Raw genomic sequence first — 56,582 nt, 5'->3', positions numbered from 1 at the left:
GGCACCTCGGACGAAGCGGACTTCACGGGTGTGCTGGCGATGTCCGGTGACGGGCTGCCGGAGGTGTACGGCTACTGGGGTGAGCTGCTGGGCGCGGCGAAGGCGCGGGAGCTGGGCGCGGTCGGGGCGGGCGGCGACCTGTACGCCGACGGGGCGCTGGGTTCGCGTACCGCGCACGTGTCGGCGGCGTATCTCGACGGCGACGGCTGCGGGCACGGTTACGTCTCGGCCGATCAGGTGCGTGACCATCTGCTGGACTGCGCGACGCACGGGATGCAGGGCGGGTTCCACGCGATCGGTGACGCGGCGATCGACACGGTGCTGCGCGGCTTCGCGGGCGCGGCCGAGGTGCTCGGGGTGGAACGGCTGCGCGCGGCGCGGCACCGGGTGGAGCACGCCGAGCTGATGAACAAGCGGTTGATCGCCGGGTTCGTCGAGTACGGGATCGTGGCGAGCATGCAGCCGGCGTTCGACCGGTTGTGGGGCGGCGACGCGCAGATGTACGCGCAGCGGCTGGGGGTGCAGCGGTCGCTGGAGTCGAACCCGATGGGGGCGTTGCACGCGGTGGGGGTGCCGTTGGCGTTCGGGTCGGATTCGCCGGTGACCCCGCTGGACCCGTGGGGTTCGGTGCGGGCGGCGGTGTCGCACTTCAACCCGGCGCAGCGGATGAGCGCGCGGGCGGCGTTCGCGGCGCACACGAGGGGCGGCTGGCGGGCGGTGCACCGTGACGGCGAGGGGGCGTTGGCGCCGGGGGCGCCGGCGACGTTCGCGGTGTGGCGGACGCCGGCGGGGGTGGTGAACGGGCTGCCGGTGCTGGTGTCGGAGCTGCCGGAGGAGCGTGGCCCGCACGACCCGACGCCGCTGCCGGTGTGCCGGCGCACGGTGCTGCGCGGCAACGTGATCTACGAGGAGGGTGTGGCGTGAGCGAGCGTCGCGGAGCGGAGCGGGGTGACGGCGTGAGCGAGCGTCGCGAGCGAACCATCGGGCTCAGTAGCGCCGGTCACGGCGTCACGGAGCGGAGCGGGGTGACGGCGTGACCGGGAAGCTCGATCTCGATCCCGCGCTGGTGCGTCGCGCCCGGGAGTTGGCGCGCCGGGCCGGGCAGCCGGTGGTGGAGTTGGCGCGCAGCCACACCACGGTGTCGGTGGAGCGGGCGGCGCTGCGGCTGGCCGGGGTGACCGGCGCGGACCCGGAGGGGATCCCGTGGGTGAACCGGCTGGTCGACGCGGTTGTGGCCGACGTGGGGCTGGGTCACGGGGTGGCGGTGCCGGTCTTCGACGCGCTGGCGCGGGAGCAGATCACCGACGTCACGCTGCTGGCGCAGAAGGCGGCGGCGGGGTCGGTGCGGTTCACGGTGCCTTCCGGCAGGGCGGCGTCGTCGGCCCGTCGGGCGGCACGGCGGGCCACGGCCGCCGGGATCAAGGTGATCGACCGGCGGCGGGCCGAGCGCGACCGCATGATCAAGCGGTACGGGGATCCGGCGCAGCGGCCGTGGATCTACCTGATCGTGGCGACCGGGGACATCTACGAGGACATCCCGCAGGCGCAGGCGGCCGCGCGCGCCGGCGCGGACGTGATCGCGGTGATCCGGTCGACGGGGCAGTCGCTGCTGGACTACGTGCCGGAGGGGCCGACCCGGGAGGGGTTCGCCGGCACGTACGCCACCCAGGAGAACTTCCGGCTGATGCGGGCGGCCCTGGACTCCTCGTCGAAGGAGTTGGGCCGGTATGTGCGGCTGACGAACTACGCGTCCGGGCTGTGCATGCCGGAGATGGCGACGCTGGCCGGCCTGGAGCGGCTGGACATGATGCTCAACGACTCGATGTACGGGATCCTGTTCCGCGACATCAACCCGATCCGGACCTTCGTCGACCAGCGGTTCTCCCGGCAGGTGCACGCCCGCGCGGGGATCATCATCAACACCGGCGAGGACAACTACCTCACCACCGCCGATGCCGTGGACGAGGCGCACACGGTGACGGTGTCGCAGCTGCTCAACGAGTACTTCGCCCACGAGGCCGGGTTGGCGGACCGGCAGCTCGGGCTGGGGCACGCGTTCGAGATCAACCCGGATCTGCCGGAGTCGTTCCGGCTGGAGCTGGCGCACGCGCTGCTGGCCCGGGAGCTGTTCCCGGACGCGCCGCTGAAATGGATGCCGCCGACCAAGCACATGACCGGCGACGTGTTCCGGGGCAACCTGCTCGACGGGTTCTTCAACCTGGTGGGGGCGATGACCGGCCAGGGCATCCTGCTGGTCGGGATGATGACCGAGGCGGTGGTGACGCCGTGGCTGTCGGACCGGGACATCGCGCTGCAGAACGTGCGGTACGTGCTGAACGCCGCCGGCAACCTGCACGAGGACTTCGTGCCCGCGCCGGGCGGTTTCATCCAGCAGCGTGCCCACCGGGTGCTCGGCGAGGCGGTGGAGCTGCTGGAGCGGATCGTCGATGACACCCTGCTCAACGCCATCGCCGACGGCACCTTCGGAATCATGAAGCGCCCCGCGGACCGCGGTAAGGGCCTGGACGGCGTCGCCCGGCACTGCGACGACTACTACAACCCGGCGACCGAGATCCTGGAGGGCCAGGCGTGAGCGAGAACAGGGTGGTGCGCCCGTACGGGGACACCACCGGCGACGGCATGGTGCAGATGTCGTTCACGTTGCCGGTGCCGCACGACAAGCGGGCCGAGGGGGCGGCGCTGCAGCTGGCCGCGAAGATGGGCATGGACCCGGCGATGCTGGTGCACGCCACGCAGATGGGCGACGGGTTCACGTTCTTCGTCGTCTACGGCCGCGTCAACCACCTGGTCGACCTGTCGGCGGTGCAGGTGGTGGAGCGCGACTTCCCGCTGCTGTCCGCCAAGGAGGTCAACGCGCTGGTCAAGGCGCGGCTGCGACGCAAGCTGTCGGTGGTCGGGGCGTGCATCGGCACGGACGCGCACACCGTGGGCATCGACGCGATCCTCAACGTCAAGGGCATCGCCGGGGAGAAGGGCCTGGAGTACTACCGGGAGCTGAAGGTGACCAACCTCGGCGCCCAGGTCAGCGTGCCGGAGCTGGTCGAGGCGGCGCGCGCGGAGAAGGCCGACGCGGTGCTGGTGTCGCAGGTGGTGACCCAGCGCGACGCGCACCTGCACAACACCCGGGAGATGGCGGCGGCGTTCCGGGAGGCGATGCCGGCCGGCATGCGCCCGCTGTTGATCGTCGGCGGGCCGCGTTTCGACGAGTTGATGGCCGGCGAGCTGGGCGTGGATCGCATCTTCGGTCGCGGCACCACCCCGCGGGAGGTGGCCAGCTACCTCGTCCACGCGCTGATCACGACCAAGATGACCACGAACAGGAAGGTGAAGGCGGCATGACCGGGCAGGACCCGCGGCTGGGGTTGACCGTGACGCACCGGCGGTACGTGCCGTACTCGCACGCCCACTACGCCGGCAACCTGGTCGACGGGGCGTACGCGCTGGGCCTGTTCGGGGACGTCGCCACGGAGGTGTGCATCCGCACCGACGGCGACGAGGGGCTGTTCGCCTCGTACTCGGACGTGCAGTTCAGGGCTCCGATGAAGGCCGGTGACGTGCTGGAGGTCGTCGCGACGGTGGTCCGGGTTGGCAGCCGCAGCCGCGCCATCGACTTCGAGGCGCGGGTGGTGTGCCGGGGCCGGCCCGAGCGGTCCGAGTCGGCCGCCGAGGTGCTGGACCCGCCGATCGTGGCGGTGACCGCGACCGGCACGGTGGTGGTGCCGGCGCCGTCGACGCCACCGCCGGGGCCGGGTCTGAGCGGGTGAGCTTCGCGGTCTGCGCCGACGTCGGCTCGACGTACACGAAGGTCGCGGTGGTGGAGCTGGCCGGCGGCCGGCTGCTGGCCACCGCCGCGCGTCCGACCACGGTCGGCACCGACGTGCTGCACGGCCTGGACGCCGCGGTGGCCGCGGCGACCGTCGGGTTGACCGGCGCCGCCGGGGCGCCCTGGTACGTCTGCTCCTCGGCCGGCGGTGGGCTGCGGCTGGCGGTGGTCGGCTACGAGCAGCTCGTGACGGCCCGCGCCGGCGCCCGGGTGGGGTTGTCGGCCGGGGCGCGGGTGGTGCACGTGGCGGCGGGCCGGCTGGACGGCGCGGCGCTGCGGGCGCTGCGCGCCGCCCGCCCGGACGTGGTGTTGCTGGTCGGCGGCACCGACGGCGGGGACGCCGAGGTGCTGGGGCACAACGCGGCCCGGCTGGCCCGCGCCCGCTGGCGGGTGCCGGTGGTGGTGGCCGGCAACGCCGAGGCGCGTGAGCAGGTGTGTGCGACGCTGGCCGCCGGCGCGGTGCCGTTCACCGCGACCGACAACGTGCTGCCCCGCATCGGCGAGCTGCGGCCGCAGCCGGCCCGCACCGCGATCCGCGAGGTGTTCCTGCGGCACGTGATCGGCGGTAAGGGGCTGTCGCGGGGACGGCGGTTCGCGACGCTGGTGCGGGCGGCCACCCCCGACGCGGTGCTGACCGGGGTGGAGTTGCTCGCCGACCACACCGGCGGGGATCTGGTCGTCGTCGATGTCGGGGGCGCCACCACCGACGTGTACTCGGTGCTGACACCGGATGAGCGTGACGGTGGCCCGAGCGCGCAGGTGGCCGGGGTGTTGTGGCGGGCGCGGACCGTCGAGGGTGATCTCGGTCTGCGGTGGAGCGCGCCGGGTGTGGTGGCGGCCGCGGCGGCCGAGCGGCTGCTCGCCGACGGGGAGGAGCCGCGGTTGGCGGCCGCGGCGGCGGCCCGGGCGGCCGATCCGGGGTTCGTGCCGGCCGACGCGGCACAGCGGGCGCTGGACCGGCGGATCGGGGCGCTGGCGGCCACGGTGGCGCTGCGTCGGCACGCCCGGGCCGAGCCGGGTGGTGCCGGCGGCGGCCGGGACCTGCGCGACGTGCGGCTGGTGGTCGGCTCCGGAGGTGTGTTGCGTCACGCCGCGCCGGCCGACGCGCTCGCGGTGCTGGACGCGCCGCTGAGCGACCACGCCGGCGGATATCCGCTGCCGCGACGGGCCCGCGCCGTCGTCGACACCGACTATGTGCTGGCCGCGGCGGGGCTGCTCGCCGAGGCGCACCCGGACGCGGCGGCCGGTCTGCTGCGCCACCACCTCCACGACTGAGCGTATTCATCTCGACACGCCACGTGCGACACGCCGCCACGCTAGATCAACACCGGGGCGGTGGTTGACAGTGATGGGGGTGCACAACGTACCGTCTTTGAGTCCTACTACGGAGAAGCGGCTGTTGTTCGCTTCGTCCCTTCGCCCGCTGGCCGAGCGACATTTCGTCGCAACGAAGGCAACCGCCTTCACCGGCCAGGTCCAGCGGGCGGGGGTCGGCGGGGCGGCGCGAACCGGCCGCGGCTTCCGGTGCAGGGGCAGGGGGTACGCACGGCCAGTAGACAACGGCCTGACGGGAACAGCCAGTTCTCGCCCGGTCGGTCCGAAGGTCGTACCGGATCACACTGCGGCACCGGCCGGGAAGGGCCTGGGAGCTCGGGGCGCGACCACATCGGTCGCGCCCCGATTCCATTTCCGGACTCCACCGATTCCGGGCCACACTCGACGGCGTCCGCGCCCGCCGCCGACACCGCGCCGGCCAGTAGCCTTCGGCGGCCGGTAGCCTTCGGCGGGACACGTCGTCGGAGGTGCCGGCGACCGGCGACGCGGTGGGTGAGGCGCAGGTGACGATGGTGAGTGCGGCCGAAACCCCGGAGGCCGCGGACGCGTCGCGGGAACCGGCCCTGCCCCCGCTGCCCGCGGCGGCCGCCCGGCCCGACCCCGCCCCGCTGCCCACGCCCGCGGCCGTGCTCGCCGCGGTGGCCGCCGGGGCCGCCCTGGTCGCGGCGTTCCCCCCGTACGGGCTGTGGTGGCTGGCGCCGATCGCGGTCGCGCTGCTGGCCGCCGCCACCCACCGGCGCCGGATCGCCGCCGGCGCCGGCCTCGGCCTGCTCACCGGGCTGACGTTCTTCGTGCCGCTGCTGAGCTGGACCAACCTGCACACCGGCAACCTGCCGTGGCTGCTGCTGTCGACGCTGCAGGCCAGCTACCTGGCGCTGCTCGGGGCGCTCGCCGCGTTCGTCAGCCCCCTCGTCGACCGGGCCCGCTGGTCGTGGCCGGCGGTGACCGCGTTGCTATGGGTGGCGCAGGAGGCGCTGCGCGACCGCACCCCGTTCGGCGGCTTCCCGTGGGGGCGGCTGGCGTTCAGCCAGGGCGACTCGCCGCTGCTGCGCGTCGCCGCGATCGGCGGCGCGCCGCTGGTGACCTTCGCCGTCGCGCTCGCCGGCGGGCTGCTGGCCGCCGCCGCCGTACGGCCGTGGCGCGCCGTCGGGGTGCGGGCCCGGCTGCGGGCCGCGGCGCCCGCGCTCGGCGCCGTGGCGGTGGTGCTGGCCGGGCTGGCCGTGCCGGTCGGCGTCGGCGGCCGCGCCGACACCGTGACGGTGGCGATCGTGCAGGGCAACGTGCCGCGGATGGGCCTGGACTTCAACGCGCAGCGCCGGGCGGTGCTCGGCAACCACGTCGACGCCACGATGCGGCTCGCCGCGCAGGTCGCGGCCGGGTCGGCGCGACGGCCGCAGCTGGTGGTGTGGCCGGAGAACTCCAGCGACGTCGACCCGCTGCGCGACGCCGACGCCGCCCGCGCCATCAGCGCCGCCGCCGACGCCATCGGGGTGCCGATCCTCGTCGGGGCGGTGCTGCAGGGTCCCGAGGCCGGCCAGGTCCGCAACGTCGGGCTGCTGTGGCGCCCCGGCGCCGGCCCGGACCTCGACCAGCTGTACGTCAAACGCCATCCCGTCCCGTTCGCCGAGTACGTGCCGCTTCGTGACATCGCCCGCCGGGTCAGCTCCCAGGTCGACCGGGTCCGGGCCGACTTCGTCGCCGGCGAGCGGCCCGGGGTGCTGCAAACCGGCCCCCTGACCGTCGGCGACGTGATCTGCTTCGAGGTGGCCTACGACGAGGTGGTCCGCGACACCGTCACCGGCGGGGCGCAGGTGCTGGTGGTCCAGACCAACAACGCCACCTTCGACGTGGCCGAGGCGCGCCAGCAGCTGGCGATGGTGCGGCTGCGGGCGGTCGAGCACGGGCGCGACGCGCTGATGGCATCCACGGTCGGGGTGTCCGGGTTCGTGGGGGCCGACGGCGCCGTCACCGGGGCGACCCGGTTCAACACCCCGGCGGTCGTGGTCGGCGATATGCGGGTCGGAGCAACGCGTACGCTAGCCACACAGTGGGGCCTTTGGCCCGAGATGGTGCTGGTGGCGCTCGCCGGCACCATCGTCGTCCTGTCGGCGCTGCAGCGCCGTTCGCGACGCGACCCTGTACGTGACGTGGCAGATTCGGAGGCGCGGTGAGCGAGGCCAACGCGGCGGCTGGTTCGAACCCGGAGGGCTACCCGGGGATCGGGCGGGTGCTGGTCGTGATCCCGACCTATAACGAGGCCGACAACGTCCGCCGGATCACCGAACGGGTCCGGCGTACGGTGCCCGACGTCGACGTCCTGATCGCCGACGACAACAGCCCCGACGGCACCGGCCGGATCGCCGACGAGATCGCCGCCGACGACGACCACGTCAAGGTGCTGCACCGGCCCGGCAAGCAGGGGCTCGGCGCGGCGTACGTGGCCGGGTTCGGGTGGGCGCGCGACCGCGGCTACGACGCCGTCGTGGAGATGGACGCCGACGGCTCGCACGCGCCGGAGGAGCTGCCGCGGCTGCTGGACGCGGCCCGCGGGGCCGACGTGGTGATCGGTTCGCGCTACGTGCCCGGCGGCAAGCTGGTCAACTGGCCGGTGCACCGCCTGCTGCTGTCGCGCGGGGCGAACCTCTACACCCGCCTCGCGCTGGGCATGCCGGTCTCCGACGCCACCGGCGGCTACCGCATCTACCGGATGCCGGTCCTGGAGAAGATCGACTTCGCCAGCGTCTCGTCGCAGGGCTACTCGTTCCAGGTCGAGCTCTCCTGGCGCGCCCACCGCGAGGGCTTCCGGATCGTCGAGGTCCCGATCACGTTCACCGAGCGCGCGGAAGGGGCGAGCAAGATGAGCTCCGCGATCGTGCGCGAGGCGCTGCTGCGGGTGACGGTGTGGGGGATCAAGGGCCGCCGGGACTCGGTGGTGCGCGCGCTGCGCGGCCGTACGCAGACGGAGGCGGCGCGCTGGCCGTAGGGCGCGTGTCATGCTTGGACGGGGCGGGGTTTCCGCGACGTCCGAGCCGGGGGAGGTGATATGCGCCGAGGACTGACGCTGCTGCCACTGGCGCTGGCGGCGACCGGGGTGACCGAGATCGCGGTCTTCGTGCTGGTCGGACGCCGGGTCGGTTTCGGCGTGGCGGTGCTGCTGGTACTGCTCGCCTCACTGGTCGGCGTGGCGCTGCTGCGCCGCGAGGGCGTGCGGGCCTGGCGGGGATTCCGCGACGCGGCCCGGGCCGGTCGGCCCCCCGGCGAGCAGGTCACCGACGGTCTCGTGGGGCTGGGCGCCGGACTGCTGCTGGCGGTGCCGGGCCTGGTCACCGGGCTCGTCGGGGCGCTGCTGATCCTGCCGCCGGTGCGGCGGCAGGCGCGCCGGCGTGTGCAGCGCGCCGCGGAGCGGCGCATCTCCTCGGCGGTCGCCGGGGACCTGTTCGGGCCGCGCCGGGTGCGCGTGTACCGCGGAGCGGCGCAGTCCCCACGACCGCCGCAGCATCCGTCGCCGCGCACCGCGAGCGGGGCCGGAACGGCGATCGAGGGCGAAATCGTCTGACAAACGCGAACCGCCCCCGCAGCGTGCGCTGCGGGGGCGGAATCGACGTTGCGGAAGTGGTGGGATCAGGCCCGACCGCGGCGGGTCCGAACCTCCTGGAGCCGCTCCGCCAGAATGTCCTCCAGCTCGGCGATCGAACGCCGCTCGAGCAGCATGTCCCAGTGGGTGCGCGGCGGCTTGGCCTTCTTCTGCTCCGGCTCCGTGCCGTCGACGAGCCGCGCCACGCTGCCGTCGAACTTGCATTCCCAGGTCATCGGCACCTCGGCGTCCACGGCGAAGGGCACCTCGAACTGGTGTCCCTTGGCGCAGAGGTACTCGCGGGTCTGTCGCGGGGCAAGCTCGGTGTTGCGGTCGGACTCGTAGCTGACTGCTCCCAGACGGCTCCCGCGCAGCATGCGCTCGCCCATGATCGGCTTTCCCCTCGGTCGTGGTGCTGGTCTTCAGATGTAACGACGTGCGGCGGCCGGCGGATTCCCGGCCGCATACCAGACGGCAATCTGGTTAAACGCTCCGAGCGTAGCCGGACGGCGGACACGGTGAACGGACTCACCCCGTCGGAGTGATCACGGAAGTCTAGTAGTACGCCCGAATAGCGATTTTTGCACCCTGCGTATTCCGCTGGAGTTGCGATGTCCGTCACCGATGCACCGGCCGGGGCCCCCGGCGGGGACCGGCAGTTCTTCGGCCACCCGCGGGGACTGGCGACGCTGTTCCTCACGGAGATGTGGGAACGCTTCAGCTTCTACGGCATGCGGGCGATCCTGGTCCTCTACCTGACCGCCGCGGCCAGCACCGGCGGGCTCGGCATGTCCGTCGCCACGGCCAGCGCCGTCTACGGCGTCTACAACGCCATGGTCTACCTGATGGCGCTGCCCGGCGGCTGGATCGCCGACCGGCTGCTGGGCGCCCGCCGCTCGGTGCTGTGGGGCGGGGTCGTCATCGCCGCCGGGCACTACGTGATGGCCATCCCGACCGGATGGAGCGTCTTCGCCGGCATGACGCTGATCGTGCTCGGCACCGGGCTGCTCAAACCCAACATCTCCACCATGGTCGGCGATCTCTACGACCGCGACTCCCCGCGCCGCGACGCCGGCTTCTCCCTGTTCTACATGGGCATCAACATCGGCGGTTTCCTCGCGCCACTGATCACCGGCTACCTCGGCGAGAAGATCAACTGGCATCTCGGCTTCGCCGCCGCCGCGGTCGGCATGACCCTGGCGGTCATCCAGTACGTCGTCGGCGGCGGGCACCTCGGCCGCGCCGGCGTCACGCCGACCGACCCGCTGGACGGCGCGGAACGCCGCCGGGCGCTGACCCGCATCGCCGTCGCCGTGCTGGTCGCCGCGCTGCTGGTCCTCGTGCTCGCCGTGACCGGGCTGTTCACCGTCAACACCGTGGTCAACCTGCTCACCGCGCTGACCGTGCTGATCACCGTGGTGTACTTCGCCCGGATTCTGTTCGACCGCCGCCTGGCCGGCGTCGAACGCGACCGGATGCGGGCGTACCTGTGGCTGTTCGTGTTCGCCGCGGCGTTCTGGCTGATCTACGACCAGGCCGGCTCGGTGCTCAACGTCTTCGCGGAGGACAGCACCGACCGCCACCTGTTCGGCTTCACCTTCCCGGCGTCCTGGCTGCAGTCCGCGAACCCGATCCTGATCATCATCGCCGCGCCGCTGTTCGCGGCGCTCTGGGTCAGGCTCGGCCACCGGCTGTCCACACCGGTGAAGTTCGCCCTCGGTCTGGTGCTCAACGGCCTGTCGTTCGTGCTGATGGCCGCCGCCGCGCGGGCGGCCGTCGGCGGCGAACTCGTCTCGCCGCTGTGGCTGATCGCGGTGTACGCCGTACAGGTCTGCGGCGAGCTGTGCCTGAGCCCCGTCGGGCTGTCGGTCACCACCAAGCTGGCCCCGGCCCGGTACGCCAGCCAGATGATGGGGCTGTGGTTCCTGGCGGTGGCGGTCGGCGACGCGATCGGTGGCCAGGTCGCCCGGCTGGCCGACAAGTGGGCGCAGCCGACGTACTTCCTGACCTTCGGGCTCGCCTCGGTCGCGCTCGGCCTCGGCGCGCTGATGTTCACCCGGCACATCCGCACGCTGATGTCCGGCATCCACTGACCCCGGCATCCACTGACGTTGTCAGCCCGCCGGCGCCGCCTCCGGCGCGGCCGGGGCCGCCGGGCGGGCCGCCGCACCGAGGCTCGCCAGCGCCGCAGCCAGGTCGCTGACCTGGGCCGACAGCTGAGCCACCCGGCCCTGTGCGCCGTCGCGGTCCGCCTCGGCGGCCTCCAGCCGTACTCTCCACTGGGCGAGCCCGGCCTCGGCGGAGGCCGCCGCGTCCCGGGCCGCCTGCAGTTGCGGGAGCACCCGAGCCAGCTCGGCGTCCGCCGTCTCGGCCTGCGCCCGCGCCGCGCCGGCGTCCGCGCGCGCCCGTTCACTCTCCGCCTGTGCCTGCTGGGCCGCCGCCCGCGCCCGCGCCGCGTCCGCGGTCGCCGCCGACGCCTCCTGCCGGGCCAGCTCGGTCTCCGCGCGCGCCCGGTCGGCCTGCGCGACGGCCTCCTGCGCGGTCCGCGTAGCCCGTTCCGCCTCGGTGCGGGCCCCGTCGCGCTCGCGTGCCACCGCGTCGAGCTCCCGGCGCAGCGCGTCGTGCTCCGTGCGCAGCGACTGCAGCTCGCGCCGCGCCCCATCCCGGTCGGACTCGGCCTGCACACGCAACGCGTCCGATGCGCTCGCCGCCTGGTGCGCCGCGTCCCGCGCCTGCTCCGCCTCCTGCGCCCGGCGCGTCGCCGCCGCGGCCTCGGCCGTCGCGGTCGCCGCCTCGCCGCGCGCCGCGTCCCGCTCGGCCACCGCGGCCGCCGTCTCCTGTCGGGCCGCGGCCACTGCCGCGGCCGCGGACTCCGCCTCGCGGCGCGCCTCGTCCCGCTCGGCCTGCGCGCCCGCGATCTGCGCCGCCGCCTCGGCACGCACCTCGGCGAGTTGCCGCTCCACGCCGGCCGGCGACAGCTCCCCGTGCAACGCCTCGGTCAGCGTCTCGACGACCTGGTCGAGCCGGTCGACCGCCTCCCAGGTCCGCGCCACCTGCCCGGCCAGCCCCGGTGCGTTGCGATGGCGCATCCGCACGTTGCGCGACGCGCGCTGGCAGGCGCCGTCGTTGTCGCGGCAGTAACGGAACGGACGACCGGCGCCGGCCCGCTGCGGCACGGGACGGCCGCAGTGCGCGCACGGCCGGTTTTCGGCGACCTCGACTGGCGTATCCATACGACGCCGCAGTCTAGTCCGCCACGACCCCGCCATGATCCGCGTGATCAGAGGAACGGCTGCGGTGTGTCGCCGGCGGATGCGCGATGTTCCCGGACGACCTCGGCGTGCGCCGGGGGACAGGCCGCGAACCGTGGGATTACCGGATTGGCATTACCAGTAATCCGATAATCGGAAATCGAGCTCAGAGTAGTCGGATCGTTGCGTAACGTGATGCATCATAATGACAGTTATGTGCGGCACGGGTTTGCTGTCGCACCTCGCCGGTACGTCGCAGACGTGAGAGCCGAAATGACGCGACATCCGGCCGCAGCCGTTGACGGTGTCGTCTGCCAGTTGAGACGGGGCAGAAGGTGAAGATCCTGACGGCACGTGGTGCTTGACGGTGGTCGCGCTCGCAGTCACGCGGATTGCGGCTATGACAGGGCGCGTTGGCCGCCGGTGGTAAGCCTGACCTGGCCCCTCCTACCGCTCAGCGAGAAATGGGAGGAGCTGCTCGGCGGTGTCGACTGCGGGTTCGCGAACCACGTAGCGGCTTATCCCGAACTGCTGAGCCTGGCGGGCGAGTTGGTGAGCCATCTGTTCGATGCTGCCAACCAGCAGGAATGGTGTCTGGGCGAGATCGTCGGGTGTCGCACCGGGCAGTCGCTGCGCCAGTTCGGCCAGCACTTCGGCACGCTTGTTCGTAACAGTGACGACCTGTACCAGTGCTTCGATCTCAGGCGTGGTACCCAGCCGCCGGCTCTCGGCCCGCACCACGTCCAACATGGCGTCGAGATGGGCGCGGGACCACCGCACGTGGTGCCGGTGCCCGTCGGCAAGGGTGCGGCCAAGTCCGGAAAGCGCTACCACGTCAGCGCGAGCGGCGGCTGCCTGGAGGATCCGTCGATGCCCGCCGCCGATCACTAGCCGTACCCGTCCGCTGGTGGGCAGATCATCCAGCCGCGCCCGCAACAGGCTCAGATGATGGCCCGCGATGGTGACGGTCTCACCGTTGAGGAGCCGGGAGACAGCGTCGACGAACTCCACCAAGCGGCCGGCACGGTCACCCGCCCCGGGCCGCGGACGCCCAGTTGCCTCCCACTCGGCGAAGGTGTGCCCGGCCCCAAGGCCGAACAACACGCGCCCTGGCGCGAGGAGATCCAGCGTGGCCGCGTCCGCGGCGGCCTGCACCGGATCGCGTACCCCGGCCTGCAACACGTACGTACCTAACCGCAGTCTCGTGGTCACGGCCGCGGCCGCGCCCAGTGCGGGCCACGGTGCTGGGCCTGAACCTGGGTGGTCACCGACCAGCAGCGCCTCGAACCCGCCGGCGTCGAGCCGGGACGCCAGTGCTAGCCAGGACGCGGCGTCACGCGGCTCGGCCTGCACGCTGATCGTGATCGATGGCATGCGCCCCAGTATGGCCGGGCCAACGCAGGCATCATATGCCAACCACTCGTTGCAACGATTCCTTTGCAAAGCTATCTTGGCATCCATGGCTGAGGATCCGCAGAAGCCCGGGTACGACTCCACGCAGGACGTAGTCCTCGACGCGCGAACGCTGCGTGGTGTAGCCCATCCACTGCGCCTGCGGCTGCTCGGCTCGCTGCGCCACGACGGCCCGCAGACCGCCACCCAACTGGCCGCGAGCCTCGGCGAGTCCAGCGCCGCGACCAGCTACCACCTCCGCACGCTGGCCGCCCACGGCTTCATCACCGACGCACCTGAACTGGGCCGCGGTCGGGAACGCTTCTGGCGCGCCGTCCATCGCTCGACCTGGTTCGACGTGCCCGACCAGAACGCGCCGGAGCGTGAACTCGGCGAGGCCTACCTGCGCACGGTCGCGCGGATGTACGCGGAGAACGTCGAGCGGTCCATCACCGAGTTGGCCGACTGGCCGCAGGAGTGGGTACGGGCGGGCAGCATGAGCGACCTCACGCTCAGCCTGACCGCCGCCGAGGCCAAGCAACTCGCCGACGACATGATGGCCCTGCTGGTGCGGTATCGGGAACGGGCGGCGGACCGGGCCGGCGACGGGTCCGAACGCGTCGCGATGACCACGCAGTTCCAGATATTCCCGCGGCGCGGCCAGCTGGACGCGCTGTTGGCGACGCGGACCGCGTCCGACGGTCGGCCCGTCGGCGCGGGTGCTGAACCGTCCGGTACCGCAGCCGATGAACCCTCCAGGGCCGCCGGCGGGGACCGGCCGTGAGGCGGCGCTCCGCGTACGGGCTGCTCGCCGCCGAGGCGGTCTCGGTCGCCGGCACCCGGATGTCGGTGGTGGCGGTGCCCTGGTTCGTATTGCAGACCACCGGCGACGCCCTGCTGACCGGCGTCACCGCGTTCGTGGAGATGGCCGCCCTGGTCGCCGCACGCGTACTCGGCGGACCGCTGGTCGACCGCGTGGGGCTACGGACAACCAGCGTCGGGGGTGACCTGATCGCCGGGCTGGTGCTCGGCGTGGTGCCCTTGCTGTACGCCGCAGGCCTGCTCGCCTATCCGGTCCTGCTCGTGCTGGTCGGGGTGGTCGGGCTGTTCCGCGGGCCGTCGGACAACGCGAAGTACGCGATGGTGCCCGATGTCGCGGCCGCCGCCGGCTGGAGTAACGAGCGTGCCGCCGGGCTGGCCGACAGCGTCCACCGCCTCGGGTCGCTGATCGGCGCGCCGCTGGGCGGAGTGCTGATCGCGCTGGTCGGCGCGCCCGCGGTCATCGCGCTGGACGCGGTCAGCTTCCTGCTTGCCGCCGCATTGGTGGCGACGCTGGTCAGGGTAAGGCCAGCCGCTTCCGACCCGGCCAAGGCGGACCCGGCCGAAGCGGGCCACCGCATCCGGGTCGGCGGCTACCTCGCCGACCTCGCGGCAGGGCTACGCTTCGTCCGGCGTGACCCCCTGCTACGGGCGATCGTCGCGATGGTGCTGCTGACGAATCTGCTCGACCAGGCGCTGACGGCGGTGCTGATCCCGGTGTGGGCGGCCGAGCGCTTTCATGACGCGACATCCGTCGGGCTCGTGTTCGGCGCGCTGAGCGCCGGAGCCTTCGTAGGGTCACTGCTCGTGTCGGTGTACGGCGCGCGCCTGCCGCGATGGCGCACGTACGCCGTGGCCTTCCTGCTCGGTGCCGTCCCGCGGATCTTCGTGCTGGCGCTGCCGGTCGGGCTACCCGTCGTCGCGGGCGTCGCGCTCGCCGGCGGGGTACTGATCGGGGCCATCAATCCGTTGCTGTCCGCTGCCGAGTTCGAACGCATCCCGGCCGGCCTGCGGGCGCGCGTCCTCGGCGCGGTCGGCGGGCTGGCGTGGGCCGGCATCCCGCTCGGCGGGCTCGTCGGCGGCGTGCTCGCGTCGACGCTCGGCCCCACCGGAGGCATCCTCGTAGTAGGGACGGCGTACCTGTTGGTCACCCTGGACCCGCTGGTCCGCCGACACACCTGGCGGCTGATGAACCGGCCGGCCGCATCAGCCGCGACCACCCCGGTCTCTGTGCCGGGTTGACTGCGGCGTCACCGGTCCCACAGCGCGATCGGGATGGTCAGGGGAGCAACGGCCTTGATGGCCTCAGGGCGCAAGGATGAGGATCCCTAGGCCGAGTGTCACGTCCAGTACCCCGCACCACTCGGCGAACGACCGGGCGACGATTGTGTTGGCGCGCCAGTGGATGGCGTCCCACGCCGCGTGGCCGAGCAGTCCGGCAGCGACGAGATAGTGTCCGATGCCGGCGGACACCGACAGAGCGGCCAGGCCAAGCGCGATGAATCCGAGTGCGGCCGGTGATTGCAGCGCGTACAGGCCCGGCCTGCGCAGCTGCCCGCCGATCAGTCCCAGCGCGATGAAGGCTGCCGCTACGACGGTGAGTGCCGGCCACGGGTCGATGTCGAGCAACCGCAGGACCACAACCGTCGCCACGAGCGCGAACAGCACCGGCCATGTAGCGCGCGGACGGTCGGCGACTGCCATGAACAGGTAGCCGGCAGCCGCGATGGCGAGCAGAAACACGAACTCCGAACCATCACCGAGGTCCCACAGAATGACGGCCGCCAGGGCGAGCGCCAGCCACGTCGGCCAGCGGTGACCGATCACCGACGTGACGCGCCGCCACACGGCCGGCCGGGTCGTGTCCGGGGCGCCGACCGGGTCAATGACCGTGCTCGGCACGGGAGCGGTTCGTGTCATGCCGACACCGTCACCTCAATCGACACGGCAGGCCACCGTCGGAGTGCGGCAGGTCCGAAACTGTGGGATACGGGTCCGTCCGGCCTACGCTTGTGGTCCATGAACGTACGTCCGGTCGCGATCGTCGGCTACGACGACGCCGAACTGCTGGACATCGCCTGCGTGACGACGAGCCTGGGCATGGCGAATGCGACCGGCGAGGTGCGAACGCCGTACCAGGTCACCGTGGTCAGCCCGGGGGGACACCCGATCACGTGCGGTCCCGGTGTGGTACTGCACAGCGGCCAGGCGCTCGAACGGCTCACCGGCCCCCTCGACACATTGATCATCTCAGGCGGCCTCGGCCACGCTCGTGCCGCCGCGAATCCCCTGGTCGTCGCCCACGTTCAGCGGCTCGCCCAGGTGAGCCGGCGGGTCGCGTCAGTGTGCACCGGCGCCAGTGTTCTGGCCGCCGCGGGACTGCTCGATGGCAAGCGCGCGACGACCCACTGGCGGTTCGCCGACGCGCTCGCGGCCGAGTACCCCCACATCCACGTCGACCCGGACCCGATCTACATCCGCGACGGCAGGATCACGACTGCCGCCGGCGTCACCAGCGCCCTGGACCTCACACTGGCCTTCATCGAGGAGGACCACGGCGTCGAACTTGCCCGGATGCTCGCCCGCGACCTGGTGACGTACCTGCAACGCCCCGGCAATCAGGCACAGATGAGCATCTTCACGGCCGGACCGCCCCCCGCCCATGAGATGGTCCGGCGGATACTCGACCACGTCAACGCGAACCTCGACGGCGACCTCAGCACGACAGCGTTAGCCGCCGTGGCCGGGGTCAGCCCACGCCACCTCACCCGGCTGTTCCTGACGTCCCTCGGCCAGACGCCGGGCCGCTTCATCCGGCACGCCCGCACGGCCGCAGCCGCACGCCTTCTCGCTACCACATCGTTGCCGCTGCCAGGCGTCGCGGCGCGATGCGGGTTCGGCTCGGCCGAGACGCTCCGCCTGGCGTTCCTGGCGCGGTACGGGATTCCCCCATCGCGGTACCGCAGCGTCCACAAGGGCTCAGGCGGCACGACGCCCCGCGCTGATGATCCGCCTATGACCGTGCCCTGCGAGCGGTGAACAGCAGGTACTCCCAATCCATCGCTCCTGCACCCAGGTCATGCCGGCGGGCGAGTTCAGCGAGTTCATGGTCCAGGGCGTCGACGCGTTCGGGATGTTCGGCGACGTTGCGGTACGTGGCGATGGTCGGCCCGTACCGGCTCTTGAAGAAGTCGCGGAACGCCTCCGCCGTGGGGAACCGATCCACGCGGACGGTCTTCCGTTCCGCGGTGACATCGGTGATCCGGTCGCCGAAGAGGGCACTGACGTAGTCGGGGTCACCCCACAGCGGCGGCGGCTGTGCGCCGGCCGGCGGGGGCGCGGCGTACGGCTTCATGACGGCGAACATCTGCCCGATGAACCCCTCGGGGGTCCAGTTGAGCAGCCCGATGACGCCCCCTGGACGGGACACCCTGACAAGCTCGTCCGCGCTGGTCTGATGGTGCGGCGCGAACATGACTCCGAGGCACGACATGACGACGTCGAACTCGCCGGTGGCGAACGGCAAGCTCTCCGCGTCGGCTTGGCGCCACTGTAATTGCGCGCCCTGTTGCGCCGCTGCGCGCTCGCCGGCCTCCAGCAGTTCCGGCGTCAGGTCGCTGGCCACCACCTCCCCGCCGGCCAGCGCTGCCGGGATGGCCGCGTTGCCCGACCCGGCCGCGACGTCCAGGACTCGCTGACCCGGCCCGACCCCGCACGCTTCCACCAGCACCCGACCGACTGCCGGGATGACCTCGGCGGCGACCGCTGGATAGTCCCCGAGGGCCCACATCGCGCGGTGCCTGGTCTTGAGCGCCCGGTCTGCCTTGAGCGCGTCCATCGGTGCGGTCATGGCCGTCCTCCCATCGGGTTGTCCGACATCGACCGTAGGAGCGGTGACGTAGCCGGGCCTAGTACTGCATCTGTACTGGACCGGCCGCCACGGCCGGCCTACCGTTCCCGCATGGGAGGCTCGTACCATCAGTTCTGCCCGGTAGCCAAAGCCATGGAGCTACTCGACGAGCGCTGGACGATGCTCGTCGTTCGAGAACTGGTCGCCGGAAGCCACCACTTCAACGAGCTGCGCCGCGGCCTGCCGCGGATGTCGCCCTCGCTGCTGTCGAAACGGCTGCGTCAACTGGTCAACGCGGGCGTCGTGGAGCGGCGACCGGAGGGCACCGAGGTCCGGTACCTGTTGACTCCGGCTGGGCGAGAGCTCGAGCCGATCGTCATGGCGCTCGGTGCCTGGGGTGTCCGGTGGATCGGCAAGCTCGGTGACCAGGACCTCGACCCGAAGCTGCTGCTGTGGGACATGCGCCGCAACATCGCGCACGCGGCTGTGCCGGACCGACGCACTGTGGTCCAGTTCCGTTTCCATGCCGTGGCGCCGCGACTGCGTGACTGGTGGCTGGTGATCACCCCGACCGACGCCGACGTCTGCGACAGCGACCCGGGCCATGAGGTGGCCGTCGTAGTCACCGCCAGCCTGCGGTGCCTGATCGCCGTGTGGCGGGGGGATCTGCCCTGGCTCGATGCGCTTCGCTCCGGGGACCTTGAGATACACGGCCCGGAGGACCTGCGTCGCGCGTTGCCCACGTGGTTCAAGCCCACGGTGTATTCGTCGGTACCCCGGCCCGGTGGCGACGTCGACCCGGTCCCCATCCGGGCGGCCGGCGGGGGTGTATCGGCCTGAGCGCCCCCGTCATCGCCAGGCCTGGCACCGGGGCGGGCGGCGGATGTGCCGCTCCGCCCCGGTACGACTTTCTACGCGGCGACGACGTCGGCGACCACGCAGGCGAGGTTGTCCGGCGCCCCTGCCGCGTACGTCAGCTCCACCAGCCGTTGCACCGCCCCGTCCGGGTCGGCGGCCGAGGCGAGCGCCGTGTGCAGCGCCGCGCGGTCGACGACGGCGGAGACTCCGTCGGAGCACAGCAGATAGCGGTCGCCGGGCAGCGCTGTGCGCAGGGCCAGATCGGCGTCGACGCCGGGTCCGCCGGCGCCGAGCGCGCGCACCAGCAGCGCGCGGTCCGGATGCGTCTCGGCCTCGTCGCGGCCGATCTTGCCCTGGTCGACCTGCGACTGCACCCAGGTGTGGTCCTGGGTGAGCTGGTAGAGCTCGCCGCCGCGCAGCAGGTACGCCCGGGTGTCGCCGATGTGCACCACGGCCAGCTGGGAGCCGCGGCGCAGCATCGCGGTCACGGTGGTGACGGGCTGGTGGTCATCGGTGGCGGCCGCGCGTACGGCGTGGTCGGCCTCGGTGACCGCGCCGGCCAGCATCGTCAGTAGCTCGGCGGCCGGCACGTCGGTGGTCTCCAGCCGCCGGAGCGCGTCGATGGCGGCGGCGCTGGCGTGCGCGCCGCCGGGTCCGCGTACGCCGTCGGCGACGGCCAGCATCCGGTCGCCGGCGTAGACGGCGTCCTCGTTGCTGTCGCGGACGGCGCCGGCCGCGCAGTGCGTGGCGTAGCGGAGGCCGGGGATGGGGGTGTCGGACATGGCGGAGTTCCTTCCGGTGAGGCGTTCGACGAGGAGGGCGGCCAGGTGGCCGCGGGTCGCGGTGTCGGCGGCGATCCGCCGCCAGTGCGCGGTGATCGCCGCGGCGGCGTCGTCGGGCTTCAGATCGGACACGGTGCGGATCTCCGCGAGCGGCATGCCGATGCGGCGTAGCGCGGCGATCAGCCGGGCGCGGTTCAGCTGGTCGGGGTCGTACAGCCGGTATCCGGACTCGGGATCGACCGCGGCCGGCGGCAGGAGCCCCAGCTGGTCGTAGAGGCGCAACGCCTTGGGCGTCAGTCGCGCCGCTCGGGCGAACGCCCCGATGGTCAGCAGGCCCACGTGCCCATCCTCCTCGTGCCGGTCGGGGTGACCGGCACGCACCAGCCTCGGGTCTGCCCGAAGGTCAAGGTCAAGGGCGCGAGGTCTTCAATAGCCGCTGCTTATATAAGCCGAACGTGATAGCGTGCCCGGCGTGCATGCGTTCGACGTGCTGGGCGACCCCGTCCGGCGCCGGATCCTTGAGCTGCTCGCCGACGGCGAGCGCAGCTCCGGCGCGGTGTGCGCGGTCATCCAGCAGGAGTTCGGGATCTCCCAGCCCGCCGTGTCGCAGCATCTGAGGGTGCTGCGGGACGCCGGGTTCGCCACCGTGCGACCCGAGGGGGCGCGCCGGCTCTACGCGGTGAACACCACGCCGCTGCAGGACGTGGATGCCTGGCTCGACCGCTTCCGCCGCTTCTGGGCTCCGCCGCTGGCGGCGTTGTCGACCGAACTGGCGCGCGGCAGACGCGAACGCAGACTCGCCGACCGGGACAACGAAGCCAAGGACCGGGACAACGACGCGAAGGGACAGAAACAGCCATGATCGATGTCACCCAACAGATCAACGCCGTACGCCGGGAGGTCGGCAGCCGCGTGCTGGAAGCGGGCGAGGCGCGGGTCGTGACCATCAGCCAGGTGTACGACGCGCCGCTCGACGACGTGTGGGACGCGTGCACCAACCCGGAGCGCATCCCGCGCTGGTTCCTGCCGGTCTCCGGTGACCTGCGCCTGCACGGCCGTTACCAGTTGAAGGGCAACGCGGGCGGCACGATCGAGCGCTGCGACCCGCCGAAGAGCTTCGCCGCGACCTGGGAGTACGGCGACGAGGTCAGCTGGATCGAGGTGCGGTTCACCCCCGAGACCGACGAGCGCACGCGGTTCACGCTGGAGCACATCGCGCACGTCGACGACGAGCGGTGGGCGCAGTTCGGTCCGGGCGCGGTCGGCGTGGGCTGGGACCTGGGCGTCATCGGCCTGACGCTGCACCTGGCGTCGGGACAGCCGGTCGACCCGGCCGAGGTCGCGGCCTGGACCACCTCCGACGAGGGCCGGCGGTTCATCTCGCTGACCAGCGACCGGTGGCGGGAGGCGAGCGCGGCCGCCGGCACGGACCCGGAGCAGGCGCGGGCGGCGGCGCAGCGCACCACGGCGTTCTACACCGGGACGTCCGAAGGGGCGCAGACGCAGTCCTGACCCGCCCGCCCGAGCACCGTGCCCCTTGCGGATTGGGGCAGTCCCCTGGGGATTGTGGCGCGCCCCGATAGGCCCGTCCGTAGTTTCCAGACCAAAAGCAACGCTAAGAACTGAGGGTTGATCAGGTCCGACCCGACCCCTCGCGTGCCGGCCGTTTGGTGACGGTCGATGCTCAAGCGGTGGGTCCGTGGCGACTCGGGATGTGTTCTCGGCGGAGGAACTGGCGCGACGGGCCGCAACGTGCTGGGCGTGCGGCGGCCTGGTGGGGCCGTCGCCAAGAATGCGTCAAGGTCATCCTGCTGGGCGTTAAGACGATGTCAAGATTCTCGGCGAGCTGCCCCGCGGGCGGTTGGCTGGCGACATGTTCAAGTGGGCCAAGCGGCTGGTGGTGGGCCAGCCGTTGCGCAGTGAGCGGCTGGGCGAGACCTTGCTGCCGAAGAAGCTGGCGCTGCCGGTGTTCTGTTCGGATCCGTTGTCGTCGAACGCCTACGCCACTGAGGAGATCCTGCGCGCTCTGAGCCTGGGCGGGCTCGCCCTGCTGTTCCTCACGCCGTGGATCGCCGCGTCGGTGGCGGTGCTGCTGGCCGTAGTGGTGGCCTCGTACCGGCAGACCTGTCACGCGTACCCGACTGGGGGCGGCGCGTACGCGGTCAGCCGGGCCAACCTGGGCCGTAACGCCGCCCTGGTGGCGGCGAGCGCGCTGCTGGTGGACTACGTGCTGACCGTGGCGGTGTCGGTCGCGGCCGGGGTGGACGCGATCACCTCGGCGTTCTTGACGCTCAAACCGGCGGCTGTGCTGATCTGCCTGTTCTTCGTGGCGGTGCTGACGCTGGTGAACCTGCGCGGGATCAAGGAGTCCGGCACGGTGTTCGCGGTGCCCACGTACGGGTTCATCGCCGTGTTGTTCCTAATGATCGGCTGGGGGCTGTGGCGTACGTCGTCCGGGCACGCGCCGCAGGCCGAGTCCGCGTCGTTCGGCATCGCGCCGGTACACAGCGCGGCCGGGGTGGCGGTGCTACTGCTGGCGTTGCGGGCGTTCTCCCAAGGCTGCACCGCGTTGACCGGGGTGGAGGCGGTCAGCAACGGGGTACCGAACTTCAAGGCGCCCAAGAGCCGCAACGCCGCGAACACCATCACGATCATGGGTGGGATCACGATCGCGATGTTCGCCGGGGTCACCGCGCTCGCGTTGATCGCGCACGTGCGGGTGGCCGACGACCCCGCCCAGCTGATCGGCGCCCCGGCCGGGTATGAGCAGCGCACCGCGATCGCGCAGATCGCCGGGGCGGTGTTCGGGTACGGCACGGCCGGGTTCCTGCTGGTGCAGGCCTTCACCGCGGCGATTCTGATCCTGGCGGCGAACACCGCGTTCAACGGCTTCCCGATCCTGGCCTCGATCCTGGGCCACGACGGCTACCTGCCCAAACAGTTCGCCCGCCGGGGCGACCGCCTCGTGTTCAGCAACGGCATCGTCATCCTGGCCGCCCTGGCCGGGCTGTTGATCTGGGTGTTCGACGCGTCCACCAGCCGGCTGATCCAGCTGTACATCATCGGCGTGTTCGTGTCGTTCACGCTCAGCCAGACCGGCATGGTCCGGCACTGGACCACTGCCCTGCAGGTCACCCGAGACCCGGCCGGCCGGCGTCGGCTGCACCGCTCCCGGCTGATCAATGGGGTCGGTGCGGCGCTGACCGGGGTGGTCCTCGTGGTCGTGCTGATCACGAAGTTCACCCACGGCGCGTACCTGGTGGTGATCGCCATGCCCGCGATCTTCGCGCTGATGAAGGCGATCGAGCGGCACTACCGGCGGGTCGGCGCCGAGCTGGAGCCGGACCCCGGTGGCATGGTGCTGCCCTCGCGGATCCACGCCGTGGTGCTGGTGTCGCGGCTGCACAAGCCGACCCTGCGGGCCCTGGCCTACGCCCGGGCCACCCGGCCGGACACGCTGACCGCGCTGACCGTGGCCGGCAGCCCCGAGGACGTCCGCGCGCTGCAGGGGGAGTGGGCGCAGCGCGGCATCCCGGTCACCCTGACCGAGCTGGAGGCCCCGTACCGCGACATCACCGGCCCGGTGCTGGACTACGTCGCCGACCTGCGCCGCCGGCATCCCCGCGACCTGGTGGTCATCTACCTGCCGGAGTACGTGGTCGGGCACTGGTGGGAGCACCTGCTGCACAACCAGAGCGCGCTGCGGCTCAAGGCCCGACTGCTGTTCCAGCGCGGCGTCATGGTCACCAGCGTGCCGTGGCAGCTGACCTCCAGCCGCGCCGATGAACGAGTGCCGCAGCAGCCGACACCGGCGGCACCGGAACCGGCCGGGGTGGGTGGCCGTATAACGGAGCAGTGAGCATGGGGCCGCGCAGGATCTGGCTCGGCGCGGCCGTCGGCGGCGCCGGGCTCGCGGCATGCACGCTGCTGCTGGCCCCCCACCGTCATGCCGTGTCCCTGGCCGGGATCACCCTGCTCTACCTGATCCCAGTGGTGGCCACCGCAGCGGTGGGCGGGCCGTGGCCGGCGCTGGCCGCGGTCGCTGGCGCCGATCTGCTGGTCAACTTCTTCTTCATTCCCCCGTACCACACGTTCGTGGTGGAGACCCGCGACCACGTCATCGTCCTGGCCGTCTACATCCTGGTGGCCGCCGCGGTCGCCGCGGCCGTCGAAGTAGCCGCCCGGCAACGCGCCCGGGCCGCGCGCCGCGACGCCGAAGTCGCGCTGCTGGCCCAGGCCACCGCCGAACCGGTGGCCGAGCAGTCGCTGACCCGGCTGCTGACCCAGGTCCGCGACACGTTCACCATGACCGCCGTCGCGCTGCTGGAGAGCAGCCCCACCGGCGAACACCCGGTGGCCGCCGTCGGTTCGCCCCCGCCGGGCCGGCCCGTCCTGTCCGCACCGGCTGGCGACGGGCTACGCCTGGCCGCCTGGGGACCGGCCCTGATCGGCGAGGACCGGCAAACGCTGGCCCGGCTCGCCGGCGCCGCCGCCCGCACCCTGGAAGCGCAACGACTGGCCGACCAGGCAGCCCGGGCCCGGGACCTCGCCGAGGTCGACCGGGTCCGGGCCGCGCTGCTCGCCGCCGTCGGCCACGACCTGCGCACCCCGCTGGCCTGCGTCAAAGCCGCCGTGTCCAGCCTGCGCCAACCCGACCTGCACCTGCCGGCCGACGCCCGCGCCGAACTGCTGGCCACCATCGAGGACTCCACCGACCGGCTCGACGCACTCGTGGAAAACCTGCTGTCGATGAGCCGCCTGCAAGCCGGCATGCTCAGCGTCCACCTCGAAAACGTCGCCCTGGACGCCGTCGTTGCCCGGGCCCTGCTGCACCAAAGCGACAACGGCCGCGTCGAACTCGATGTCCCCGACGCGCTGCCGCTCGTGCACACCGACCCCGGCCTGCTGGAACGCATCCTCGCGAACCTGATCGCCAACGCCTGCACGGCCAGCCCGCCGCAGCAGCCCATCCACATCGACGCCACCGCCACCGACCGGCACGTGCGGCTGCGGGTCATCGACCACGGACCCGGCGTGCCCGCCGCCGACCAGGAACGCATCTTCGCGCCCTTCCAGCGTCTGCACGACCGGGGCCACGGCGGCCTCGGCCTCGGCCTGGCGATCGCCCGAGGCTTCACCGACGCCATCGGCGCCACCCTCACCCCCGCTGACACCCCCGGCGGGGGCCTCACCATGACCATCACCCTGCCCCGGAGTGTGCCGTGACCCGGGTCCTGGTCGTCGACGACGACCCGCAACTCGTCCGGGCCCTGCGGATCACCCTGACCGCCAGCGGCTACCAGGTCGCCACCGCCCCGGACGGCACCACCGCCCTCACCCTCGCCGGGCGCACCCCACCCGATCTGGTCATCCTCGACCTCGGCCTGCCCGACCTCGACGGCGTCGCCGTCATCGAAGCGCTCCGCGGCTGGTCACCCGCACCGATCATCGTGCTCTCCGCCCGGCACCATGAAGCCGCCAAGGTCAACGCCCTCGACGCCGGCGCCGACGACTACGTCACCAAACCCTTCGGCATGCCCGAACTTCTGGCCCGGATGCGAGCCGCGTTACGCCGCGCCGCATCGGATGCCGAGGCTGTGCCGATCGTGCAGACCAGCGCGTTCACCGTCGACCTGTCCGCCAAACGCGTCAGCACCGCGGCCGGCGACGTCCGGCTGACCCCGACCGAATGGCACCTGCTGGAAATCCTGGTCCGCGAACCCGGCCGGCTGATCACCCAGAAACAGCTTCTGCATCAGGTATGGGGCCCCGGCTACGACACCGAGACTAACTACCTACGCGTGCACCTGGCGAACCTGCGCCGCAAACTCGAACCCGACCCCGCCCGGCCCCGCTACCTCATCACCGAACCGGGCATCGGCTACCGCTTCACCACCGATCTCTGACCGCACACCACGATGAGGCGGCGGTGCATCCGGGCGCGTGGGCGGGGCGACGCGACGGAATCACGCCCCGTCCGCCATTCCACTTGACGGGCACGCCCACGCGCGCTAAATCTAGGAACAGAGTTGAGTCAGACGGACTCAACCTTGGATCTTCGGCGTAGGAGCACCGAGGAGGTTTCGACATGTTGATGCGCACCGACCCGTTCCGCGAGATCGACCGCATGACGGAGCAGCTGTTCGGCAGCACCGCCCGGCCCGCGGTCATGCACCTCGACGCCTACCGCGACGGCGACTACTTCTAGGCCGTCTTCGACCTGCCCGGCGTCGACCCCGACAGCATCGACTGCACCGTCGAACGCAACGTGCTGACGGTGCGCGCGCAGCGCCGCCGCGCCACCGGCGACGGGGTGGAACTCGTCGCCGCCGAACGGCCGATGGGCACCTTCACCCGGCAGCTCTTCCTCGGCGACACCCTCGACACCGACCAGCTCGACGCCGGCTACGACAACGGCGTTCTCACCCTGCGCATCCCGGTGGCGGAGAAGGCCAAGCCGCGCCGGGTGAGCATCTCCGTCGGCAACGGCCGCAAGCAGATCAACGCCTGACCGCGCCCGCCCGGCACCGCGCGCCGGACGGTCGGCCGCCCCCCTTCCGCGTCCGACCGCCCGGCGCGCCCCGCACGGGACAGCCCCGACCGTCGGCGACACCGCGGTCAGGACGGCGCCTTGTCCCCGCCCGCGTACAGCCGCCCCAGGTCGCGGGCCGTCGCGGCGAATCGTTCCCGCAGCGCCGCCGGGGCCAGCACCTCGACGTCCGCGCCGAGCTTGAGCAGCTCCGTGTGGCCGTGCGCGATCGACTCGATCGGCACGACCGTACGCAACCACCCCGCCTCGTCCGCCGGCCCGGCGGCCGCCCGCGCCGCGCGCGACATCGCCGGCGCGAAGACGAACGGCATCCGCTCCAACGCCGCCGCCGTCACCCGCACCGTCGCCTCGTCGCGGTAGACGCTCTCCTCGTAACGCTGCGCCCACGCCTGCCAGAACCCGGCCAGGTCGAAGTCGTCGGGGCGCGCGAAACGCTCCTCCCGCACGGTCAGCTCCAACACCGCCCCCACCCGGTAGGCGCGGACCTCCGTACCGGCGCGCGCCACCAAATACCACCGGCCCGCCTTGAGCACCACCCCCAGCGGCGCCAGCGTGCGCGTCACCTCCCGCGGCTGCTTCCACCGCCGGTAACGGAGCTCGACCAGCCGGTCGTTCCACACCGCGTCGGCCAACCCCGCCAGATGCGGCGTGGGCTCGTCAGCGCGGAACCAGCCGGCCGCGTCGAGATGAAAACGCTGCCGCACCCGCGCCGCCCGGTCACCCAACTCCGGCGGCAACGCCGCGAGCAGCTTCAGCTCCGCCGCCGCCACCATCGCGCCCAGACCCAGCTCGGCGGCCGGCCCCGGCATGCCGGCCAGCAACAGCGTGTCCGCCTCATCCCCGGTCATCCCCGTCAGCCGCGTGCGGTAGCCGTCGAGCAACCGGTAACCGCCGGCGGGGCCACGCTCGGCGTACACCGGCACGCCGGCCGCGCCCAGCGACTCGACGTCGCGGTAGACCGTGCGCACCGACACCTCCAGCTCCCCGGCGAGCTGCTGCGCCGTCATCCGCCCACGTGTCTGCAACAACAGCAGCAACGACAACAGGCGGGCGGCACGCACGGGTGCGAACCTAACCGCCGCCACCGACAGAACGCGGACCATCGCCCATGCGGGGGAGGGCAGCGGCCTCCCGGACCCCGCCGGGAATCACGCACCGGCCGGCGTGTCGCGGAGCACACCATGATCCACGTTGCGAAGATTGCCCCATGGATCTCGTGCGGACCCGCAGGGCCACGCTCGCCCGTCCCGACGCCGGCCCGCACGATTTCACCGAGGCATGGCTGCGCAACCGCCGCCTCTCCGAGCACACCCGCGCCGCGTACCGCCGCGACGTCGCCGGTTGGCTCGCCTGGTGCGCCCACCGCAAACTCGACCCGCTCGCCGTGACCTTCCTCGACGTCAACGAATACGCCCGCGCCCTGGAGTCCACCCTGGACCCCCGCAGCGGCCGCCCCCTCACCCCGGCCACCGTGGCCCGCAAACTCTCCGCCCTGTCCAGCTGGTACGCCTTCCTCGCCAAACTGCGCGCCGTCGAGGCCAACCCCGTCGCCGGCGCCGACCGACCCCACGTCGACCGCGACCACTCCGCCACCGTCGGCCTCACCCCACACGAGGTCGACGCCCTGCTCACCGCCGTCGAGGCCGACACCGGGCCGACCGCCCCGCGCAACCGCGCCGCCCTCACCCTCCTCGCCGACCTCGGCCTGCGCGTCGGCGAACTCGTCTCACTCGACATCGCCGACCTCGGACAGGAACGCGGCCACCGCAGCGTGCGCTTCGTCGGCAAGGGCGGGCGCCCCCGCCGCCGCGCGCTCACCCCCGGCACCGCCTACGCCGTCGACGCCTACCTGGCCGCCCGCGCCGCCGCCGCCGGCATACCGGTCAACCAGCTCACCGGCCCGCTGCTCGTCACCACCTCCGGCGCCCGCCTGGACCGGCACGCCGTGTTCCGGCTCGTCCGCCGGTACGCCCAGCTCGCCGGCATCGCCGCCTGGGCCAAACTGTCACCGCACTCGCTGCGCCACGCCTTCGCCACCACCGCCCGCGCCGAAGGCGTACCGCTGGAGGACGTCCAGGACGCCATGGGCCACGCCGACCCACGCACCACCCGCCGCTACGACCGCGACCGCCACAACCTCGACCGGGACCCCTCGTACGCCATCTGGGCCGCCCGCGCCCGCCGCCACGGCTAGCGGGAATGCCCCACGCCCACGACCTGCCGCGGGGCCGCCACGCGCGGCCGGCGCCGACGGCGTTAACCGCTGGCCCCTTCGGCACACCCCGCCCAGACTGACGCGGTACCCGCCACCTCCGAAGGACCGCCATGCACGTCTTCCTGGAAACCGAACGACTCACCCTGCGCCGCTTCACCGAGGCCGACCTGGACAACCTGGTCGCGCTCGACGCCGACCCCGAGGTCATGCGCTACCTCACCGGCGGCGTACCCACCCCGCCCGAGGTGATCGCCACCCGCACGCTGCCCCGGATGCTCGACTACCACCGCCGCTTCGACAATCACGGCTACTGGGCGGCCATCGACACCAGCAGCGGACAGTTCCTCGGCTGGTTCGAACTGCGCCCCGGCGACGACGGGCGCACCGACGAACTCGAGCTCGGATACCGCCTGCGCCGCGCCGCGTGGGGCAGGGGGTACGCCACCGAAGGCTCGCGGGCCCTGCTGCGCAGGGCCTTCACCGAACTCGACGCCCAGCGGGTGTACGCGCAGACCATGACCGTCAACGTCCGCTCCCGACGCGTCATGGAGAAGGCCGGACTGACCCTGGTGCGCACCTTCCACCGGGACTGGCCCGACCCGATCGACGGCGCCGAGCACGGCGAGGTCGAATACGCGCTGCACCGCGCCGACTGGCTGCGACGCGACCCTCAGCCCGGCTCGGCGGGGTAGAGGCGGCCCAGCGCCCGGTTGGTCCGATTGGCCCGCACCGCCGCCCGCTGCTGGCCCGCCGTCACGTCGATGTAGTTCTGGCTCGTCGTCAACGTCGCGTGCCCCAGCAACCGCATGATCTCCGACGCGCTCGCCCCGTCCTCGGCCAACCGCGTCGCGAACGTGTGCCGCAACGCGTGCAGCTGAGCGCCGCGCGGCACCCGGTCCGTGATGCCCGCCCGCCGGTAGCAGGACTCCACCAGATACTGCAGACCACCCCGACGCAGCGGCTCACCGAAGCGGTCCACCAGCAGCACCGAATCCCGGCGCACCGACCGCGCCCCGAAGCGTCGCCGCCGACTCTCCAGATAGCCGTTGACCACGGCGTCGAGCTCCGGCTCGATCGGGATCACCCGCGGCTTGCCGCCCTTGCCGGCCACCTCCACCCGGCGCTCGCCGGGCCGCCCGGCGAGCGACCCGACCCGCAGCGAGAGCAGCTCCGACAGGCGCAGCCCGGCGCAGAGCGCCAACGCGAGCACGGCCAGGTCCCGCTCGGGCCACGGGTGCCGCTGCCGCCGGTCGTCCCGCGCCACCGCCTGCAGCAACTGCTCCGGTGTCTCCTCGCCGCGCAGCGGCTTGGGCGAGGGGAGCGGCACCGTCGGCTTGTCCACGGCCGGCATGGGATTGCCGGCCACGACACCGTCGGCGACCAGGAACGCGAAGAAGCTGTTCCAGGTGGACCAGGCCCGGTAGATCGAGGCGGCGGCGCGGGGAGCGGCGAAGCGGGCGAACGCCGCCCGCAGGGCGCGCGCGGTCAGCGCCCCGATCGGCAGGGTCGCGAGGGGGAGGGAAGCATCGGGATCCTCGGCGACCAGCCGGGCGATGGCGAGCAGGTCGCGGCGGTAGGCCGCCAGCGTGTGCGGGGACGGCTTACGGGTGGTCCGGGCGATCAGGAACTCCTCGATGAGAGTAAGTACCGTTTCGTCACCTTTGTGCTGCATAAGGAATATTATGCAGGATTTTCGGGTTTTGCGCGAGACCTACCCGTGGCGAGGTAGCCCCGAGCCGGCTCAGGCGGGTCGCTCGTCGCGGCTGCGGGGTGGGCCGGGTTGCGGTGTCTGATCGGAAGCCCTCAGGCCGCGGCATGGCGGTGTCCTCGCGTCGACCGGGGGAAAACGGGCGCGGGCCACGGGAGTCGGCGCGGCGGGGAGGCCCAGATTGTTGACGGGCGCCAGGTAGCCGTTGCGGCCGGTCCGGGGCCGCGCGGCAGGCTGCGCTGCACGGACCGCGCCGACACCACCGGTGTGTACGCCGTGGCTGCCCGCCGGCTCGGCAGCGACATGCCGCCACCACGCCCGTGTGCGGGTGTGGGTACGCGGCACGCGCCAAGGCTCCGGGGAGGGGCCCGCACCCCTGTCGGAGCTCCCCGATAATCCGCTACTTGACATAATGTGCATTATCGAACAAACACATCGGAGGCGCGCCACGCTCCTCGAGCCCTGCCCGGAAGGCGTGAACCGCGGCAACGTGCCTACGCCGGAGCCGTTCACCGTCACCGGTGAGATCTCCGGCTACCGCTAACCCGTGGCACGCGCGACTACGGCCCCCACGTCGGCATCCTCCCGGGCGGGATCACCTGCCAGCCGGCCCACCGGCCGTGTCTCCCGCGACGCCCGCCGGGCCGAGCTCTGCAGCGGCCGACACCGTGGGAGCTGCGCCCCCGGCGGCGGAAAGGTGGACCGCGCCTCACACATCCCCGAGACCCGCGAGATCACAAGCACCCCTACTCCCCTGGCCAGTCATCGCCGTCGATCGGGCAGGCCAGCCACGCGACCACGTCCACGGGCTCGTGGTCGAACGCGTCAGCCTCCCCCGGCGCGACCCAGAGATGTCCTCGCGCCGACCCTGGGACGAGTCGACGCAGATGCTAAGGCTCGTCCCGGGGTGTCCGCGAGAGCCTCGGTCAGCGGGCGACGTAGGCCGCGAGGTGCTCGCCGGTGAGAGTGGAGCGGCCGGCGACGAGGTCGGCGGGTGTGCCCTCGAAGACGATCCGGCCGCCGTCGTGGCCGGCCCCCGGGCCGAGGTCGATGATCCAGTCGGCGTGCGCCATGACCGCCTGGTGGTGCTCGATGACGATGACCGACTTGCCGGCGTCGACGAGCCGGTCGAGGAGGCCGAGCAGCTGGTCGACGTCGGCGAGGTGCAGGCCGGTGGTCGGCTCGTCGAGGACGTAGACCCCGCCCTTCTCCCCCATGTGGGTGGCCAGCTTGAGCCGCTGCCGTTCGCCGCCGGAGAGCGTGGTGAGCGGCTGGCCGAGGCTGAGGTAGCCGAGCCCGACGTCGGCCAGGTGGGTGAGGATCTTATGGGCCGCCGGCGTGCGCGCGTCGCCGGACCCGAAGAAATCGGCCGCCTCGGTCACCGGCATCGCGAGCACCTCGCTGATGTCCTTGCCGCCGACGGTGTACCCGAGCACCTCGGCCTGGAACCGCTTCCCCTCGCACTCCTCGCAGGTGCTGGCGACGCCGGCCATCATCCCCAGGTCGGTGTAGATGACGCCGGCGCCGTTGCAGGCGGGGCAGGCGCCCTCGGAGTTGGAGCTGAACAGCGCCGGCTTGACGCCGTTGGCCTTCGCGAACGCCTTGCGGATCGGGTCGAGCAGTCCGGTGTACGTCGCCGGGTTGCTCCGTCGGGACCCGCGGATGGCGCCCTGGTCGATCGACACGACTCCGTCGCGTCCGGAGACCGAGCCGTGGATCAGCGAGCTCTTTCCGGAGCCGGCGACGCCGGTGACGACGACCAGCACGCCGAGCGGGATGTCCACGTCGACGTCGCGCAGGTTGTGGGTGCTGGCGCGGCGTACCTCCAGCGTCCCCGTGGGTGTCCGGACCGATGTCTTCAGGCGGGCGCGGTCGTCGAGGTGCCGTCCGGTGAGGGTGCCGCTGGTCCGCAGCCCTTCGACGGTGCCCTCGAAGCAGACGGTGCCGCCCGCCGTGCCGGCGCCGGGGCCGAGGTCGACGACGTGGTCGGCGATCGCGATCGTCTCCGGCTTGTGCTCGACGATCAGCACGGTGTTGCCCTTGTCGCGCAGCTGCTGCAGCAGGCCGTTCATCCGCTGGATGTCGTGGGGGTGCAGCCCGATCGTCGGCTCGTCGAAGACGTAGGTGACGTCGGTGAGCGACGACCCGAGGTGGCGGATCATCTTGGTGCGCTGTGCCTCGCCGCCGGAGAGCGTGCCCGACGGGCGGTCGAGCGAGAGGTAGCCGAGCCCGATCTCCACGAACGAGTCGAGGGTGTGCTGCAGCGACGCCAGCAGTGGCGCGACGGACGGTTCGTTCAGGCCCCGTACCCACTCGGCGAGGTCGCTGATCTGCATCGCGCAGGCGTCGGCGATGTTGATGCCGTTGATCTTCGATGACCGGGCCGCCTCGCTGAGCCGGGTGCCACCGCACTCGGGACAGGTCGTGAACGTCACCGCCCGGTCCACGAACGCGCGGATGTGCGGCTGCATCGCGTCGACGTCCTTGGATAGGAACGACTTCTGGATCGACGGGATCAACCCGGCGTACGTCAAGTTGATCCCCTCGACCTTGATCTTGGTCGGCTCCCTGTGGAGCAGGTCGTGCAGTTCCTTCGTGGTGTACGTGCGGATCGGCTTGTCCGGGTCGAAGTACCCGCATCCGCGGAAGATGCGGCCATACCAGCCGTCCATGCTGTAGCCGGGGATGGTGAGCGCACCCTCGTTGAGCGACTTGCTGTCGTCGTACAGCGCGGACAGGTTGAAGTCGGTGACCGCGCCCATGCCCTCACAGCGCGGACACATGCCGCCGAGACGGGTGAAGGTCGCCTTCTCGGTCCTGGTCTTGCCGGGGCCGCGCTCGATGGTGATCGCACCGCTGGCCTTCACCGAGGGGACGTTGAACGAGTACGCGTTGGGCGAGCCGATGTGCGGCTGCCCGAGTCGGCTGAAGAGGATGCGCAGCATCGCGTTGGCGTCGGTGGCGGTGCCGACGGTGGAGCGGGGGTTGGAGCCCATCCGCTCCTGGTCGACGATGATCGCGGTCGTCAGCCCGTCGAGGACGTCAACGTCGGGTCGCGCCAGCGTCGGCATGAAGCCCTGGACGAAGGCGCTGTACGTCTCGTTGATCATCCGCTGTGACTCGGCGGCGATCGTGGCGAACACCAGGGAGCTCTTGCCGGAGCCGGAGACGCCGGTGAACACGGTCAGCCGGCGCTTCGGGATCTCGACGCTGACGTCCTTGAGGTTGTTCTCGCGCGCGCCGTGCACGCGGATCACGTCGTGGCTGTCGGCGACGTGCCGCGCGGGCGCCGCGGTGTCGGTCCTCGTGGCCAGGCTCATGGTGTCTCCATCTGGTGGCGGGGTCGCCTTCGCGGTCGTGGCGGTCCCCTGTCTACCTGATCAGCGCCGTCGGCGGGGGGTGGCGCGCGAGCGGCTCAGCGCAGCTCCTGGATGCGGAGCAGGTTGCCCGCGGGATCGCGTACGGCGCAGTCGCGGACCCCGTACGGCTGCACGGTCGGCTCCTGGACGACCTCGGCGTCGCCGGCCTGCAGCCGCGTGAAGGTGCCGTCGAGGTCCTTGGTGGCCAGCAGAAGCATCGCGTACGTGCCCTTGGCCATCATCTCGGCGATGGTGCGGCGCTCGTCGTCGGTGATGCCGGGGTCGGCGGCCGGCGGGTGCAGGACGATCGACGTGCCGGGCTGGTCGGCGGGGCCGACGGTGATCCAGCGCATCGTGCCGTTTCCGACGTCGTTGCGGACCTCGAAGCCGAGGGTGTCGCGGTAGAAGGCCAGGGAGGCGTCCGGGTCGGTATGCGGGAGGAAGCTCGCGTGAATGGTGAGGTCCATAGCGCCTCACGCTACGTGCGGCTCGTGACCCGCGCTTCTCGATTCCTGATCGGTCTGGTCACCTGTCTCGCGACGCATGGCGGCATCTCCGCGGTCGCGTGAGCCGCCCGGGCCCGGTAGGTGCTGGGCGGCACACCGACCAACTCCGTGAAGCGAGTGCTGAAGGTGCCCAGCGACGCGCAGCCGACCGCGAAACAGACCTCGGTGACGCTGAGGTCGCCACGACGCAGCAGCGCCATCGCCCGCTCGATGCGCCGGGTCATCAGATAGGCGTACGGGGACTCGCCGTAGGCGCGCCGGAACTCGCGGCTGAGGTGTCCGGCCGACATGTTCACGCCGCGGGCCAGCGCCTCGACGTCCAGCGGCTGCGCGTACTCCCGGTCGATCCGGTCGCGGACGCGGCGCAGCCGCGCGAGGTCGCGCAGGCGCTGAGTCTGCGCGGAGGCACTGGTCACCTGTGCGATCGTGCCACCGGGCGGCGGATTCGCCCAGCGCCGCCGGCGTGCCGTGCCGGCGCGGCCTCCCCCTGTGGTGCGCGCCGCACCGATGGGGTGAGGCCGTTTAGCGCCGATCAGCGGCGGGCAGGGTGACGCAATGTCGACCACGCCCACGGCCCATGCGCTGCACCGTGCGGCGCGGATCGAGGACGCTGTCAACGAGTTCGTCGCGCGACGGCTGTGCCGGCGCGGCTGGCGTCCGCTGATCCTCGCGTACACCGGCTACGGGGCCTCGGCCTGGGCGCGGGTCATGGCGCGGGTGGTGTTGACGCCCCCCGATCCGCGACCGGGACGGCGTCCGGCGAAGGTGCGCGGCTGGCGGAGCTTCACCGCCCGACCGGTCAACGGGGCGTCGGTGGTGATCGAGGCGGGTGGACGTCGGCACGAGGCGCTCGCCGACCGCGGCGGGTACGTCGACTGTGTGGTCGACGGCGACGACTTCACGCCCGGCTGGGCGACGGTGCGGCTGAGGGTCGAGGGCGCCGAGCCGGTGCAGGCGTCGGTCCGCGTCGTCGATCCCGCGGTGCGTTTCGGCATCCTGTCCGACATCGACGACACGGTCATGGTGACCGCGTTGCCGCGGCCGCTGCTCGCGGCGTGGAACACGTTCGTCCTCGACGAGCACGCGCGCGCGGCGGTGCCCGGCATGGCGGTGCTGTTCGAGCGGTTGACCACCGCCCGTGCCGGCGCTCCGATGTTCTACCTGTCCACCGGGGCGTGGAATGTCGCGCCGGCGTTGACCCGGTTCCTGTCCCGGCACCTGTATCCGCCGGGGCCGCTGCTGCTGACGGACTGGGGGCCGACGAAGGACCGCTGGTTCCGCAGCGGCCGGGAGCACAAGCGTTCGACGCTGGCGCGGCTGGCCCGGGAGTTCCCGCACGTGCGGTGGCTGCTCGTGGGTGACGACGGGCAGCACGACCAGGAGATCTACGCGGATTTCGCCGCCGCGCATCCGGAGAACGTGGCGGCGGTGGCGATCCGGCGTCTGTCTCCCACTCAGGCGGTGTTGGCCGGTGGTCTGCCGACGGCGGCCAACACGGATCGCTCCGCCGGGCCGGGCGGTCAGCCGTGGGTGTGCGCGCCGGACGGTGCCGGACTGTGGCGGCTGCTGCGCGAGGCGGGCGTGGTGTGAGCCGGTGGTGGGTCCGCCGCCCACGGCCCCGGACCCACCACCGCCTCCACCGGTCAGGTCCAGGGCACCTGCGGCGACGGGTAGAAGTCGACCTGCTGCAGGCGCCACCGGGGGGCCTGCTCCCCCAGCCGGGTCCGGAACGACTCCCAGTCGTGGCTGGCGGCGGTCGACCAGCCGAGTTCGGCGATGGCGGGCAGCCGCGGGAAGGCCATGTACTCGATGTCGTCCAGGCTCCGCAGCGTCTCCGACCACAGCGGCGCCTCCACGCCGAGGATCGCGTTCTCGCCGACCCCGTTGACCCGGCGTGCCGGATCCCAGTCGTACGCGTCGCGCACCTCGATGTGGCCGGCCCACTGCAGCCCGAGCCGCGTGGTGGCGTCGTACTTCATGTCGAGGTAGGCCTTGTTCGCGGGCGACATGACCACCGTGGTGCCGCGGGCGGCGGCCTCGGCCAGGTCCGCGTTGGTGGTTCCGGTCCCCCAGTACTGGGCCACCACGTCGGTCGGCGGGTCGACCTGGGTGACCTCGTTCCAGCCGGAGGCCCGCTTGCCGTACTTGGCGACCAGCGGCAGCACCCGCGCCATGAACGTGCGGTACTCCTCGTCGGTGGTGGCGTGCGCCTCGTCGCCGCCGATGTGCAGGTACGGCCCGGGCGTCATCTCGGCGACCTCGCGGATGACGTCCTCGACGAACCGGTACGTCCGTTCGTCGTCGATGCACAGCGAGCTGTAGCCGACGGCCATGTCGGTGCGGGGCGCCGGCGCCACCCCGTCGCAGTTGAGCTCGGCGTAGGTCGACTGGGCGGCGTTGGTGTGCCCCGGCATGTCGATCTCGGGAACGATCGTGATGTGCCGCGCGGCGGCGTACGCGACGACGGCCCTGTAATCGGCCTTGGTCAGGAAGCCCGGTCCGACACCGTCGACACCGGTGCCGGGGCCGCCGCCGACGGTGGTGAGCTTCGGCCAGGAGTCGATCTGGATGCGCCATCCCTGGTCGTCGGTGAGGTGCAGGTGCAGGTAGTTGATCTTGTACTGGCTGAGCAGGTCCAGGTAGGCCGTGATCTCGTCGACGGTGTGGAAGTGGCGGGCCAGGTCGAGCATGGCGCCGCGGTAGGCGAAGCGCGGGTAGTCGATGATCCGCCCGCCGGGCACGCGCCAGATGGCCCGCTGCCGGTCGGGCGCCTCGATCTGGGCGGGCAGCAGCTGGCGCAGCGTCTGGGTGCCGGCGAACAGCCCGGCGGCGGTGTGCGCCCGGATGGTCACCCCGCGGCGGGTGACGTCGAGCTGGTAGCCCTCGGGGCCGAGGCGCGCGTCGACGCCGCCGATGAGCAGGGCGATCTCGGGCAGCGGCGTGGAGTGGGCGGGCAGCACCGGCAGCGGGTAGCCGGTGGCCGGGCGCAGGGTCTCGGCGAGCTGGCGTCCGACCCGTCGGGCCGTGGTGGAGCCGGGCGAGGTGCGGATGACGGTGTGCGGGGCGAGCGTGAACGCGTCCCGGGTGTCGGGGCGGGTTTCGACCGGTGCGGGGATGACATCGCTCAGTTGCCGGGCGGGGGCGGCCGGCGCGGCCACGGCCGGGGCTGCGGGGAGAACGAGCGGCAATGCGAGTGCGGCTGTGGCGAGCAGCCGCGTGATGCTGGTGCTGCGACGCACGGGTACCTCCAGGCGCTCGTCGTGATCGGGGGTGATCGATCCGATCCGCACGCTACCCGCGTCGCGCCTGGACTGTAAACCTTCCTTATCGTGGCGCCTGTGCCGACGTCGGGCGGTTACCGCGTCGGGTGTACGGGGGTGGGCCGCCGTTGGGGCTTGGCGCGGTACATGCTCTCGTCGGCCCGGCGCACCAGCTCGTCGGCGTCGGTGGCGCCGTCGGAGACGACGGCGCCGACGCTGGCGCGGATGCGCACCGGCTCGCCACCGAGCCGGATCGGGGTGGCCAGCGCGTCGTCGATCTGGCTGTGCAGCCCGGTGATCGCGGCCGCCGACGCGTTCTCGGACAGGATGAGGAACTCGTCGCCGCCGTAGCGGGCGACGGTGTCGCCGTGCGGGAGCCGGGTGCGCAGCCGGGTGGCGACCTCCCGCAGCAGCGCGTCGCCGGCGGCGTGGCCGAACCGGTCGTTGACGCCCTTGAAGCCGTCGAGGTCGCAGAAGAGCAGCACGACCCGGGGGTGGCCGGCGCGGCCTTCCCGGTCGAGCGCGGCGCTCAGCCGGCTCAGCAGCTCGGCACGGTTGGGCAGCCCGGTGAGCGCGTCGTGGGTGGCCTGGTGGACCAGGGCGTGTTCGGCCTGTTGGCGTTCGACGCTGAGTCGGTGGATGCGCAGCATGACGAAGGGCGCCACGGCGAGGGTGCCGACGGCGATCAGGAGGCCGTCGGCGGGCAGGCCGAGCAGTTGGCGGCCGCCGCCGAGGACGGGATTGGCGACCATCGCGGCGCCGAGGAAGATCAGGCGTCCGCCGCTGAGCCGGTCGACGGGGGCCGGTCCGGGGCGGCTCAGCTCGTGCGCCGAGGGGTGCAGCGCGGCCGACCCGACGCAGAGGTAGGCGATCAGGAACAGCGTCTCGACCCAGCGGGGCCGGTCGGCGGTCATCGACCCGGTGGTGAGCGCCAGGGCGGTGTTGCCGACGAGCGCGATCAGCAGGGCGTACACCAGCAGGTGCAGCGTCAGCAGCCGTCGCCCGCCGACGAACCACAGGCGGCTCAGCGCGCCGAGCACCCCGGAGAGCACGAAGATCGTGACGAGCAGGGCGACCTGGGTGCCCAGCGGCATCCGGGCCTCGGCGAGCCGGGGCTGCAGCAGGCCGGCCCAGAGCAGGCTGCCGAGTCCCATGAGCGCGACGCCGGTGTCGATGAGGCCGCCGATGTCGTTGCGGCCGCGCATGAGCACCAGTGCCAGCGCCCCGAGCAGCAGGACCGTGTGTCCGGCGGTGACGACCTGGTCGCCGACCTCGCGCAGGCGACCGCCGTCGGCGGCGGTGATCCAACTGCCGGCGGCGAGCAGCGTCATGGCGACCAGCACCAGGGCCCAGGGCAGGCGGGCGTGGCGGGCGCTGCGGCGTACCAGCAGGCCGAGCGGGAGCAGCGTGGTCGCCGATATCAACGAGTACGACAGGGGGCGGGCGGTGGCGGGCAGCAGGTGGTGGCCGGCGACCGCGGTGACGGTCAGTGCCGCGTACCACGTGAAGCCGCGCGGTGGCGGCGTCAGCGCGCCCCCGCGGCTGCCCTCGACGCGCTTTCGGACCGGTTGAGGTTCCACTGGATCGTCCCGCCGCTGTCGCTGCCGTGGCTTTCGACTGGGCGGGGCGGTCAGGCCGCGGTGGGCCGCACGGCGGCGTCGATGGCCCGGACGAGGTCCGAGCGGCGTACGACGACCGGCTCGTCGTCGGCTTCGAGGCGGCGGGCCGCCTCCAGCAACTCCCGGATCAACGTCGAGGGCCGCCGGTTCTGCTCGGTGGCCTTGCCCTCGACCCACTGGGCGAGTTCGTCGGGCAGCCGCACGGTGTAGACGAACGACATCCGGCGCGGTTCGCGCTGGACATCAGCGGCCGACCAGTCGGTGTCGGCCATCGACTGCAGCGCCTCGTCGCGGTTCATGGCGCGCCCCTTTCGAGCATCTTGCTGACTGCCTGGATCTCGGTGTCGTCGAGCCGCCGGGCGCCGACGACGAGGTATTCGTCGGCGGCTTCCTCGACGAGGGCGACCATGTACCACCGTCGGTCCGGGCCCTGTCCGGCGATGTGGAGCACGGCGCCGATGTGGCGGCGCACCCGTGGCCGGTTGCGCAGGACGTGCTGCACGGTCTGCCAGGTGACGGCGGCGGCGTCCAGCGCGTCGTAGCTCCGCTCGTCGAACCGGTACGCCTCCTGCACACCTCGAAGATTACACGCGTAATCAGGGGTGTGGGGCCGCAACGGCGCGCCGCGGTGGCGCTCAGAGCCCGCCGGCGACCCGCAGCACCGTGCCGGTGGTGTACGAGGCGTCCGGGCCGAGCAGCCAGACGATCGCCGCGGCCACCTCGTCGGCCTCGCCGGCGCGGCCCAGCGGCACCCGCGGGGCCATTCGCGCGGGGCGGTCGGGCTCGCCGGAGAGCGCGTGGATGTCGGTCCAGATGGTTCCGGGGGCGACGGCGTTGACCCGGATGCCGCGGGGGCCGAGCTCCTTGGCCAGCCCCACGGTCAGGGTGTCGGTCGCGGCCTTGGCGGCCGCGTAGTGCACGTACTCGCCGGGGCTGCCGAGCGTGGCGGCCGCGGAGGAGACGTTGACGATGGCGCCGCCGGCGGTCATGCGACGGGCCGCCTGCTGGGCGCAGAGCACGTAGCCGATGAGGTTGACGTCGATCACGCGCCGCAGGTCGGCGACGGTCACGTCGACGAAGGGGCCGATGACGCTCGTGATGCCGGCGTTGTTGACCAGCCCGGTGAGCTCGCCGAGCTCCTGCGCGGCGTCGAACAGCCGTGCGACGTCGTCGGGGTCGGCGGTGTCGGCCCGTACGGCGATGCCGCGGCGGCCGGCGGCGTGGACCAGATCGCGCACGGCGGCGGCGGCCGACTCGTCGTGGCGGTAGCAGAGCACGACGTCGTGGCCGTTTTCGGCGAGACGTCGCACGGTCGCCGCGCCGATTCCCCGGCTGCCGCCGGTCACCACCGTCACCGGGCTCATCGATCGACTCCCCTCGCGATGCACCGAGGCTACCCGCCGGTCATCCGGGGTGGCGGCGGCGGGGGCGCCGACCGGGGTCCGCATCCGGGGGTGTCCCGTCGATCGCTGTCACAGCGACCTGATAGGAAGAGCGGGATCAAACACCTGTACGGAAGAGGGAGCTGATGGCCGCCGCGCACACCGCTGCTGCAGCCTTGTCCACCGAGGACCTGGCGACGATCCGCGAGACGCTCGCGGCCGGGCGCAAGCCGAAGGTGATGTTCACCGAGGCCGCCGGTCAGATCGCCGGCCAGATCGGCCAGGTGGTGGGGTTGACCGATCCGGCGGTGTCGGAGGAGTGGGTGGTGGTCCGGTTCGGCCGCGACGAGTTGCCCTTCTCCCCCGGCGACCTGTGCATCCCGCCCAAGGGCGCCACGGCCCGGCGGCCGGAGCCCACGGTGGAGCCGGAGCGACCGCCGGCGCCGGAGTTCAAGTTGGACCGGCCGGTGGTGCCGGCCCCGCGCGAGGAGACGACCATGGCGCAGGCCCCTGTCGACGGCGACGCCAAGCCGGCGCGGCCCAAGGCGGCGAAGGCGGCCAGGCCGAAGGGTCCGGCCGGGCTGACCGTGACCCTGGCCTACGCCGAGGGCGAGTGGACCGTCGGCGCGACGCAGGGCAGCAAGGCGCTCGCGAAGCCGTACGTGATCCGGCCGGTGGAGGCGTTGAAGATGGTGGCGCTGATCGACGTGCCGGGGGTGCAGGAGGCGGTGGAGCAGATCCTGGCCGCCGAGCGGGCCGAGGCCGAGCAGCAGGCGCAGCGGCTGCGCGCCGAGCTGGCCGAGATCGAGGCGCGCCTGGCGGAGCTGCGCGACGCCGGCTGACGGGCGGGCGCGGTGCGCACGGGGGCCGCCGGCGACGGTGTCGGCCCCCGCGCGCGCCGCGTCAGTCGGGGATGTTGGCCACCCCGATGCGCCGGCGGAACACCCAGTACGTCCACCCCTGGTAGAGCAGCACGATCGGGGTGAACACCAGCGCCACCCAGGACATGATGGTCAGCGTGTAGGGGCTGGAGGCGGCGTTGTCGACGGTGAGGGTGCCGGCCGCGTCCAGCGTCGAGGGCAGCACGGTCGGGAACAGCGCGGCGAACAGCGCCGCCACGGTCAGGCCGATCGCGGTGGCGGTGCCGGCGAAGGCGCGGCCCTCCCGGCGTACCCGGTTGGCGGCCAGCGCCGCGATCAGCGCGCTCGCCGCGACCGCGGCGAGCGCGACGGCGGCCGGGCTGCTGCGCAGCGTCAGCGTCCAGGCCAGGAACGCCACGGCGAGCGCGGCGGCGACCACGCCGACCCGGCCGGCGAGCCGGTTGGCGCGCGCCCGGATGTCGCCGGTGGTCTTGAGCGCCACGAACAGCGCGCCGTGGCTGAGGAACAGCGCCGCGGTGGTCGCGCCGCCGAGCAGGGCGTACGGGCTGAGCAGGTCGAGCAGGCCGCCGACGTACTCGTGGTCGGCGTCCAGCGGCACCCCGCGCACGATGTTGGCGAACGCGACACCCCACAGCACGGCCGGCACCGCCGAGCCGACGATGATGGCCGCGTCCCAGCGGGCCTTCCAGGAGCGCTCGGGACGCTTGTGGCGGTACTCGAAGGCGACACCGCGCAGGATCAGCGCGATCAGGATGGCCAGCAGCGGCAGGTAGAAGCCGGAGAACAGGGTGGCGTACCACTCGGGGAAGGCGGCGAACAGCGCGCCGCCGGCGGTGATCAGCCAGACCTCGTTGCCGTCCCAGACCGGGCCGATGGTGTTGATCAGCACGCGGCGTTCGCGGTCGTCGCGGCCGAGCACCGGCAGCAGCATGCCGACGCCGAAGTCGAAGCCCTCCAGGATGAAGTATCCGGTGAACAGCACGGCGATGAGCAGGAACCAGACGGTGGTGAGTTCCACGGCGGTCTCCTAGTAGGCGAAGGCCAGCGGCCGGTCGGCGTCGTCGTCGTCGCGGTCGGGCTCCGGTGGTGGGGCGAGCTCCGGCAGCCCGGCCCTGGCGTAGCGCACGAGCAGCCGGAACTCGACGATGGCCAGCGTGGCGTAGACGAGCGTGAAGGCGGTGAAGGAGGTCAGCACCTCGGCGAGGGAGACGCTGATGGACACGCCGTCGCGGGTGAGCATCTCGCCGAAGACGATCCAGGGCTGCCGGCCCATCTCGGTGAAGATCCAGCCGAAGGAGTTGGCGGCCAGCGGCAGCGCGGGCATGATCAGGCCGGCGCGCAGCAGCCACTTCGAGGTGGGGGTGCGGCCCCGGCGCTGCGCCCACAGCGCCCAGAGCGCGATCGCGGCGGCCGCCATCCCGAACGCGATCATGAAGCGGAAGCTCCAGTAGGTGACCGGGATGATCGGGGTGTAGTTGCCGGGGCCGTACTGGGCGGCGTACTGGGCCTGCAGGTCGCTGATGCCGCGGACCTCGCCGTCGAAGCTGCCGGTGCCGAGGAACGACAGCAGGCCGGGGATCTTCAGCGCGTACAGCTCGCGGCTGCCGTCGAGGGTGCCGATGGTGAGCACGGAGAAGGCGGCCGGGCTCTCGGTGTCGTAGAGCCCTTCGGCGGCGGCCATCTTCATGGGCTGCACCTCGGTCATGATCTTGCCCTGGATGTCGCCGGTGATGGTCACGACGACGGCGGCGATCAGGGTGGTCCAGGCGCCGATTTTGCTGGCGACGCGGTAGGCGCCGGCGTCGGGGTTGCCGGGGTGGCGGATGAGGTGCCACAGCGCGACGCAGACCATGAGCGCGCCGGCGACCAGGAAGCAGCCGGCGATGGTGTGCGGGAAGGTGACCAGGGCGACCTTGTTGGTCAGCACGGCGACGAAGTCGGTCAGCTCGGCCCGGCCGGTGTCGGGGTTGATCCGGTAGCCGACCGGGTTCTGCATCCAGGAGTTGGCCGCGAGGATGAAGTAGGCGCTGAGCATGCTGCCGAGCGCGGCGATCCAGATGGTGGCCAGGTGCACGAGCCGGGGCAGCCGGTCCCAGCCGAAGATCCACAGGCCGAGGAAGGTGGATTCGAGGAAGAACGCCAGCAGCGCCTCGATGGCCAGCGGGGCGCCGAAGATGTCGCCCACGAACCGGGAGTAGTCGCTCCAGTTCATGCCGAACTGGAACTCCTGCACGATGCCGGTGACGATGCCCATCGCGAAGTTGATCAGGAAGAGTTTGCCGTAGAACTTGGTGAGCTTGAGATAGCGCTCGTCGCCGGTGCGCAGCCAGACGGTCTGCAGGATCGCGACCAGCAGCGACAGCCCGATGGTCAGGGGGACGAACAGGTAGTGGTAGACGGTGGTGACACCGAACTGCCACCGGGCGACATCGAGGGCGTCCACGGCAACTCCCAGGTATTTACTACGGGACGTAGTAAATACTACCTACCGTCGTAGTTCGGTTCCCAGGGCCTCCGGTCCCGAGACGGCCGCCGACCTTCGGCCCCTCTGCACGCGGCGCTCCGGACCGTGCGACCATCACCGCTGATGGACGCCCCCACCCCCTGGCAGCCACCCCGGCTGTGGCTGTTTCTCCAGCTCGTCGCCCGTGTGGTGGTCGCGCTGCTGGCCCGACTGCGGGTCACCGGCGACGTGCCCGACGACCTGCGCCGCGGGCCGCTGATCCTGGCCGCCAACCACATCAGCCCGTTCGACCCGATCGTGCTGACCGCCGCCTGCCGGGCACGCGGCATCGCGCCGCGGATCATGGCCACCGGAGGGCTGTTCCGCGCCCCGGTCGTCGGCGCGGTGATGCGGCACAGCGGACACATCCGCGTCGACCGGGCCACCGCCACGGTCGCCGAGGCGCTGCCCGCCGCGGCCGCCGCTGTGGCCGGCGGATCGGCGGTGCTCGTCTACCCGGAGGGGCGCATCGGCCTCGACCCCGGCATGTGGCCCGAGCGCGGCAAGACCGGCACCGCCCGGCTCGCGTTCGCCAGCGGCGCCGCCGTGGTGCCCGTCGCCCAGTGGGGCGCACACACCGTGCTGCCGTACGCCACCCCGAGGGGACTGCTGCCGGCGGTGCTGCGGGCGCTGCTGCGCCGGCCGGTGATCCGGGTGCACTTCGGCGCGCCCGTGGACCTGTCCGACCTGGAACCGGACCGACCCGGCCACGCCCGGCGCGCCACCGACCGGATCATCGACGCCCTCACCGACACCCTGGCCCCGCTGCGCCCCGACGAACCCGACCGCCCGCGCCACGTCGACCCGACCCGGCCCAGCGACACCGCCCGCCAGCACCGCCGCGGCTGACGCACGCCCGCGGCGGGCCCGCGTTACGAGGGCGGACGCTGACGCAGGTACGCCAGCACGGCCTCCCGGGTGGTGCGCGCGCCGAGCATGGCGCGGGCCTGCGCGATCCGCCGGTTGGCGGTGCGCAGCGACAGGAACTCCGCGGCCGCGGCGGCGGCGATGGTCTCGCCGTTGGCCAGCCGCTCCAGCAGCGCCCGCTGCTCGGGCACCAGCCGCGCCACCCCGGCGCGCTCGCCGGGCGGCTCCTCCCGCGGGTCCCGGCACAGCGCCCCCAGCCGGGTCAGCTCCTCGACCAGTGCCCGCCCGACGTCGGCGGCCACGTCGGCGATGACCACCAGACCGGCGCCGCGGGCGGCGGCGAGCACCGCCTGCCCGGCGGTGGCCTGGTCGGCGACCCGCCCGAAGAGCACCAACTGGCGGCCGCTGACGTCCCACGGCGCCTCCGGCAGCCCGAACCCCTCCCGGGTCGCCCAGCCGGAGCGCGCCAGCCGCCGCAGCACGGTCGTGGCGTCGGCCGGCGAGCCCAGCACGTAGCGGGGCGGGTCGGCGGCGCTCACGGCGCGGCCCCCGACGACGCGGCCGCACCATCGGGCTGCGCGCCGGGTGCGCGCGGTCGCGCCGCCGCAGTGGCGACGTGCTGTGGTGCCGTCGCGAGGGCGACGACCTTCTGGTGTGCCGTCGCGGTGGCGACGACGTGCTGGTGTGCCGTCGCGAGAGCGACGACCTGCTGGGTGACGCGGCCGGGCCCCCCAGCCCGGTCACGATCGGCGAGTGCGTGTCGCACTGATCCCTCCCGCCACGGTCCGCGGCCACCGCGCCCACACGACGGCGGCACGAACATTGGGATCCTGCGCCGGCAGGATATTCATACTGTGCGCGCCGGCGGTGTGGCCTCGTGCCGGGGCCCGATCGATCGGACCGGCCCGCCACTGTGACGCCGGGTCTTCGCCATTGTCACCGACCGTAGGGCCGTTGAGGAGTCATGGATTCTGCCCGCGCCCGGCGCCGCGACCGCCGCTCGGCGGCCGTCACCGCTCGTGAGCAGGGATTCTGTCGCAGCGGTCGGTCGGCGGGTACCACGGCCACCGGCCAAATGCCGGAAAGTCGACACTTGTCTGGCGGCCGGCCGGCGGATCACTCTCACCACAGCAGCGTGTGGGGATCGGCGGCCATCGCCCGCAGCCGGGCGACCGCCTCCGCCCCGCCCGGACAGCGCGCCACCGCCAGCACGTCGGCCAACACCCGCAGCTGGGCCGGCGGCAGCAGGGCGCCGTCGCGGCTGCGCAGCCGCAACCGCACCGTCGCGGCGTCGGTCACCACCGTCAGCACCGGCGTGTCCCGCACGCCGCCGACCGGCGGCGGCGCCGCGTCCGGGGGCGGGCCGTGGGCGGTGGGGGCCAGGATCACCGCGCGCGCCGCGGCGAGGTTCACCGTCCGCGCCGTCAGGTTGCGCACCGTCAGGAACGTGCCCTCCAGCCACGCCCCCGTCCGGCCCACGAACGCGATCATCACCGCCGCGCCGCCCGCGACCACCGCCGCCGCGATCACCGCCGGCACGACGGCCACCGGCTGCAGGTACGGATGCCGGCCGGGACAGGCGAACGCCCAGACCGCCATCCGCCCCACCGCGTAGCCCACCCCGCCGGCTACCCCGACGGCCATCGCCCCGAGAACCGACAGCGTCACGATCCGTGACCTGCGGGTGCGCTCGAAGCCGACCGCCAGCGGAAAACGCCACGTGGCCGCCTGCACCGGGGCAGGATCGCACAGCGCGCCGCCGACCCGCCCCCGCACGCGCCGGGGCAACAGTGTCAATCCGCGTTCGCCGGGATGTCGCCGCGACAGGGCATACTGCGCTGCGTGCCCGCCCGCTACCTGGACGCTCCCACCCCGCTGGCGTTCGCGCATCGCGGGGGCGCCGCGCACGGCGACGAGAACACCGCCGAGGCGTTCGCCCGCGCCGTCGCGCTCGGCTACCGGTACGTGGAGACCGACGTGCACGGCACCGCCGACGGCGTCGCGGTGATCTTCCACGATCCGACGCTGGAACGGGTGACCGGCCACAAAGGCAGCATCGCCCGGCTGCGCTGGGCCGACCTGGCCACCGTCCGGGTCGGCGGCGCCGCCGCCGTGCCCCGGCTCGACGACGTCCTCGACGCCTGGCCGACGGTGCGGTTCAACATCGACGTCAAGGCCGACACCGGCGTGCACCCCGCCGTGCAGACCATCCAGCGGGCCGGCGCGACCGACCGCGTGCTGCTCGCCTCGTTCAGCGACCGGCGGCTGCACCGGCTGCGCTCACTGGCCGGGCCCTCCGTGGCGACCTCGCTGGGCATGCGCGGCGTCGCCCGGCTGCGCATCGCCTCGGTCACCGGCCGCCGGCTGCGGCTGCCGCCGTCGGTGGTCGCCGCCCAGGTGCCCGTCTGGTACGGGCGGCTGCGCGTCGTCGACCGCCGCTTCGTCGAGTACGCCCACCGCCTGGGACTGCACGTGCACGTCTGGACGATCGACGAACCCGCCGAGATGCACGAGTTACTGGATCTGGGCGTGGATGGCATCATGACCGATCACGTCGACGTGCTGCGCGACGCCTACGCCAGCCGCGGCCTCTGGCCGGCCGACCCCACCGCCTGAGGTCGGCCGACCGGAGCCCGCCCCCACTTCGAGAAGGATGTCGATGGTCGACACCACCACCTCCGCTGTGGAGGTTCCCCCCGCCAGCAGCCGCAGCGAGCGCGTCGGGTGGTACTTCTACGACTGGGCCAACTCCGCCTTCTCCACGACCGTCGTCACGGTCTTCCTCGGCCCCTACCTGACCGCGATCGCCAAGACCGCCGCCGGCTGCGCGGGCGACGACCCGTGCACCGGGCGCACCATCGACGTGCTCGGCTTCGCCATCTATCCCGGCTCGCTGTTCCCGTACACCGTGTCGCTGTCGGTGTTCCTCACCGTGTTCGTGCTGCCGGTCGTCGGCGCGATCGCCGACCGCTCGCCGCACAAGAAGCAGCTGCTGGCGTCCTTCGCCTACCTCGGCGCCGCCGCCACCGCCGGGATGCTGTTCCTCACCGGCGAGCGCTACCTGCTCGGCGCGGGCCTGTTCCTGCTGGCCAACATCGCGTTCGGCGCCAGCGTGGTGGTCTACAACTCGTTCCTGCCGCAACTGGCCGGGCCGGAGGAACGCGACGGGGTCTCCAGCCGCGGCTGGGCGTTCGGGTATCTCGGTGGCGGCACCCTGCTGGCGCTCAACGTCGTCGCCGTCGCCTTCAAGGACCGCCTCGGGCTCAGCACCGGCGACGTCGCCCGCTACAGCATCGTCTCGGCGGGCCTGTGGTGGGCGCTGTTCACCACGCTGCCGCTGCGCCGGCTGCGCAACCGGCCCCCCGCCGCCGGGCCGGCGCGCGGCTCCGTGCTCACCGACGGGTTCCGGCAGCTGTGGCACACCCTGCGCGGCCTCAAGGCGTACCCGCTGACGCTGTTCTTCCTGGTCGCCTACCTGGTCTACAACGACGGCATCCAGACCGTCATCGCGCTGGCCAGCGTCTACGGCACCGAGGAGCTCAAGCTCCCCGACGAGGTGCTGGTGCCCACCATCCTGATGGTGCAGTTCCTGGCGTTCTTCGGCGCGATGGGGCTCGGCGCCCTCGCCAAGCGCATCGGCGCCTGGAAGACCGTGCTGATCAGCCTGGTGCTCTGGACCGTCGTGCTCATCGCCGCCTACCTGCTGCCCGCCGGCCGGGCGGTGCCGTTCGTGCTGCTGGGCGGTGCCATCGGCATCGTGCTCGGCGGCAGTCAGGCGCTGAGCCGGTCGCTGTTCAGCCAGCTCATCCCGAAGGGTAAGGAAGGCGAGTACTTCGGGCTGTACGAGATCTCCGACAAGGGCACCAGCTGGCTCGGGCCGCTGCTGTTCGGCCTGGCGTACGGGGCGACCCAGAGCTACCGGGTCGCGATCATCTCACTGATCACGTTCTTCGTCGTCGGCTTCGTCGCGCTGCTCGCCGTGCCGGTCCGCCGCGCGATCATCGCCGCCGGCAACACACCGCCACGGGTGCTGTGACAGTGTGACCGGCCCCTCGCCCCGCGCCGCACAACTGGCAAGGGGCCGGTCGCACACCGTGCGCTAGGCTGCCCGACCGTGACCGACGACTCCGCCCTGTCCCCCGCCTGCCTGGCCGCCGGTGACGGCCGGCTGCGCCACGGCGCCGCCCTGAAGTTCTTCTGGGGCCCCATGGACTGCGGCAAGTCCACCCTCGCCCTGCAAATGGACCACAACCACGCCCGGCAGGGCCGCCGCGGACTCGTGCTCACCCGCAACGACCGCTCGCTGGGCCCGCAGGTCACCACCCGCATCGGGCTGGCGCACTCGGCGATCGAGGTCACCGACGACCTGGACCTGCGGGCCCTGGTGCGCAGCCGCTGGGCCGACGGGTTCCGCGTCGACTACCTCATCTGCGACGAGGCCTGCTTCTACACGGTGGCGCAGGTCGAGCAGATGGCCGACCTGGTCGACAGCTACGACGTCGACGTGTTCGCCTTCGGCCTGGCCACCGACTTCCGCTCCGCGCTGTTCCCGGCCGCGCAGCGGCTGTTCGAACTCGCCGACGAGGTCTCCCGCATCCAGGTCGAGGTGCTGTGCTGGTGCGGACGCCAGGGGCACCTCAACGCCCGCGTCGTCGCCGGCGCCGTCGCCCGCGAGGGCGCACAGGTCGTCATCGGCGACACCGTCGACCACGCCGACGTCCGCTACCAGGTGCTGTGCCGGCGACACCACCGCGCCGGCGACCTCGGGCCCACCGCCGCCCGGGCGAGCTGACCCCCATGGTCGCCACCGCCCTGCGCATCGACCCCGGCTCGGCGGTCGCCCCCTACGAGCAGATCCGCACCCAGATCGCCGCGCTCGCCGCCGCCGGACACCTGGCCGCCGGCGCCCGGCTGCCGACCGTACGCCAGCTCGCCGACGAACTCGGCCTGGCCGTCAACACCGTCGCCCGCGCCTACCGGGAGCTCGAGCAGGCGGGGCTGGTACAAACCCGCGGCCGGCACGGCACCTTCGTCACCCACCGCGCCGCCGGCGTGCCCGCCGAGGCCGAGGCGCTGGCCGCCCAGTACGCCGCGCGCATCCGCGAGCTCGGGATCGATCCCGCCCGGGCGCTCGCCCTGGCCCGCGCCGCCCTCGGCATATCCGAATAGCCGGTCCCGTCGGCAGCCGATCGCGGACATAAGCCGCCGTGTCGGTCATTCCGGTGGCGCGCGCCGGGCATCATCGACTCCATGAGCGCAACACTGGAGATCACCACGACCGGCTGGGTCGTCACCATAGGCCTGATCGTCGGGCTGCTCGCCCTCGACCTGATCCTCGCCGCCATACGGCCACACGCCGTCGGCTTCAAGGAGGCCGTCACCTGGTCGATCTTCTACGTGGCGGTCGCGATCGTCTTCGGACTGGTCTTCGCCGCCCAGGTCGGCGGCGAGTACGGCAGCCAGTACTTCGCCGGCTACATCGTCGAGAAGAGCCTGTCGGTCGACAACCTGTTCGTCTTCGTCATCATCATGACCACCTTCGCGGTACCCGAGGAACACCAGCACAAGGTGCTCACCTTCGGCATCATCACCGCGCTGATCATGCGCGCGATCTTCATCGTCATCGGCGCCGCGCTGCTCCAGCTCTTCACGTTCATGTTCCTGATCTTCGGCCTCCTGCTGATCTTCACCGCGATCCAGCTGTTCCGACACCGCGACGAGAACCCCAGCGTCGAGGACAACGGCCTGGTCAAGCTCACCCGACGCGTCCTGCCCCTCACCGACCAGTACGTCGGCGGCAAGCTGTTCGCCCGCATCGACGGCCGACGCATGGCCACCCCGCTGTTCGTCGCGCTGATCGCCATCGGCAGCAGCGACCTGCTCTTCGCCCTCGACTCCATCCCCGCCGTCTTCGGCGTCACCGAAGAGGCCTACATCGTCTTCGTCGCCAATGCCTTCGCCCTGCTCGGCCTGCGCGCCCTCTACTTCCTCGTCAAGGGGCTGCTCGACCGGCTCGTCTATCTCTCCACCGGGCTCGCGCTCATCCTCGCCTTCATCGGCGTGAAGCTCGTGCTGCACTACGGCCACACCCTCAGCGACCGGGTGCCCGTGATCCACACCAACGTGTCCCTCGTGGTGATCCTCGTCGTCCTGGCCGTCACCACCATCGCCAGCCTGATCAAGGTGCGCCGCGATCCCGCCGCCCGCGCCCACCCCGGTTCCCTGCGCGCCCACGACGAGGACCCCGACCGCGCCTGACCCGCCCTCATCCCGCCCACCGGCCCCCTGCGCGTACGGCCCACGCCGCGCCCGCCGGGGGCCGGTCCCGTGAGGAGGTACATAGAGCGGTAGGCGGGCACGACACCCTGTGCGATGGTGATCAGGTGATCGTCAAAGCCCTGATGTGCTCCATGTTGATCTTCGTCGCCGGCGGGGCCGTCGGCATCTGGCTCCGTGGCCGGCGCGGCCGCTGACCCCACCACCCCCCACCCGGTGAGGCGCAACACAACCCGACGCGCCACCGCCACCCGGCCGGAAGAATGCCAGCCCATGGACATCGGCTCGCTCAGCACACTCCTCGCCGCGGCCGCCGCGGCCGGCTGGGTCGACGCCGTCGTCGGCGGCGGCGGCCTCCTGCTGCTGCCCACCCTGCTCATCGCCGCACCCGGCATGCCACTCGCGACCGCACTCGGCACCAACAAACTCGCCGCGATCGCCGGCACCAGCACCGCCGCCCTCACCTACGCCCGACGCGCCAAACTCGACTGGCGCCTCGCCGGACCCGCCGCCGCCCTCGCCGTCGTCACCGCCGGAGTCGGCGCCGCCCTCGCCGGCAGCATCCCGGCCAGCGCCTACCGACCCGTCGTACTCGCCGTGCTCGTCAGCGTCGCGCTCTTCGTCACGCTCCGGCCCCGCCTCGGCGTCGTCGCCGAACCGCACAAACGCACCCGCGGCCGCGCCGCCGCCGCGATCGCCATCGCCGGCGGGCTCATCGCCCTCTACGACGGCATGATCGGCCCGGGCACCGGCACCTTCCTGGTGCTGACCTTCACCACCCTGATCGGCGCCGACTTCGTACACGGCTCGGCCATGGCGAAGATCGTCAACGCCGGCACGAACCTCGGCGCGCTCGCCGTCTTCGCCGCCTCCGGACACGTCGCCTGGGCCGTCGGCGCCGGCATGGCCGCCTGCAACATCCTCGGTGCCACCCTCGGCGCCCGCATGGCGCTGCGGCGCGGATCCGGCTTCGTCCGCATCGTGCTGCTCGTCGTGGTGCTCGCGCTGGTCGCGAAGCTCGGCTACGACCAGTGGCTGGCCTGACCGGCCGCCGGGGAGGACGTCGACGCCAGCGCGAGGATCCGGGCGGTGACCAGCTCCGGGTGCTCCATCAACAGCGCATGGCCGGCATGCGGCACGATCTCGGCCCGCACCACGGGCAGCAGCGCCGCCGCCCGTGCCCGGACCCGACGCGCGTCGTGCACCGCGCTGTGCTGTGCGAACAGCGCCAACACCGGCGTACGGACCGCCCGGAGCTCGTCGTCGGTCAGCGGGCGCGGCACGGGTAGCCGCCGGCGGAACGCCACCGCGGCGACCGCGAGCCGCACCAGGTCCGCGTCCCGCAGCGTCGCGTTACGCAGCCAGCCGGCCGCACGGTCGCGCAGGGACGGCGGCGTCAGCGCCGCGCAGCCGCTGGCCACCAGCCACAGATAGAACCGCGCCCGCACCGCGGCGAAACCGGCCGGGTCGACCAGCGCGACCGTGCGCACCCGCGCCGGTTCGTGCAGCGCCAACTGCAGCGCCAACCAGCCGCCGTAGGAGAAGCCCACCAGGTGCGCGGCGGACACGCCCACGCCGTCGAGAACCTGCGCCAACCACCGCGCCCCGTCCCGACCGTGCCGCACCGGGCCCGCCTGCACCGACCGGCCCGGCTCGCCGACCGTGTCGACGACGACAAGCGGATGCCGGGCCCCGAGCGCCGCCACGTGCCGGTGCCACGACAGACAGCTGCCGCCCGCGCCGTGCAGCAGCACCATCGGCTCACCGTCGACCCGTCCGCACCGCTGCACCCGCGTCGTACCGAACGACGTCGGTACGTCCCGCGCCTCGCCCGGCATCGGCCACAGCCGTTCGAAGGCCCGGTCGTACGCGGCATGGAACCGCGCGCGGGCCGCCGGGCTCCGGAATGCGCCGATCCCTGTCATGGCCTTTTCCTCTACCCACTCCCCTGGGCCGGGTCGCCTCCCTGGGTCGGTGCTTTCCGGCGGGTATGCCGGAAAGCACAACCGCTAGAGCGTCCTAGGAAGCTAGGTGTACCTGTGTTTCCCGACCCGGGGCGGTTGGCGCGGTGACGGCGTAGTCGCGAAGAATGTCGGAGACCGGGACCTTCCGGCCGTCCGACGGGAGAGACCGTGACGCAGGCGCCGGACGCGCACGCCACCCTGCACGCCCTGGCCGAGCAGCGACCCGAGCTGGTCGGCCCGTACACCGCCGCCCTGCCGGGAGCCCGCGCGGCCGTCCTCGGCCGGCTCTGGGGCGCGATCGCCCGCGAGCCGATCGACGGGGTCGGCCACCGGATCAGCCGCGACGGCGCCGTCACCGTCGCCCTCGCCGACGGGCGGGGACTGACCGGCCCCGCCGACGCCGCCGTCCCGTTCGCCCCGGCGCCCGCCGGACTGGCGGTGCGGTGGGACGGGCAGCCGTACGACGACGCGTCCGCGCTGCTGCGCGCGCTCGCCCTGCCCCGGGCCGAGCGCCTCGCCGCCGAGCTGGCCAACAGCGTCGCCAACCTCGCCCTGGCCCGCGCCGCCCAGCCCGCCCCACACGGTGGGCCCGCCGCGCTCACCGGACCGGCGCCGCACCCGGCGTTCTGGGAACAGCTCGTCGTCGACGGACACCCGCTGCACCCCGGCTGCCGCACCCGGCTGCCGATGTCGACCGCCGAGGTGCTGGCGTACGCCCCGGAGCACCGGACCACCGTCGAGTTGCGACTGGTCGAGGTCCCGGCACGACGGTGGCTGGCCACCGGCGCCGGACTGCCCCCGGTGCTGCCGCTGCACCCGTGGCAGCATGACCACGTGCTCGACGCGCACCCCTGGCTGCGCCCGACCCGCCGGGTCGCGCCGGCCCGCCCCCTGATGTCGCTGCGCACCGTGGCACCCGTCGCGCATCCGGACCAGCACTGGAAGACCGCGGTGGACGTGCAGATGACCAGCGCGGTGCGCACCGTCTCGCCGGCGGCGCTGCGCAACGGACCGGTGGTCACGGCGTTCCTCGCGGAGCTGACCCGGCCCCTCGACGCGATCACCGTGCTGCCGGAGACCGCCGCCGGGGCGGCGCTGGTCGACGGCGAGCCGTGCCGCAGCCTCGCCGTGCTGGTCCGGCAGGCCCCGCCCGGCGACGCCGTGCCGCTGGCCGCGCTCGCGGCCCCCTCCCCCGCGACCGGAGCGCCGCTGGTGACCGAGGCGGTCGCCCTCGGGTACGCCGGGGACCCGGTCGCGTTCCTCGCCGACCTGGCCGGGGTGCTGCTGCCGCCGCTGCTGTGGCTGCTGCGCCACGGGGTGGCGCTGGAGGCGCACGGCCAGAACACGCTGGTGGTGCTGGCCGGCGGGCGGCCACGGCGGCTGATGTACCGGGACGTCGGCGGGGTGCGGATCAGTCCGGCGCTGCTGCACCGGCACGGGGTCGAGCCGCCGCCGCTGCACGGCGATCTGGCCACCGACGACCCGGAGGAGCTGCGGACCACCCTGCTGGCCGCGCTCGGGGTGGTGCTCGGCGAGCAGGTCGCGGTGCTGTCCCGGGCGTACGACGTCGCGCCGGCGACGCTGTGGGCGGCGATCGCCGCGACGCCGCTGCCGGAGGCCGATCGCGCCGTGCTGACCGGACCGACGCTGCCGGTGAAGGCGACCACCGCGATGCGGCTGGCCTCCGATCCCCTCGAGCCGATCTGGGCGCGACTGCCCAACCCCATGGCGCGATGACGCTCGCCGACCGGCCGGCGCGCAGCCCCGGCACCCTACGCGAGGCCGCCGCACGGACCGAACGGCGACTCGACGCGCTCGCGCCCGAGCTGGTCGACGGGTTCCGGGCGGCGCTGCCGCGCGCGGCGCAGACCGTGGGACGGCGGCTGCTCGGGGCGCTGTGGCGGGAGCAGATCGGCGACGCCCGGCAGCGGTACGCCCGCGCGGGCCGGCGGCACGCCTTCGACCGGACCGAGTTCGACGCGGCGCCGGCCGATGAGCCCGCCGCGCTGCTGCCGCCGTCGGTGGTGGGGCGGGGCGGGGCGGCGCTGGCCGGGGAGCTGACCGACGCGGTGGTCAACCTGGCGCTGGCGTACGCCCGTGGGACGCCGCCGCCGGACGGGGCCGGCGCCGACGGGCGGGCCCTGGACGCGGAGCGGCGGGCGGTCGACGGCCATAATCTGCACCCGTGCGGACGCACCCGGCTCGGCTGGGACGTCGCGGACGTGCTGCGGCACGACCTGGAGGCGGGCACGACCGGGATCGGGTTCGTCGCGGTGCGCCGGGACCTGCACCTCGGCGACGACGTCGGGGCCGCGCTCGCGGACGCCTACCCGGAGGTGCCGGCCGCGCCGCCGGGCTTCGTGGTGCAGCCGGTGCACATCTGGCAGCGCGACGCGGTGTTGCGGCGTCGCTACGCCGACCTGGTGGCGGCCGGAGCGCTGCGGCCGCTGGAGGGCACGCTGCCGGCGGCGCCGACCGCGGCGCTGCGCACGCTGCTGCTGCCGCCCGGCCGCGACGGACGACGCCGACACCTGAAGGTGTCGCTGGACATCCAGGTCACCTCGACCCGGCGGACCATCTCGGTGGCGAGCACCCGTAACGGGCCGGCGCTCACGGCGCTGCTGGAGCGGCTGTTCGCCGAGGACCCCGACGCCGATCGCGTGCTGTTGCTGCCCGAAACGGCGGGCGCGGCGGTGCCGGCCGGGTCGGGCCGGGACATGTCGGTGATCCTGCGCGGCGGGCTCGACGACCGGCTCAGCGGCGCCGAACAGGTGGTGCCGGGCACGGCGCTGACCGCGGGGGGCGTGCTCGGCGACCTGGTCGACCGGTACGCGCCCGAACAGCCGCGGGCGGCGGCCGCGCTCGGCTTCGTCACCGCGTACGCCCGGCTGCTGCTGCCGCCGCTGCTGCGGCTGGCCACCCGGTACGGCATCGCGCTGGAGGCCCACCTGCAGAACTGCCTGCCGACCTTCGTCAACGGCACACCGCACCGGCTGGTGCTGCGCGACTTCGCCGGGCTGCGGGTGTTGCGACCGCGGCTGGCCGCCGCCGGGGTTCGGCTGCCGTTGTGGCCGGGCTCGGTGATCGGCACCGACGACGCCCCGGTGATGCGCGCCAAGCTCGGCTACACCGCGTTGCAGGCGCACCTCGGGGAGCTGGTGGTGCGGCTGACGGCGTCGCACGGGCTGGACGAGGCGGCCGCCTGGCGGGCGGTGCGCGGGGTGGTGGACGAGGCCTACGAGCCGCTGCGCGCCGAGCCGGCGACCGCCGCGGCGGCCGACGCCGACCACGCCGCGCTGACCGCCGGGCGGGTGCCGCACAAGGCGCTGGTGCGGATGCGGCTGGTCGGCAGCGGGGACGTGCACGTGCCGGTGCAGAATCCGCTGCATGTTCGGTGAACGGGTCGGCGCTGCGCTGACGGGCGCGGCCACCCCGGTCTGTGCGTACGTCTACGACCGCGCCGCGCTGCGGGACCGGGCCGCGGCCGTGCGGGCCGCGCTGCCGCCCGGCGCGGTGCTGCTCTACGCGATGAAGGCCAACGGTCACCCCGAGGTGGTGGCGACGCTGGCGGCCGCCACCGACGGACTGGAGGTCGCCTCCGGCGGCGAGCTCGCGGTGGCACGCGCCGCCGGGGCGGAACGGATCGTCTTCGGCGGGCCGGGCAAGACCGACGCGGAGCTGCGCGCCGCCGTCGATGCGGGCGCGCTGGTCAACGTGGAGAGTGCGCACGAGCTGCGCCGGCTGGCGTTGGCCGCGCAGCGGGCGGCCACGACCGCGACGGCGGCGC

At 72.8% G+C, this 56,582-nt stretch carries 54 protein-coding genes and 1 pseudogene (2 of these 55 running past the window's edge); 34 read left to right on the top strand and 21 right to left on the bottom strand.

All coding sequences use genetic code 11. The features are described from left to right. From BLW47_RS14200 to BLW47_RS14165, 8 genes are all read left to right on the top strand, one after another. Positions 1 to 924: the 3' portion of an amidohydrolase gene (locus BLW47_RS14200; protein WP_091556457.1), read on the top strand. 642 nt of this gene lie to the left of the window's left edge; 924 of the gene's 1,566 nt are visible here — the last part of the coding sequence; the start codon falls outside the window, past its left edge; its stop codon occupies positions 922 to 924. A 109-nt stretch (positions 925 to 1,033) separates the two neighbouring features. Continuing rightward, positions 1,034 to 2,593: a lysine 5,6-aminomutase subunit alpha gene (gene kamD / locus BLW47_RS14195; RefSeq protein ID WP_091556455.1), complete on the top strand. Its 1,560-nt coding sequence runs from the start codon at positions 1,034 to 1,036 to the stop codon at positions 2,591 to 2,593. Beyond that, positions 2,590 to 3,360, top strand: coding sequence for a lysine 5,6-aminomutase subunit beta (gene kamE, locus BLW47_RS14190; protein WP_091556453.1), 771 nt, complete (start codon positions 2,590 to 2,592; stop codon positions 3,358 to 3,360). The genes kamD and kamE overlap by 4 nt, the downstream gene beginning before the upstream one ends. Further along, positions 3,357 to 3,785 carry a 3-aminobutyryl-CoA ammonia lyase gene (gene kal, locus BLW47_RS14185; RefSeq protein ID WP_091556451.1) on the top strand — a complete coding sequence of 143 codons (429 nt, stop codon included), beginning with the start codon at positions 3,357 to 3,359 and terminating at the stop codon, positions 3,783 to 3,785. Before kamE ends, kal begins: the two co-directional genes overlap by 4 nt. Continuing rightward, positions 3,782 to 5,119: a glutamate mutase L gene (locus BLW47_RS14180; protein ID WP_091556448.1), complete on the top strand. Its 1,338-nt coding sequence runs from the start codon at positions 3,782 to 3,784 to the stop codon at positions 5,117 to 5,119. The genes kal and BLW47_RS14180 overlap by 4 nt, the downstream gene beginning before the upstream one ends. Positions 5,120 to 5,688: 569 nt before the next feature. Further along, positions 5,689 to 7,350, top strand: coding sequence for an apolipoprotein N-acyltransferase (lnt, locus tag BLW47_RS14175; protein ID WP_091556803.1), 1,662 nt, complete (start codon positions 5,689 to 5,691; stop codon positions 7,348 to 7,350). Further along, positions 7,347 to 8,162, top strand: coding sequence for a polyprenol monophosphomannose synthase (locus tag BLW47_RS14170; RefSeq protein ID WP_091556446.1), 816 nt, complete (start codon positions 7,347 to 7,349; stop codon positions 8,160 to 8,162). The genes lnt and BLW47_RS14170 overlap by 4 nt, the downstream gene beginning before the upstream one ends. Before the next feature lie 60 nt (positions 8,163 to 8,222). Further along, positions 8,223 to 8,735, top strand: a complete 513-nt coding sequence (locus tag BLW47_RS14165; protein WP_091556445.1) for an FxsA family protein — start codon at positions 8,223 to 8,225, stop codon at positions 8,733 to 8,735. A 65-nt stretch (positions 8,736 to 8,800) separates the two neighbouring features. On the opposite strand, the gene BLW47_RS14160 is transcribed toward BLW47_RS14165, so the two are convergent. Next, positions 8,801 to 9,142, bottom strand: a complete 342-nt coding sequence (locus BLW47_RS14160) for an RNA polymerase-binding protein RbpA (protein WP_091556443.1) — start codon at positions 9,140 to 9,142, stop codon at positions 8,801 to 8,803. A 222-nt stretch (positions 9,143 to 9,364) separates the two neighbouring features. On the opposite strand from BLW47_RS14160, the gene BLW47_RS14155 reads away from it, so the two are divergent. After that, positions 9,365 to 10,846, top strand: a complete 1,482-nt coding sequence (locus BLW47_RS14155; RefSeq protein WP_091556441.1) for a peptide MFS transporter — start codon at positions 9,365 to 9,367, stop codon at positions 10,844 to 10,846. A 21-nt stretch (positions 10,847 to 10,867) separates the two neighbouring features. On the opposite strand, the gene BLW47_RS14150 is transcribed toward BLW47_RS14155, so the two are convergent. Continuing rightward, positions 10,868 to 11,986, bottom strand: coding sequence for a coiled-coil domain-containing protein (locus BLW47_RS14150; RefSeq protein WP_091556440.1), 1,119 nt, complete (start codon positions 11,984 to 11,986; stop codon positions 10,868 to 10,870). A 465-nt stretch (positions 11,987 to 12,451) separates the two neighbouring features. Then, complete coding sequence (locus tag BLW47_RS14145) at positions 12,452 to 13,378, bottom strand: LLM class flavin-dependent oxidoreductase (RefSeq protein ID WP_175543628.1); 927 nt, start codon at positions 13,376 to 13,378, stop codon at positions 12,452 to 12,454. Between the two features lie 85 nt (positions 13,379 to 13,463). On the opposite strand from BLW47_RS14145, the gene BLW47_RS14140 reads away from it, so the two are divergent. Both BLW47_RS14140 and BLW47_RS14135 read left to right on the top strand, forming a co-directional pair. Continuing rightward, positions 13,464 to 14,180: a winged helix-turn-helix domain-containing protein gene (locus tag BLW47_RS14140; protein ID WP_091556436.1), complete on the top strand. Its 717-nt coding sequence runs from the start codon at positions 13,464 to 13,466 to the stop codon at positions 14,178 to 14,180. Continuing rightward, positions 14,177 to 15,457: an MFS transporter gene (locus BLW47_RS14135; RefSeq protein ID WP_091556434.1), complete on the top strand. Its 1,281-nt coding sequence runs from the start codon at positions 14,177 to 14,179 to the stop codon at positions 15,455 to 15,457. The genes BLW47_RS14140 and BLW47_RS14135 overlap by 4 nt, the downstream gene beginning before the upstream one ends. A 63-nt stretch (positions 15,458 to 15,520) precedes the next feature. On the opposite strand, the gene BLW47_RS14130 is transcribed toward BLW47_RS14135, so the two are convergent. Then, entirely contained in the window at positions 15,521 to 16,135 is a 615-nt protein-coding gene (locus BLW47_RS14130) for a hypothetical protein (protein ID WP_139307294.1), read from the bottom strand. 99 nt (positions 16,136 to 16,234) lie between these two features. Between BLW47_RS14130 and BLW47_RS14125 the strand changes: the two genes are divergently transcribed. Then, positions 16,235 to 17,254, top strand: coding sequence for a GlxA family transcriptional regulator (locus BLW47_RS14125; protein WP_091556431.1), 1,020 nt, complete (start codon positions 16,235 to 16,237; stop codon positions 17,252 to 17,254). Here the strand turns inward: BLW47_RS14125 and BLW47_RS14120 are convergent. Further along, positions 17,229 to 18,065 (bottom strand): class I SAM-dependent methyltransferase, encoded by an 837-nt coding sequence (locus tag BLW47_RS14120; RefSeq protein WP_091556429.1) that lies wholly within the window; start codon positions 18,063 to 18,065, stop codon positions 17,229 to 17,231. The genes BLW47_RS14125 and BLW47_RS14120 overlap by 26 nt on opposite strands. 111 nt (positions 18,066 to 18,176) lie before the next feature. Between BLW47_RS14120 and BLW47_RS14115 the strand changes: the two genes are divergently transcribed. After that, a complete protein-coding gene (locus tag BLW47_RS14115) occupies positions 18,177 to 18,905 on the top strand; it encodes a winged helix-turn-helix transcriptional regulator (protein WP_091556427.1) in 729 nt (242 codons plus the stop codon). Between the two features lie 71 nt (positions 18,906 to 18,976). On the opposite strand, the gene BLW47_RS14110 is transcribed toward BLW47_RS14115, so the two are convergent. Beyond that, positions 18,977 to 20,044: a MerR family transcriptional regulator gene (locus BLW47_RS14110; RefSeq protein WP_175543627.1), complete on the bottom strand. Its 1,068-nt coding sequence runs from the start codon at positions 20,042 to 20,044 to the stop codon at positions 18,977 to 18,979. Positions 20,045 to 20,177: 133 nt separating this feature from the next. Here BLW47_RS14110 and BLW47_RS14105 point away from each other — a divergent pair, with 133 nt between their 5' ends. The 6 genes and pseudogenes from BLW47_RS14105 (at position 20,178) to BLW47_RS14080 (ending at position 26,216) form a co-directional block, all read left to right on the top strand. Further along, on the top strand, positions 20,178 to 20,567 hold the full coding sequence (locus BLW47_RS14105; RefSeq protein WP_091556801.1) for an ArsR/SmtB family transcription factor: 390 nt from the start codon (positions 20,178 to 20,180) through the stop codon (positions 20,565 to 20,567). After that, on the top strand, positions 20,564 to 21,217 hold the full coding sequence (locus tag BLW47_RS14100; protein WP_091556423.1) for an SRPBCC family protein: 654 nt from the start codon (positions 20,564 to 20,566) through the stop codon (positions 21,215 to 21,217). Before BLW47_RS14105 ends, BLW47_RS14100 begins: the two co-directional genes overlap by 4 nt. A 361-nt stretch (positions 21,218 to 21,578) precedes the next feature. Continuing rightward, positions 21,579 to 23,564, top strand: coding sequence for an APC family permease (locus BLW47_RS14095; RefSeq protein ID WP_091556421.1), 1,986 nt, complete (start codon positions 21,579 to 21,581; stop codon positions 23,562 to 23,564). 2 nt (positions 23,565 to 23,566) lie between these two features. Then, a complete protein-coding gene (locus BLW47_RS14090; protein ID WP_091556418.1) occupies positions 23,567 to 24,931 on the top strand; it encodes a sensor histidine kinase in 1,365 nt (454 codons plus the stop codon). Continuing rightward, the gene (locus BLW47_RS14085; protein WP_091556416.1) at positions 24,928 to 25,611 is read left to right on the top strand and encodes a response regulator; all 684 of its coding nucleotides are present in this window, start codon (positions 24,928 to 24,930) and stop codon (positions 25,609 to 25,611) included. The genes BLW47_RS14090 and BLW47_RS14085 overlap by 4 nt, the downstream gene beginning before the upstream one ends. 182 nt (positions 25,612 to 25,793) lie before the next feature. Then, positions 25,794 to 26,216: pseudogene (locus BLW47_RS14080) on the top strand (Hsp20/alpha crystallin family protein). A gap of 107 nt (positions 26,217 to 26,323) precedes the next feature. Here BLW47_RS14080 and BLW47_RS14075 read toward each other — a convergent pair. Then, complete coding sequence (locus tag BLW47_RS14075) at positions 26,324 to 27,316, bottom strand: helix-turn-helix transcriptional regulator (protein WP_091556414.1); 993 nt, start codon at positions 27,314 to 27,316, stop codon at positions 26,324 to 26,326. A gap of 146 nt (positions 27,317 to 27,462) precedes the next feature. Between BLW47_RS14075 and BLW47_RS14070 the strand changes: the two genes are divergently transcribed. Then, positions 27,463 to 28,449, top strand: a complete 987-nt coding sequence (locus BLW47_RS14070) for a tyrosine-type recombinase/integrase (RefSeq protein WP_091556412.1) — start codon at positions 27,463 to 27,465, stop codon at positions 28,447 to 28,449. Between the two features lie 131 nt (positions 28,450 to 28,580). Continuing rightward, positions 28,581 to 29,162 (top strand): GNAT family N-acetyltransferase, encoded by a 582-nt coding sequence (locus tag BLW47_RS14065; RefSeq protein WP_091556410.1) that lies wholly within the window; start codon positions 28,581 to 28,583, stop codon positions 29,160 to 29,162. Here the strand turns inward: BLW47_RS14065 and BLW47_RS14060 are convergent. The 4 genes from BLW47_RS14060 to BLW47_RS14045 form a co-directional block, all read right to left on the bottom strand. Then, complete coding sequence (locus BLW47_RS14060; RefSeq protein ID WP_091556408.1) at positions 29,141 to 30,142, bottom strand: tyrosine-type recombinase/integrase; 1,002 nt, start codon at positions 30,140 to 30,142, stop codon at positions 29,141 to 29,143. The genes BLW47_RS14065 and BLW47_RS14060 overlap by 22 nt on opposite strands. 962 nt (positions 30,143 to 31,104) lie before the next feature. Continuing rightward, the gene (locus BLW47_RS14055; RefSeq protein ID WP_091556406.1) at positions 31,105 to 33,498 is read right to left on the bottom strand and encodes an ATP-binding cassette domain-containing protein; all 2,394 of its coding nucleotides are present in this window, start codon (positions 33,496 to 33,498) and stop codon (positions 31,105 to 31,107) included. Between the two features lie 95 nt (positions 33,499 to 33,593). After that, positions 33,594 to 34,004, bottom strand: coding sequence for a VOC family protein (locus BLW47_RS14050; protein ID WP_091556404.1), 411 nt, complete (start codon positions 34,002 to 34,004; stop codon positions 33,594 to 33,596). Between the two features lie 11 nt (positions 34,005 to 34,015). After that, positions 34,016 to 34,459, bottom strand: a complete 444-nt coding sequence (locus tag BLW47_RS14045) for a helix-turn-helix transcriptional regulator (protein ID WP_091556402.1) — start codon at positions 34,457 to 34,459, stop codon at positions 34,016 to 34,018. A gap of 139 nt (positions 34,460 to 34,598) precedes the next feature. Between BLW47_RS14045 and BLW47_RS14040 the strand changes: the two genes are divergently transcribed. After that, positions 34,599 to 35,633, top strand: coding sequence for an App1 family protein phosphatidate phosphatase (locus BLW47_RS14040; protein ID WP_091556400.1), 1,035 nt, complete (start codon positions 34,599 to 34,601; stop codon positions 35,631 to 35,633). Positions 35,634 to 35,686: 53 nt separating this feature from the next. On the opposite strand, the gene BLW47_RS14035 is transcribed toward BLW47_RS14040, so the two are convergent. The 5 genes from BLW47_RS14035 to BLW47_RS14015 all read right to left on the bottom strand — a co-directional run bounded on the left by BLW47_RS14035 (position 35,687) and on the right by BLW47_RS14015 (position 40,286). Further along, positions 35,687 to 37,282: a beta-N-acetylhexosaminidase gene (locus BLW47_RS14035; RefSeq protein ID WP_217634848.1), complete on the bottom strand. Its 1,596-nt coding sequence runs from the start codon at positions 37,280 to 37,282 to the stop codon at positions 35,687 to 35,689. A 116-nt stretch (positions 37,283 to 37,398) separates the two neighbouring features. Next, complete coding sequence (locus tag BLW47_RS14030; RefSeq protein WP_091556398.1) at positions 37,399 to 38,883, bottom strand: GGDEF domain-containing protein; 1,485 nt, start codon at positions 38,881 to 38,883, stop codon at positions 37,399 to 37,401. 50 nt (positions 38,884 to 38,933) lie between these two features. Next, positions 38,934 to 39,221, bottom strand: a complete 288-nt coding sequence (locus BLW47_RS14025) for a hypothetical protein (protein WP_091556395.1) — start codon at positions 39,219 to 39,221, stop codon at positions 38,934 to 38,936. Further along, entirely contained in the window at positions 39,218 to 39,496 is a 279-nt protein-coding gene (locus BLW47_RS14020) for a hypothetical protein (protein WP_091556393.1), read from the bottom strand. Before BLW47_RS14020 ends, BLW47_RS14025 begins: the two co-directional genes overlap by 4 nt. 61 nt (positions 39,497 to 39,557) lie before the next feature. Next, positions 39,558 to 40,286 carry an SDR family oxidoreductase gene (locus BLW47_RS14015; RefSeq protein WP_091556391.1) on the bottom strand — a complete coding sequence of 243 codons (729 nt, stop codon included), beginning with the start codon at positions 40,284 to 40,286 and terminating at the stop codon, positions 39,558 to 39,560. Positions 40,287 to 40,450: 164 nt separating this feature from the next. Between BLW47_RS14015 and BLW47_RS14010 the strand changes: the two genes are divergently transcribed. Beyond that, complete coding sequence (locus BLW47_RS14010) at positions 40,451 to 41,146, top strand: hypothetical protein (RefSeq protein ID WP_091556389.1); 696 nt, start codon at positions 40,451 to 40,453, stop codon at positions 41,144 to 41,146. Positions 41,147 to 41,207: 61 nt separating this feature from the next. Here BLW47_RS14010 and cydB read toward each other — a convergent pair whose 3' ends face one another. After that, the gene (gene cydB / locus BLW47_RS14005; protein ID WP_091556387.1) at positions 41,208 to 42,203 is read right to left on the bottom strand and encodes a cytochrome d ubiquinol oxidase subunit II; all 996 of its coding nucleotides are present in this window, start codon (positions 42,201 to 42,203) and stop codon (positions 41,208 to 41,210) included. Positions 42,204 to 42,212: 9 nt separating this feature from the next. Beyond that, positions 42,213 to 43,628: a cytochrome ubiquinol oxidase subunit I gene (locus BLW47_RS14000; RefSeq protein ID WP_091556385.1), complete on the bottom strand. Its 1,416-nt coding sequence runs from the start codon at positions 43,626 to 43,628 to the stop codon at positions 42,213 to 42,215. A gap of 144 nt (positions 43,629 to 43,772) precedes the next feature. Here BLW47_RS14000 and BLW47_RS13995 point away from each other — a divergent pair, with 144 nt between their 5' ends. Then, a complete protein-coding gene (locus BLW47_RS13995; protein ID WP_091556382.1) occupies positions 43,773 to 44,537 on the top strand; it encodes a lysophospholipid acyltransferase family protein in 765 nt (254 codons plus the stop codon). A gap of 23 nt (positions 44,538 to 44,560) precedes the next feature. Here BLW47_RS13995 and BLW47_RS13990 read toward each other — a convergent pair whose 3' ends face one another. Further along, a complete protein-coding gene (locus BLW47_RS13990) occupies positions 44,561 to 45,094 on the bottom strand; it encodes a LuxR family transcriptional regulator (RefSeq protein ID WP_091556380.1) in 534 nt (177 codons plus the stop codon). 77 nt (positions 45,095 to 45,171) lie between these two features. On the opposite strand from BLW47_RS13990, the gene BLW47_RS25120 reads away from it, so the two are divergent. Further along, the gene (locus BLW47_RS25120) at positions 45,172 to 45,324 is read left to right on the top strand and encodes a hypothetical protein (protein ID WP_175543626.1); all 153 of its coding nucleotides are present in this window, start codon (positions 45,172 to 45,174) and stop codon (positions 45,322 to 45,324) included. Positions 45,325 to 45,677: 353 nt separating this feature from the next. On the opposite strand, the gene BLW47_RS13985 is transcribed toward BLW47_RS25120, so the two are convergent. Continuing rightward, the gene (locus BLW47_RS13985; RefSeq protein WP_139307292.1) at positions 45,678 to 46,289 is read right to left on the bottom strand and encodes a hypothetical protein; all 612 of its coding nucleotides are present in this window, start codon (positions 46,287 to 46,289) and stop codon (positions 45,678 to 45,680) included. Between the two features lie 108 nt (positions 46,290 to 46,397). On the opposite strand from BLW47_RS13985, the gene BLW47_RS13980 reads away from it, so the two are divergent. From BLW47_RS13980 to BLW47_RS13955, 6 genes are all read left to right on the top strand, one after another. Then, positions 46,398 to 47,171, top strand: coding sequence for a glycerophosphodiester phosphodiesterase family protein (locus BLW47_RS13980; protein ID WP_245736632.1), 774 nt, complete (start codon positions 46,398 to 46,400; stop codon positions 47,169 to 47,171). Positions 47,172 to 47,214: 43 nt separating this feature from the next. Beyond that, on the top strand, positions 47,215 to 48,591 hold the full coding sequence (locus tag BLW47_RS13975) for an MFS transporter (protein WP_091556798.1): 1,377 nt from the start codon (positions 47,215 to 47,217) through the stop codon (positions 48,589 to 48,591). 78 nt (positions 48,592 to 48,669) lie between these two features. Beyond that, positions 48,670 to 49,347: a thymidine kinase gene (locus BLW47_RS13970; protein ID WP_091556375.1), complete on the top strand. Its 678-nt coding sequence runs from the start codon at positions 48,670 to 48,672 to the stop codon at positions 49,345 to 49,347. A 5-nt stretch (positions 49,348 to 49,352) separates the two neighbouring features. Continuing rightward, a complete protein-coding gene (locus tag BLW47_RS13965; RefSeq protein ID WP_091556373.1) occupies positions 49,353 to 49,724 on the top strand; it encodes a GntR family transcriptional regulator in 372 nt (123 codons plus the stop codon). 81 nt (positions 49,725 to 49,805) lie between these two features. Then, positions 49,806 to 50,813: a TerC/Alx family metal homeostasis membrane protein gene (locus BLW47_RS13960; RefSeq protein WP_091556371.1), complete on the top strand. Its 1,008-nt coding sequence runs from the start codon at positions 49,806 to 49,808 to the stop codon at positions 50,811 to 50,813. A gap of 291 nt (positions 50,814 to 51,104) precedes the next feature. Continuing rightward, positions 51,105 to 51,875, top strand: a complete 771-nt coding sequence (locus BLW47_RS13955) for a sulfite exporter TauE/SafE family protein (RefSeq protein WP_091556369.1) — start codon at positions 51,105 to 51,107, stop codon at positions 51,873 to 51,875. Here the strand turns inward: BLW47_RS13955 and BLW47_RS13950 are convergent. Next, positions 51,854 to 52,756, bottom strand: coding sequence for an alpha/beta fold hydrolase (locus tag BLW47_RS13950; protein WP_091556366.1), 903 nt, complete (start codon positions 52,754 to 52,756; stop codon positions 51,854 to 51,856). The two genes, BLW47_RS13955 and BLW47_RS13950, sit on opposite strands and share 22 nt — an antisense overlap. A gap of 207 nt (positions 52,757 to 52,963) precedes the next feature. Between BLW47_RS13950 and BLW47_RS13945 the strand changes: the two genes are divergently transcribed. The 3 genes in view from BLW47_RS13945 to BLW47_RS13935 are tightly spaced (each overlapping or abutting the next) and all read left to right on the top strand, a layout consistent with a single transcriptional unit that may run on beyond the window. Then, on the top strand, positions 52,964 to 54,532 hold the full coding sequence (locus BLW47_RS13945) for an IucA/IucC family protein (RefSeq protein WP_217634847.1): 1,569 nt from the start codon (positions 52,964 to 52,966) through the stop codon (positions 54,530 to 54,532). Continuing rightward, the gene (locus BLW47_RS13940; protein WP_091556364.1) at positions 54,529 to 56,193 is read left to right on the top strand and encodes an IucA/IucC family protein; all 1,665 of its coding nucleotides are present in this window, start codon (positions 54,529 to 54,531) and stop codon (positions 56,191 to 56,193) included. The genes BLW47_RS13945 and BLW47_RS13940 overlap by 4 nt, the downstream gene beginning before the upstream one ends. Continuing rightward, positions 56,183 to 56,582, top strand: partial view of an alanine racemase gene (locus BLW47_RS13935; RefSeq protein WP_091556362.1) — the 5' portion only. The gene runs 767 nt beyond the window's last position; the window shows 400 of its 1,167 coding nt (coding positions 1–400); it begins with the start codon at positions 56,183 to 56,185; its stop codon lies beyond the right edge, outside the window. Before BLW47_RS13940 ends, BLW47_RS13935 begins: the two co-directional genes overlap by 11 nt.

The sequence above is a fragment of the Micromonospora pattaloongensis genome (genome assembly GCF_900107255.1).
In the GTDB taxonomy this organism is placed as follows: Bacteria; Actinomycetota; Actinomycetes; order Mycobacteriales; family Micromonosporaceae; genus Micromonospora_I; species Micromonospora_I pattaloongensis.
The sequence above is the reverse complement of the archived record's forward strand: the minus strand, read 5'-3'. Positions and strand labels throughout refer to the sequence as shown.

Coding starts and splice junctions, on each gene's coding strand:
- BLW47_RS14060 (WP_091556408.1), bottom strand. CDS start 30,142: ATGCAGCACAAAGGTGACGAAACGGTACTTACTCTCATCGAGGAGTTC.
- BLW47_RS14100 (WP_091556423.1), top strand. CDS start 20,564: ATGATCGATGTCACCCAACAGATCAACGCCGTACGCCGGGAGGTCGGC.
- BLW47_RS14140 (WP_091556436.1), top strand. CDS start 13,464: ATGGCTGAGGATCCGCAGAAGCCCGGGTACGACTCCACGCAGGACGTA.
- BLW47_RS14145 (WP_175543628.1), bottom strand. CDS start 13,378: ATGCCATCGATCACGATCAGCGTGCAGGCCGAGCCGCGTGACGCCGCG.
- BLW47_RS13995 (WP_091556382.1), top strand. CDS start 43,773: ATGGACGCCCCCACCCCCTGGCAGCCACCCCGGCTGTGGCTGTTTCTC.
- BLW47_RS14165 (WP_091556445.1), top strand. CDS start 8,223: ATGCGCCGAGGACTGACGCTGCTGCCACTGGCGCTGGCGGCGACCGGG.
- BLW47_RS14090 (WP_091556418.1), top strand. CDS start 23,567: ATGGGGCCGCGCAGGATCTGGCTCGGCGCGGCCGTCGGCGGCGCCGGG.
- BLW47_RS14160 (WP_091556443.1), bottom strand. CDS start 9,142: ATGGGCGAGCGCATGCTGCGCGGGAGCCGTCTGGGAGCAGTCAGCTAC.
- lnt (WP_091556803.1), top strand. CDS start 5,689: ATGGTGAGTGCGGCCGAAACCCCGGAGGCCGCGGACGCGTCGCGGGAA.
- BLW47_RS14015 (WP_091556391.1), bottom strand. CDS start 40,286: ATGAGCCCGGTGACGGTGGTGACCGGCGGCAGCCGGGGAATCGGCGCG.
- BLW47_RS13940 (WP_091556364.1), top strand. CDS start 54,529: ATGACGCTCGCCGACCGGCCGGCGCGCAGCCCCGGCACCCTACGCGAG.
- BLW47_RS14115 (WP_091556427.1), top strand. CDS start 18,177: ATGGGAGGCTCGTACCATCAGTTCTGCCCGGTAGCCAAAGCCATGGAG.
- BLW47_RS13975 (WP_091556798.1), top strand. CDS start 47,215: ATGGTCGACACCACCACCTCCGCTGTGGAGGTTCCCCCCGCCAGCAGC.
- BLW47_RS14150 (WP_091556440.1), bottom strand. CDS start 11,986: ATGGATACGCCAGTCGAGGTCGCCGAAAACCGGCCGTGCGCGCACTGC.
- BLW47_RS14095 (WP_091556421.1), top strand. CDS start 21,579: ATGTTCAAGTGGGCCAAGCGGCTGGTGGTGGGCCAGCCGTTGCGCAGT.
- BLW47_RS14050 (WP_091556404.1), bottom strand. CDS start 34,004: ATGGACCTCACCATTCACGCGAGCTTCCTCCCGCATACCGACCCGGAC.
- BLW47_RS14065 (WP_091556410.1), top strand. CDS start 28,581: ATGCACGTCTTCCTGGAAACCGAACGACTCACCCTGCGCCGCTTCACC.
- BLW47_RS13950 (WP_091556366.1), bottom strand. CDS start 52,756: ATGACAGGGATCGGCGCATTCCGGAGCCCGGCGGCCCGCGCGCGGTTC.
- BLW47_RS13965 (WP_091556373.1), top strand. CDS start 49,353: ATGGTCGCCACCGCCCTGCGCATCGACCCCGGCTCGGCGGTCGCCCCC.
- BLW47_RS14055 (WP_091556406.1), bottom strand. CDS start 33,498: ATGAGCCTGGCCACGAGGACCGACACCGCGGCGCCCGCGCGGCACGTC.
- BLW47_RS14155 (WP_091556441.1), top strand. CDS start 9,365: ATGTCCGTCACCGATGCACCGGCCGGGGCCCCCGGCGGGGACCGGCAG.
- BLW47_RS14010 (WP_091556389.1), top strand. CDS start 40,451: ATGGCCGCCGCGCACACCGCTGCTGCAGCCTTGTCCACCGAGGACCTG.
- BLW47_RS13955 (WP_091556369.1), top strand. CDS start 51,105: ATGGACATCGGCTCGCTCAGCACACTCCTCGCCGCGGCCGCCGCGGCC.
- BLW47_RS14125 (WP_091556431.1), top strand. CDS start 16,235: ATGAACGTACGTCCGGTCGCGATCGTCGGCTACGACGACGCCGAACTG.
- BLW47_RS14040 (WP_091556400.1), top strand. CDS start 34,599: ATGTCGACCACGCCCACGGCCCATGCGCTGCACCGTGCGGCGCGGATC.
- BLW47_RS14070 (WP_091556412.1), top strand. CDS start 27,463: ATGGATCTCGTGCGGACCCGCAGGGCCACGCTCGCCCGTCCCGACGCC.
- BLW47_RS13960 (WP_091556371.1), top strand. CDS start 49,806: ATGAGCGCAACACTGGAGATCACCACGACCGGCTGGGTCGTCACCATA.
- BLW47_RS14120 (WP_091556429.1), bottom strand. CDS start 18,065: ATGACCGCACCGATGGACGCGCTCAAGGCAGACCGGGCGCTCAAGACC.
- BLW47_RS14025 (WP_091556395.1), bottom strand. CDS start 39,221: ATGAACCGCGACGAGGCGCTGCAGTCGATGGCCGACACCGACTGGTCG.
- BLW47_RS14130 (WP_139307294.1), bottom strand. CDS start 16,135: ATGACACGAACCGCTCCCGTGCCGAGCACGGTCATTGACCCGGTCGGC.
- kal (WP_091556451.1), top strand. CDS start 3,357: ATGACCGGGCAGGACCCGCGGCTGGGGTTGACCGTGACGCACCGGCGG.